This window comes from Parasutterella muris, from assembly GCF_009767915.1.
Taxonomy (GTDB): Bacteria; Pseudomonadota; Gammaproteobacteria; order Burkholderiales; family Burkholderiaceae_F; genus Parasutterella; species Parasutterella muris.
Map to the genome: position 1 here is coordinate 1 of NZ_WSRP01000021.1, position 46870 is coordinate 46870.

Here is a 46870-nt window from a genome sequence, read left to right on the forward strand (position 1 = left end):
ACAAAGCCCCACGTGAACGTGGGTACCATCGGTCACGTTGACCATGGCAAAACAACTCTGACGGCTGCTATCACAACCGTTCTTTCCAACAAGTTCGGCGGCGAAGCCAAAGCCTACGATCAGATTGACGCTGCTCCTGAAGAAAAAGCACGCGGCATCACGATCAACACCGCTCACGTTGAATACGAAACTGAAAAGCGTCACTACGCTCACGTTGACTGCCCGGGACACGCTGACTACGTTAAGAACATGATTACCGGTGCTGCCCAGATGGACGGCGCTATTTTGGTTGTTTCCGCTTCTGACGGCCCGATGCCGCAGACTCGTGAACACATCCTTCTTGCTCGTCAGGTTGGTGTTCCCTACATCATCGTTTACCTCAACAAGTGCGACCTCGTCGAAGACGAAGAACTGCTTGAACTGGTTGAAATGGAAGTTCGCGAACTTCTGAGCAACTACGACTTCCCGGGCGATGACATTCCTATCATCAAGGGTTCTGCCCGTATGGCTCTCGAAGGCGACAAAGGCCCGATGGGTGAAGAATCCATCCTGAAGCTTGCCGACACACTCGACTCTTACATTCCGACACCGGAACGCGCTATTGATCAGCCGTTCCTTATGCCGGTTGAAGACGTGTTCTCGATTTCCGGCCGCGGTACAGTTGTGACCGGCCGTGTCGAACGCGGTGTCATCAAAGTTGGTGATGAAGTTGAAATCGTCGGTATTCGTCCGACACAGAAGACCACCTGCACAGGCGTTGAAATGTTCCGCAAACTGCTGGATCAGGGCGAAGCCGGTGACAACGTTGGTATCCTTCTTCGCGGTACAAAGCGTGAAGACGTTGAACGCGGTCAGGTTCTTGCTAAACCGGGCACCATCACACCGCACACAGAATTCCAGGCAGAAGTTTACGTTCTGACTAAGGAAGAAGGCGGTCGTCACACACCGTTCTTCAAAGGCTATCGTCCGCAGTTCTACTTCCGTACAACTGACGTTACCGGCACAATTCAGCTGCCTGAAGGCGTTGAAATGGTTATGCCCGGCGACAACATCCGTATGGACGTTACACTGATCGCCCCGATCGCTATGGAAGAAGGTCTTCGCTTCGCTATCCGTGAAGGCGGCCACACTGTCGGTGCCGGCGTTGTTTCTAAGATCGAAGCCTAATAAGTTTTAAGCTCTCTCGTTTGAGAGAGTCAATAGGGGTATAGCTCAATTGGCAGAGCGACGGTCTCCAAAACCGTAGGTTGAGGGTTCGATTCCTTCTGCCCCTGCCACAATTCAGAACCGCGGTCCTCGGATCGCGGTTTGATTTCACCGGAAATACAGATGAGTACGCAAAAAACAGCACCAGCACCCGAAAGCAAAGGCGGTATCGTTCTGATGACGATCGCCGTTCTTATCGCTTTGAGCGGAGTGTTTGCTTTTGCTCTGTTAGCCGAACAACCGACAGCTGTTCGTGCCGGCATTTTAGTCGGCTGTCTGGCTGTGGGTGTCGTTATTGGATGGTTCAGTGCTCCCGGAAAAGAGTTTGCTGCGTATTGCCGCGCCTCTTATGAAGAGCTGAGAAGAGTTGTTTGGCCGACCAGAAAAGAGACAGTCAATACGACAGGGCTCGTTTGTGCCTTTGTCGTTGTCGTAGCTTTTTTCCTTTTCGTGGTTGACAAGCTGATTGAATTCCTCCTTTACGATGTACTTCTTTCCTTAATCTAACGAGGCAAGTTATGGCAGACGACATGAAGTGGTACGTTATTCACACTTACTCCGGAATGGAGAAAAGTGCTGAATCCGCACTGAGGGAGCGCATTAAGCGCGCCGGCCTTGAAGATTCTTTCGGAGAAATTCTTCTGCCGACTGAAGATGTCGCTGAAGTCCGCAACGGTAAAAAGCGTGTTTCCACACGTCGCATGTACTCCGGCTATATTTTCGTCAACATGATCATGAATGACGAAACATGGCATCTGGTTAAGAATACACCGCGCATCACCGGCTTTTTAGGCGGTAGCGCGAACAGGCCTTCTCCCTTGCCTACTCGTGAAATCGATGTAATCAAGAAGAAGATGGCAGACGGAAATGAAGCTCCGAGACCGAGAGTTGAATTCGAGGTTGGTGAGTCTGTCCGTATTAAGAACGGTCCGTTTACAGAATTTAAAGGAATTATTGAGGACGTTAACTACGATAAGAACCGACTTCGTGTTAAAGTTCTCATCTTTGGTCGTGAGACCCCCGTTGAATTAGCGTTCAACGAAGTAGAAAAAGGTTAATTCTCCTGATCGTTAAGAGTCCGACGATTAGGTTTTTACAGTGGACTTAATTTTTACCTCGGGGAGCTTTTAAAAGCGATTACCCGTAAGGAAAGCAAATGGCAAAGAAAATCGTAGGCTTTATTAAGCTTCAGGTTCCTGCCGGCAAAGCGAATCCTTCGCCTCCTATCGGACCGGCGTTGGGCCAGCGCGGCTTGAACATTATGGAATTCTGCAAAGCGTTCAATGCTAAGACACAGGGTGTTGAACCTGGTCTGCCGATTCCTGTTGTGATCACAGCGTACGCCGATAAGAGCTTCACATTCATCATGAAGACTCCCCCGGCTACTATTCTGATTAAGAAAGCCGCGAAGATTCAGAAGGGTTCTGCACGTCCTCATACTGACAAAGTCGGTAAGATCACACGTGCTCAGGCTGAAGAGATCGCCAAGACAAAGATGCCTGACCTCACAGCAGCCGATATGGACGCCGCCGTTCGCACGATCGCCGGAAGCGCTCGTTCGATGGGTATTACCGTTGAAGGAGTTAAGTAATGGCTATCAGCAAACGTGAAAAAGAAAACAAGAGCAAAGTCGAGGCTCAGAAGTTCTACAGCCTCAACGAAGCGATTGAACTCGTGAAGGCTCTCGCCAACGCTAAGTTTGACGAATCCGTTGACGTTGCTGTTCAGCTTGGTATTGATCCTCGCAAGAGCGACCAGGCTGTCCGTGGTGCGATCGTTATGCCTGCCGGTACAGGCAAGACTGTTCGCGTTGCCGTGTTCGCTCAGGGCGCTGCTGCTGAAGCCGCCAAAGAAGCCGGTGCTGATGTTGTTGGTCTGGAAGACCTGGTTCACCAGGTTAAGGCCGGTGAAATCAACTTCGACATCGTTATCGCCGAACCGTCCGCAATGCGTTTTGTCGGTCAGGTTGGTCAGATCCTCGGCCCGCGCGGTTTAATGCCGAATCCGAAGCTTGGTACTGTTACTCCGAACGTTGCTCAGGCTGTTAAGAACGCCAAAGCAGGTCAGGTTCAGTTCCGTGCCGATAAAGCTGGTATCATCCACGCTCCTGTCGGCCGTGCTTCTTTCGAAGCCGACAAGCTTCTTCAGAACGTCAAAGCGCTGGTTGAAGCCCTCAATAAGGCCAAACCCGCTTCAGCAAAGGGTGTCTACCTTCGCAAGATGTCCGTCAGCTCTACAATGGGCCCCGGCGTCAAGATCGACGTTCAGACATTAGGATAATTTGATCGTCTGAATCAGATGATCCGAGGCGAAAGCCTCAAGTAAAGTACTTTGGGTTACGGCCTTCGGGCCGTAGCCGTCAAAGACCGCTGGTGAATGTCACTTCATAATTTCCTTGACTGAGGATCCCAGCGTAGATGGCAACCGAAGAGAGAACAAGCGTTGTGTGCCGTACATCGGCATTTTCCTTGAAACTCTCGGAGTGAGCCGGTTATTAGTAAACCGGTGCTGATAATTCAGCACCTCTGAGTGGAGCAGACCATGAGTCTTAACAGACAAGAAAAGGCTGACATGATCAAAGAGATCGGTGAAATTATCGCCGGTACTCAGGGTCTTGTTATTGCCGAATATCGTGGGCTGACCGTTGATGCAGCTACCAAACTTCGTGCTGAAGCACGTAAGAATGGTGTTGAGTTGCGCGTACTGAAGAATACTTTAGTTCGCCGTGCCGTGAAGGAAACTCCGTTCGAAGGATTGTCCGACCAGTTCGCCGGTCCTTTGATGTATGGTTTTTCCGCCGATCCGGTTGCTGCGGCTAAGGTAATCGCCAAGTTTGCCAAAGACAATCCTGCCTTGGTTATTAAGGGCGGCGCAATGCCGAACAGCGTCCTTGACGTTGCCGGTGTTGAGAAGCTCGCTACAATGCCGAGCAGAGAAGAGTTGCTGGCTAAACTCATGGCTACAATGAACGAACCTGTCGCCAAGTTTGTCCGTACGCTCAACGAAGTTCCGGCGCGTTTCGTCAGAACTCTTGCTGCTGTGCGCGATGCCAAAGATCAGCAGGCTGCTGCCTGATTTAGTTAAATTAGTTTAAATTTTACGTACACAACGTATTGGAGTAACAAAATGGCTTTGTCCAAAGAAGAAATCCTTGACGCAATCGCGTCCATGTCCGTCCTTGAAGTTTCCGAACTCATCAAAATGATGGAAGAAAAGTTCGGTGTTTCCGCTGCCGCTGCTGCTGTTGCTGTTGCCGCCCCCGGTGCTGCCGCTGCTGCTCCTGCTGAAGAAAAATCCGAATTCGACGTCGTTCTGACTGAAATCGGCGCTAACAAAGTCCAGGTTATTAAGGCTGTTCGTGAACTGACCGGCCTCGGCCTGAAGGAAGCCAAAGACCTCGTCGACGGCGCTCCGAAGACTGTTAAGGAAGGCCTTGCCAAGACTGACGCTGAAGAAGCTAAGAAGAAACTCGAAGCTGCCGGCGCTAAAGTTGACTTGAAGTAATTTTTTAGGTATACTGCAAGGCTCCAAAATTTTTGGAGCCTTGTTTTTCAATGGAAACTCTGAGTGGATCTACTTAGGTCTAGTCAAAGTCTTCAATGGATGCAGTAAATTTGACAATTTGTGTTATGCCGCGCAAGGGCCTCTCATGAGGCCTAGCGTGGCTATTCGTGTCTAATCTGCAACTATTGGAATTTCTTTTGTTTCTCTTCCGAACGGAGTGTTCATGTCGTACTCGTTCACTGAAAAGAAGCGTATTCGGAAAAGCTTTGCGAAGCGTCCGAGCGTACTTGAGGTGCCTTCCTTACTGGAAACGCAATTGCATTCCTATCACGAATTTCTTCAGACCGGTGTCCCGGCTTCTGAGCGTCGTGACCAGGGTTTACAGGGTGCATTTACTTCCATTTTCCCTATTGTCAGCCACAACGGCTTAGCAAGACTTGAATTTCAAGAGTACATTTTAGACGATCCTGTCTTCGATGTCTCGGAATGTCAGCTCCGCGGTCTGAATTATTGTTCTCGCCTGCGCGCCAAAGTTCGTCTTGTTATTTTAGACAGAGACTCTCCTAAACAGAGCACCGTTAAAGAGATTCGCGAATCCGAAGTATACATGGGCGAGATCCCGCTCATGACCAATAAGGGTTCTTTTATTATCAACGGAACTGAGCGCGTTATTGTATCTCAGCTTCACCGTTCTCCGGGCGTATTTTTTGAGCATGACCGCGGCAAGACCCACAGCTCCGGCAAACTGCTCTTCAGCGCCCGCATTATTCCTTACCGCGGCTCCTGGCTTGACTTTGAGTTTGACGCTAAGGACATTCTGCATTTCCGTATTGACCGCCGTCGCAAGATGCCGGGTACGATCATGCTCAAAGCACTGGGCATGACTCCTGAGAGCATCCTTCAGCAGTTCTACGACTTTGATTCCTACAAGCTCAATGCAGACGGCGCTTCCATGGCGCTTGTCCCGGCGCGCTTCCGCGGTGAGATTGCTGCCTTTGATATTAAAGACAAAGACGGCAAAGTTATTGTCCCGAAAGATAAGCGCATCAACGCTAAGCATGTTCGCGACATGGAAAAGCTTGGTATTACCGAGCTGAATATTCCTGACGAAATTCTTGTCGGTAAAGTCCTCGCTACGAATCTTTATGATGAAGAAAGCGGCGAAATTGTTGCGAACGCCAACGATGAGATCACTGCCGATCTGCTTGTTCAGATGCGTGAGAAGGGCGTTACGGAATTCCAGACGATTTACGTCAATGAACTGAACCGCGGTCCGTATATCTCCGACACGCTGCGTTTGGACGAAACTCCTGATCAGCTTTCCGCTCGTATCGCGATTTACCGCATGATGCGTCCCGGCGAGCCGCCGACAGAAGAAGCGGTTGAAACGCTCTTCCGTCGTCTGTTCTTTGATCCGGAAACTTATGATCTGTCCCGCGTCGGCCGCATGAAGATCAACTCCCGCTTCAAGAGAGGAACCGAGCAGGGTCCGATGACACTTGAACCGGAAGACATCATCGACACGATGAAGGCGATCGTTCAGCTTCGCAACGGTGAAGGCCAGATCGACGATATTGACCATCTGGGCAACCGTCGTGTCCGCTGTGTCGGCGAACTGACAGAAAACCAGTTCCGTTCCGGTCTCGTTCGTGTTGAACGCGCGGTTCGTGAGCGTCTCGGCCAGGCCGAAGCTGACAACCTGATGCCTCATGATCTGATCAACAGCAAGCCGATCAGCGCTGCGATTCGTGAGTTCTTTGGCTCTTCTCAGCTGAGCCAGTTCATGGATCAGACGAACCCGCTGTCTGAAATCACGCACAAGCGTCGTATTTCTGCTCTTGGTCCAGGCGGTCTGACTCGCGAAAGAGCGGGCTTTGAAGTTCGAGACGTTCATCCGACTCATTACGGCCGCGTGTGCCCGATTGAGACTCCTGAAGGTCCGAACATCGGTCTGATCAACTCCCTGGCTCTTTACGCCCGTTTGAACGACTACGGCTTCCTTGAGACTCCGTACCGCAAGGTTATCGACGGTCACGTGACCAATGAGATCGCATATCTTTCCGCGATTGACGAAGGCAATTACATTATTGCTCAGGCGAATGCGGCGATCGATAAGGACGGCAATCTTTCCGACGAACTTGTCAGCTGCCGTGACAAGGGCGAATTTGTGCTGATGACGCCTGATCGAGTTCAGTACATGGACGTCGCGCCTGCGCAGATTGTATCCGTTGCTGCGTCTCTGATTCCGTTCCTTGAACACGACGACGCGAACCGTGCGCTGATGGGCTCCAACATGCAGCGTCAGGGCGTTCCCTGTCTGCGTCCGGAAAAACCGGTTGTCGGTACTGGTATTGAGCGTACTGTTGCGGTTGACTCCGGCACTACGATTCAGGCTGAACGCGGCGGTGTTGTTGACTACGTTGACGCCAACCGTATCGTTGTTCGTGTCAATGATGAGGAAGACATCCCCGGCCGAGTCGGTGTTGATATTTACAACCTGCAGAAGTTCACACGTTCCAACCAGGGCACTAACATCAATCAGCGTCCGATTGTGAACCCCGGCGACCATATCGCCAAGGGTGACGTGATTGCCGACGGCGCTTCTACTGATCTCGGCGAACTTGCCCTTGGTCAGAACATGCTCGTTGCGTTTATGCCTTGGAACGGCTACAACTACGAAGACTCTGTGATGGTGAGCGAGAAGGTCGTTGCTGATGACCGTTATTCTTCCATTCACATTGAAGAGCTCGTTGTTTCAGCTCGTGACACAAAGCTTGGCAGTGAAGAGATCACACGCGATATTTCGAATCTGAGTGAAAACCAGATTAATCGTCTTGACGAGTCCGGCATTGTTTACATCGGTGCTGAAGTCAAGGCCGGTGACGTTCTGGTTGGTAAAGTGACTCCGAAGGGAGAAACTTCTCTTACTCCGGAAGAAAAGCTGCTCCGTGCGATTTTCGGTGAAAAAGCCAGCGACGTTAAGGATACCTCTTTGCGCGTTCCGAGCGGCATGGTTGGTACTGTTATTGACGTTCAGGTCTTCACCCGCGAAGGTATTGAACGCGATAAACGTGCGCAGTCGATTATTGACGAAGCGCTGAAGCGTTACCGTACCAACCTGAATGACCAGCTCCGTATTGTTGAGCGCGACGCATTTGACCGCTTGGCTCGTCAGCTGATCGGTCACGCTGCCAACGGCGGTCCTAACGGCCTTGGCAAGGGTAAGAAGATTACTCAGGAATATCTGGACGGTGTAAACGTTCACCAGTGGTTTGAAATCCGCATGGCTGACGAGAACCTTCAGAAGCAGATCGAAGACGTTCGTATTTCTCTGGAAGACAAGCGCAAAGAATTTGACGCTGCCTTTGAAGAAAAACGCAAGAAGCTGACACAGGGCGATGAACTGCCGACAGGCGTTCAGAAGATGGTTAAGGTTTACCTGGCTGTCAAACGTCGTCTGCAGCCCGGCGATAAGATGGCCGGCCGTCATGGTAACAAGGGTGTCGTATCCCGTATTACTCGTGTGGAAGACATGCCGTTCATGGCTGACGGACGTCCCGTTGACATCGTTCTGAACCCGCTGGGTGTTCCGTCTCGTATGAACATCGGTCAGGTTCTTGAAGTTCATCTCGGCTGGGCCGCTTTCGGTCTGGGCTGGAGAATTGAAGAGATGCTTAAGAAGGAGCGCTCCAAGCAGGTTGCAGAGATTCGCGCCTTCCTGAATCAGATCTACAACAAGAGCCACGGCAAGAAAGAAGACTTTGATTCTCTCACTGATGACGAGATCATTGTTCTTGCCAAGAACCTTAAGAAGGGCGTTCCTTTTGCGACTCCGGTTTTCGACGGAGCCAGCGAGGAAGATATTCATGAGATGCTGAATCTTGCCTTCCCGCCGGAAGCCGCTGAGAAGCTTCATCTCACACCTTCCAAGACACAGGCTCAGCTGTTTGACGGCCGCACCGGCGACGCGTTTGACAGACCTGTGACAGTGGGTGTGATGCATTATCTGAAGCTGCACCACTTAGTTGACGACAAGATGCATGCTCGTTCGACCGGTCCTTACTCTCTGGTCACACAGCAGCCTCTGGGCGGTAAAGCTCAGTTCGGCGGTCAGCGTTTTGGTGAAATGGAAGTCTGGGCTCTGGAAGCTTATGGTGCCAGCTATGTACTGCAGGAAATGCTCACGGTTAAGTCTGACGACGTTACCGGCCGTACAAAGCTTTATGAAAATATTGTCAAGGGCGATCACGTGATCGATGCGGGTATGCCGGAGTCCTTCAACGTTCTGGTTAAGGAAATCCGTTCTCTCGGTATTGACATCGACCTCGACCGCAATAAGGAACCTGCTAAAAAATGATGAATTCTCCTTTTAATCTTTTAAAGAAGAACAGCGAAGATGAGCCTTTTGACGCAATCAAGATCGGTATTGCCTCTCCTGAGAAAATCCGATCTTGGTCATACGGCGAAGTAAAGAAACCGGAAACGATTAACTATCGTACGTTCAAGCCTGAGCGTGACGGTCTTTTCTGCGCCAAGATCTTCGGACCGGTTAAGGATTATGAATGTCTTTGCGGCAAATACAAACGTCTGAAACATCAGGGCGTTGTCTGCGAGAAGTGCGGTGTTGAAGTCACACTTTCCAAAGTTCGCCGTGAAAGAATGGGACACATTGAGCTTGCCAGCCCGGTCGCTCACATTTGGTTCCTCAAGAGCCTTCCCTCCAGAATGGGTATGGTTCTTGACATCCCGCTCCGTGACATTGAGCGTGTTCTGTATTTTGAAGCCTACATCGTTGTCGACCCCGGCATGACAGAGCTTCGCCGCGGTCAGCTGATGACTGAGGACGATTACTTTGCCAAGACAGAGGAATACGGCGACGAATTCAAGGCGATGATGGGCGCAGAAGCGATTCGTGAGCTTCTCGCATCCATCGATATTGATCAGGAAGTTAACGACCTGAGAACCGAGCTCAAGGAAACAACGAGTGACGCCAAAGTTAAGAAGATTGCCAAGCGTCTGAAAGTTCTTGAGGGCTTCCAGCGCTCCGGCATTAAACCGGAATGGATGGTTATGGAAGTTCTTCCTGTCCTTCCGCCGGATCTTCGTCCGTTGGTTCCGCTTGACGGCGGCCGCTTTGCGACCAGTGACCTGAACGATCTGTATCGCCGCGTCATTAACCGCAACAACCGTCTGAAACGTCTTCTTGAGCTGAAAGCTCCGGACATCATTGTCCGCAATGAAAAGCGTATGCTTCAGGAAGCGGTTGACTCGCTGCTTGACAACGGCCGCCGCGGCAAGGCCATGACCGGTCCGTCGAAGCGTCCTCTGAAGTCCCTTGCTGACATGATCAAGGGTAAGGGCGGCCGCTTCCGTCAGAACCTGCTCGGTAAGCGTGTTGACTACTCCGGCCGTTCTGTTATTACAGTTGGCCCGTACCTCAAGCTTCATCAGTGCGGTCTGCCGAAGCTGATGGCTCTTGAGCTGTTCAAGCCGTTTATTTTCAACAAGCTTGAGCTTCGCGGTCTTGCGACAACCATTAAGGCTGCCAAGAAGATGGTCGAGAACCAGGAACCGGTTGTTTGGGACATCCTGGAAGAAGTGATTTACGAGCATCCGGTCATGCTGAACCGCGCTCCGACACTTCACAGACTCGGTATTCAGGCGTTTGAACCGCTTCTGATTGAAGGCAAAGCGATTCAGCTCCATCCGCTCGTCTGCGCGGCGTTCAACGCCGACTTCGACGGTGACCAGATGGCTGTACACGTACCGCTTTCTCTGGAAGCCCAGCTTGAAGCCCGTTCTCTGATGCTTGCCTCGAACAACGTTCTGTTCCCGGCGAACGGCGATCCTTCGATCGTTCCGTCTCAGGACATCGTGCTTGGTCTGTACTACTCCACCCGTGAACGTATCAACGGCAAGGGCGAGGGTATGTTCTTTGCCGACATCGGCGAAGTTGAACGCGCGATTGCCAACAAAGCGATCGAGCTTCAGACTCGCTGCACGGTTCGTGTGAAAGAGTTTGACGTCGACAAAGAGACCGGCGAGAAGACACCGCGCATAGTTCGTTACGAAACAACAGTCGGCCGTGCGCTTCTTTCGGAAATTCTTCCTCCGGGACTTCCATTCAGCGTTCTGAACAAGACACTGAAGAAGAAAGAGATTGCCAAGCTGATCAATATGGCTTTCCGCCGCTGCGGCCTGCGCGAAACGGTTATTTTCGCCGACAAGCTGATGCAGCGCGGTTATCACCTTGCTACCATCGGCGGTCTTTCCATCGCTATTGACGACATGATTGTTCCTGAAGCGAAGGAAAAGATTGTGCATGAAGCCGAGCAGGAAGTTAAAGAGATCGATGCTCAGTACACTTCCGGTTTGGTGACTGCCGGTGAACGCTACAACAAGGTGGTTGATATTTGGGGCCGCACAAGTGATAAGGTCGGTAAGGTAATGATGGAAGAAATTTCCAAGGAGCCTGTTATCGATCGTCATGGCAACAAAGTTGAGCAGGAATCGTTCAACTCCATTTACATGATGGCTGACTCCGGTGCCCGAGGCTCCGCTGCGCAGATTCGTCAGCTTGCCGGTATGCGCGGCCTGATGGCCAAGCCGGACGGCTCCATTATTGAAACGCCTATTACCGCGAACTTCCGTGAAGGTTTGAACGTTCTGCAGTACTTCGTGTCTACCCACGGAGCACGTAAAGGTCTGGCCGATACGGCTTTGAAGACAGCGAACTCCGGTTACCTGACTCGTCGTCTGGTTGACGTGACACAGGATCTGGTGGTCACAGAAGACGACTGCGGCACACACCGCGGTGTTCTGATGAAGGCTCTGGTTGAAGGCGGCGACGTTGCTGAAGCTCTGGGCGATCGTGTTCTTGGCCGTGTTACAGCTGAAGACGTTCTCGATCCGGATACTCATGAAGTTATTTTTGAAGCCGGCCATCTGATCAATGAAGACGATGTCGAACAGATCACGAAGCTCGGTATTGATGAAATGATGGTTCGCACCCCGCTTACCTGTGAAACCCGTTACGGTCTGTGCGCGAAGTGCTACGGACGTGATCTCGGCAGAGGTACACTGGTTAACGCCGGTGAAGCAGTCGGTGTTATCGCTGCTCAGTCCATTGGTGAGCCGGGTACTCAGCTGACAATGCGTACATTCCACATCGGTGGTGCTGCGAGCCGAAACGCTGTTGCGAGCAACGTCGTGACGAAGTCTGCCGGTACAGTCCGCTTCACAAGCGCGATGCGTTATGTGACGGGTGAGAAGGGCAACAAGGTTGTTATTTCCCGCTCCGGCGAAATCGTTATCGAAGGTCAGAACGGCCGTGAACGTGAACGCCATAAGATTCCTTACGGCGCGAACCTGCTCGCCAATGACGGACAGGAAGTTCAGGTCGGTATTGAGCTTGCCAACTGGGATCCGATGACTCGTCCGATCGTTACCGAATACGCCGGCCGTGTCCGCTTTGCCAACGCGATTGACAACGTCACAGTTAAGAGCCAGATCGATGAAGTGACGGGCTTGAGCTCTCTTGTCGTTATCGACGGCAAGCACTCTGCCTCGAGCAAGATCGGTCGTCCGATGATTCAGCTTCTTGATGACGAAGGCGAACTCGTTAAGATTCCGGGAACAGAGCATCCGGTGAGCATTCAGCTTCCGGTTGGTGCCCTGATCACGGTTCATGACGGTGACCACGCGAGCGTTGGTGACGTTCTGGCGAGAATTCCGACAGAAAGTCAGAAGACTCGAGACATTACCGGCGGTCTGCCGCGTGTTGCCGAGCTCTTCGAAGCACGTTCTCCGAAGGATGCCGGCGTACTTGCCGAAGCCAGCGGTACTGTTACATTCGGTAAAGAAACCAAAGGTAAACAGCGTCTGATTATTACGGATACGGAAGGCGCCGAACATGAATTCCTGATTCCGAAGGACAAGACAATTCTGGTCCATGACGGTCAGGTGGTTCATAAAGGCGAGGTCATTGTTGACGGTCCGGCCGATCCGCATGACATTCTGCGTCTGAACGGTATTGAGGCTCTGGCCCGCTACGTTGTTGACGAAGTCCAGGCGGTGTATCGTCTGCAGGGCGTGAAGATCAGCGACAAGCACATTGAAGTGATTGTTCGTCAGATGCTTCGCCGTGTTGTGATTACCGATCCGGGCGACACAAGATTCATCAACGGAGAGCAGGTTGAACGCAGCGAAATGCTGGATGAAAACGAAAAAGTTTTGGCCGAAGGCAAACGTCCGGCGCTCTACGACAACATTCTGCTCGGTATTACCAAGGCGAGTTTGTCGACAGACTCCTTCATTTCTGCGGCGTCCTTCCAGGAAACCACACGTGTTCTTACCGAAGCAGCCATCATGGGCAAACGTGATGAGCTTCGCGGCCTGAAGGAAAACGTGATTGTGGGTCGTCTGATTCCTGCCGGTACAGGTCTGGCCTATCACAGAGCCCGTCGCGATCCGGACGTGTTTAAGTACGACAATGAGATCATGACTGACACTGCTTATGTCGGAAATGAGAATCTTGTCGGAGACGCGGTCAAATCCGCAGCGGACGACGTGATTATTCCCAGCAAGTAAACTGAGAAGCACTCGTTAAAAGCCAAGAAGGGCGGCCGAAGGGCCGCCCGTTTTCCTTTGTAGGAAGTTGCAGGAAACACAATTGCTAACTACTTAATCGAACAAGAAAAATTTGACAAAAGATTAGATTTGAGCAATAATGCGGAACTTTTCGGAAATCCGCTCGGATTTCTGCGCTCTTTGAAAGCTCCCTAGAGAGCTCCTCCGCTGCGCAGAGTCCGCGCCAATCTCCCTAAAGTATTTTTGTTAAACCCCACTCGTCAAGAGTGGTTTTCTAATCGTTTCGGATACGGACTTTATGCCGACCATTAACCAATTAGTGCGTAAGCCTCGCGAGAGAGCTATTGAAAAGAGCAAGAGCCCCGCGCTCAAGAACTGCCCCCAGAAACGCGGTGTTTGCACCCGTGTTTACACTACAACTCCGAAGAAACCGAACTCGGCTCTTCGTAAAGTTGCCAAAGTACGTCTTACCAACGGATTTGAAGTCATTTCCTACATTGGAGGTGAAGGTCACAATCTGCAGGAACACAGCGTCGTGTTGATTCGCGGCGGTCGTGTTAAAGACTTGCCGGGCGTTCGCTACCACGTTGTTCGTGGTTCTCTTGATACCCAGGGTGTCAAGGATCGTAAGCAGTCTCGCTCTAAGTATGGCGCAAAGCGCCCCAAACAGGCTTAATACCGGCCCGCACCCGGTGACGGTCTCTTTTTATGACCGAGTAAGTCGCGGTTCACTTATTGACCCGCATTTTTAATTTATTTGACTGAAGACAGAATTGAGGTAAAAAATGCCCCGTCGTCGCGAAGTACCTAAACGTGAAGTACTCCCGGATCCTAAGTTTGGTTCCGTGGAAATCACAAAGTTTGTCAACATGATCATGCTTGACGGCAAGAAAGCCGTCGCAGAACGCATCGTGTATGGCGCTTTGGAAGAAATCCAGACTAAGTCTGGTAAAGATCCTATCGAAGTGTTTACCAACGCTTTGAACAATGTTCGTCCGCTGGTTGAAGTTAAGTCCCGTCGTGTTGGCGGTGCCAATTACCAGGTTCCGGTCGAAGTTCGCCCTGTTCGCCGTATGGCTCTGGCCATGCGCTGGCTGCGTGAAGCCGCCAAGGGCAGAAGTGAAAAATCCATGCCGCTCCGTCTCGCCGGAGAATTACTTGACGCCTCCGAAGGCCGCGGCGGTGCTATGAAGAAACGTGAAGAAGTCCATCGTATGGCTGAAGCCAACAAGGCCTTCTCTCATTTCCGCTTTAACTAATTTCTTAAACAATTGGGAGAGGTGTCAGCCTCTCTCGTTAATATAGGATAGAAAACATGGCTCGCAAAACTCCGATTGAGCGTTATCGCAACATCGGCATTTCCGCGCACATTGACGCGGGTAAAACAACCACCACGGAACGCATTCTGTTCTACACCGGTGTCAATCACAAGATTGGCGAGGTGCATGATGGCGCTGCGACCATGGACTGGATGGAACAGGAGCAGGAGCGCGGTATTACTATTACCTCCGCTGCTACGACTGCCTTCTGGCGCGGCATGGACATGAATCATCCCGAACATCGTATCAACATTATTGATACCCCGGGACACGTTGACTTTACAGTTGAAGTTGAACGCTCTATGCGTGTTCTTGACGGCGCCTGCATGGTTTACTGTGCGGTCGGCGGTGTTCAACCGCAGTCTGAAACTGTTTGGCGTCAGGCCAACAAGTACGGTGTTCCCCGTCTTGCTTTCGTAAACAAGATGGACCGTACCGGCGCTAACTTCTACAAGGTCTATGACCAGATGAAGTCCCGCCTGAAGGCCAACCCTGTGCCTATCGTTATTCCTATCGGCGCTGAAGATACATTTAAAGGCGTTATTGACCTGGCCAAGATGAAAGCGATCATCTGGGACGAAGCTTCCCAGGGTATGAAGTTCGCATTTGAAGACATTCCTGCTGAACTTCAGGCTGATGCTGAAAAATGGCGCAGCAACATGGTTGAAGCTGCTGCTGAAGCCAATGAAGAGCTGATGGACAAGTACCTTGAAGAAGGCGACCTGTCTGAAGCCGACATTACTAAAGGTCTGCGTCTGCGTACCATCGCCGGTGAAATCCAGCCGATGCTCTGTGGTACCGCGTTTAAGAATAAAGGCGTTCAGCGCATGCTTGACGCCGTGATCGAACTCCTTCCGAGCCCGGTTGACATTCCTCCAGTCGAAGGCGTTGATCCGGATGACGACTCTGTTGTTTCCCGTAAGGCTGATGACAAAGAGCCGTTCTCTGCTCTCGCATTCAAGATCATGACTGACCCGTTCGTTGGTCAGCTGACCTTCCTTCGCGTTTACTCCGGCGTTGTTAACTCTGGCGACACCGTTCTGAACTCTGTTAAGGGCAAGAAAGAACGTATTGGTCGTCTGCTGCAGATGCACGCCAACGAACGTAAAGAAATTAAAGAAGTTCTCGCCGGCGACATCGCTGCTGCAGTTGGTCTGAAAGAAGTTACAACAGGCGACACACTGTGCGATATCGCTAACCCGATCATCCTTGAAAAGATGGAGTTCCCGGAACCTGTTATTTCTCAGGCTGTTGAACCCAAGACCAAGGCTGACCAGGAGAAGATGGGCATTGCGCTTAACCGCCTTGCTCAGGAAGACCCGTCCTTCCGCGTTCGCACTGATGAAGAAAGCGGTCAGACGATTATTTCCGGTATGGGCGAACTTCACCTCGACATTCTCGTTGACCGTATGCGCCGCGAGTTCAATGTTGAAGCCACAGTCGGCAAACCTCAGGTTGCCTACCGTGAAACCATTCGTTCTACAGTTGAAAACGCAGAAGCCAAGTTTGTTAAGCAGTCCGGCGGCCGCGGCCAGTATGGTCACGTTGTTCTGAAGCTTGAGCCGAATCCCGGCAAAGGCTATGAATTCGTCGACGCGATTAAGGGCGGTGTGGTTCCTCGCGAATACATCCCTGCAGTTCAGAAGGGTATTGAAGACACCATGAAGTCCGGTGTTCTTGCCGGATACCCGGTTGTTGACGTTAAAGCCACACTTCATTTCGGTTCTTACCACGAAGTGGACTCTAACGAAAACGCCTTCAAGATGGCCGGTTCTATGGCTTTCAAAGAAGGCATGCGCAATGCCAACCCGGTCCTTCTTGAGCCGATCATGGCTGTTGAAGTTGAAACTCCGGAAGAGAAGATGGGCGACGTTATGGGCGACCTTTCTTCCCGCCGCGGTGTTATTCAGGGTATGGACGATCTGCCCGGCGGAGGCAAAGCTGTTAAGGCTGAAGTTCCGCTGTCCGAGATGTTCGGCTATGCTACACAGCTGCGTTCTCTGACACAGGGCCGCGCCTCCTACACAATGGAATTCAAACATTATGCTGAAGCTCCGAAGAACGTTGCGGAAGCAGTGATTGAAGCTAAGGCAAAGTAATTTTTTAACGCTATTTAAACTTTCTAAGGAATCTTAAAAAATGGCAAAAGGTAAGTACGAGCGTACAAAGCCCCACGTGAACGTGGGTACCATCGGTCACGTTGACCATGGCAAAACAACTCTGACGGCTGCTATCACAACCGTTCTTTCCAACAAGTTCGGCGGCGAAGCCAAAGCCTACGATCAGATTGACGCTGCTCCTGAAGAAAAAGCACGCGGCATCACGATCAACACCGCTCACGTTGAATACGAAACTGAAAAGCGTCACTACGCTCACGTTGACTGCCCGGGACACGCTGACTACGTTAAGAACATGATTACCGGTGCTGCCCAGATGGACGGCGCTATTTTGGTTGTTTCCGCTTCTGACGGCCCGATGCCGCAGACTCGTGAACACATCCTTCTTGCTCGTCAGGTTGGTGTTCCCTACATCATCGTTTACCTCAACAAGTGCGACCTCGTCGAAGACGAAGAACTGCTTGAACTGGTTGAAATGGAAGTTCGCGAACTTCTGAGCAACTACGACTTCCCGGGCGATGACATTCCTATCATCAAGGGTTCTGCCCGTATGGCTCTCGAAGGCGACAAAGGCCCGATGGGTGAAGAATCCATCCTGAAGCTTGCCGACACACTCGACTCTTACATTCCGACACCGGAACGCGCTATTGATCAGCCGTTCCTTATGCCGGTTGAAGACGTGTTCTCGATTTCCGGCCGCGGTACAGTTGTGACCGGCCGTGTCGAACGCGGTGTCATCAAAGTTGGTGATGAAGTTGAAATCGTCGGTATTCGTCCGACACAGAAGACCACCTGCACAGGCGTTGAAATGTTCCGCAAACTGCTGGATCAGGGCGAAGCCGGTGACAACGTTGGTATCCTTCTTCGCGGTACAAAGCGTGAAGACGTTGAACGCGGTCAGGTTCTTGCTAAACCGGGCACCATCACACCGCACACAGAATTCCAGGCAGAAGTTTACGTTCTGACTAAGGAAGAAGGCGGTCGTCACACACCGTTCTTCAAAGGCTATCGTCCGCAGTTCTACTTCCGTACAACTGACGTTACCGGCACAATTCAGCTGCCTGAAGGCGTTGAAATGGTTATGCCCGGCGACAACATCCGTATGGACGTTACACTGATCGCCCCGATCGCTATGGAAGAAGGTCTTCGCTTCGCTATCCGTGAAGGCGGCCACACTGTCGGTGCCGGCGTTGTTTCTAAGATCGAAGCCTAATTAACACAAACTTGAATCGCGGGCCGAAGACGGCTTCGGCCCCTTGTTCTTTAAAGGATTAAAATGCAAAGCCAACGTATTCGTATTCGCCTCAAGGCATTTGATTACAAACTGATCGATCAGTCTGCTCTTGAGATCGTCGACACTGCCAAGAGAACCGGTGCTATCGTAAGAGGCCCGATTCCCCTGCCGACACGCATTCAGCGTTTCGACATTCTGCGCAGCCCGCACGTCAACAAGACCAGCCGTGACCAGCTTGAAATCAGAACTCATCAGAGACTGATGGACATCATCGACCCGACTGACAAGACAGTCGACGCTCTGATGAAGCTTGACCTGCCGGCAGGCGTGGACGTTGAAATCAAGGTCCAGTAATCGGTTGACTTATTAAGCGAAACCTCCGTAGATTTAGTTCTGCGGAGGTTTTTCTCTCGTCTATTGTTTCGTGTCTTTAAAGACGACCGGGCCGCTTTGAGGGATGATTGCCGTTTTAAGCGCTGGGTCAGTGACGCGGACTAGAGATTCAGCACTCTTGGTGATGGCTGCCTTCTTCACCGATTCATCGACGAGCACCGCCGGAAGATCGGGATGCTCCTGAAGGAACTTGACTGCTCCGTCCCACCCCATTACGAACAAGGCGGTGCAAAGCGCATCGGCCTGAGCGGAGTTTTTATCAATGATTGTGACCGAAGAGAGTGTCGCCGGGACCGGTTTTCCTGTTTTCGGGTCGAGGATATGGCTGTACTTCACGCCGTTTTCAACAAAGAATTTCTCGTAGTCGCCGGAGGTCACAATTGAGGTGTCATCAAGCGGCGCGACAGCAAAGAAATTTCCTCTTTCTTTATCCGGGCTCTGCAGGCCTACGTTCCAGGGTTTATTTTCGGCATTGGTTCCGCATCCGATGACATTTCCTCCGAAACTGAGCAGGGCGTCTCTGCATCCGTGGTCCTTGAGAGTTTTCATAACCTTATCGGCAATAAAACCTTTTCCGATGGCTCCGACGGAAATTTGCTGCTGCTTTCCTATTTTTGCGTAGAACTTGCCATTTTCCTGTTTTAATCCGATTTTTTCGTAGCCGACAGCTTTAAGCGCTTTTTCAAGGCTTTGGTTTTTCGGGATATGATGATCGGGCTGATCAACGCTCCAAAGTTTAATAACTGTTCCGATAGTCGGATCGAAAGTGCCGTGGGTTTCTTTAGAGATGATTTTAGAAGCTGAGAGGACTTCGAAGGTATCACGGGAGATTTCAACCCAATGGCCGGCGTTGCTGCCGAGTCGGGAAATATCGCTGTCCTCGTCGTAGGCAGAAAGCAGATGTTCGAGGCGGCGTGTTTCGTCGTTCATCAGGCGATAGCAAGCAGAAGCTTCTTCTTTTGTTTTTGTTTTGAACTGTCCGGTGACGATGGTGCCGACCGCAAAGGTTTCGGTAAAGAAGACTTCAGCAGATGCAGCGGCAGTGCAAGTAAGTGCAAAAGCCGATGCCGCACAGAAAATCAATTTTCTAAACATATTCGTCAAAAAACTCTGAAAGCAGAGTTAAATAAAAAGTCAAACCTAAAGCAACGAATTCTTACATATTAATTGCGGACATAGATTTTAGTCGAATATTGCGCAGGGGAAGGCGGTTAGAGATTGTTTTGAGTAGCGAAAACGGTCTAATGCGCATGCAGGAGGGACAAATTGCGGTGGGGAAAGGCAGCAGAAGCGGGAAGAAAATTTGCAAACAACAGAAATGAAATATTTTGAGGCAAATTAACAATTGATAACTCACGGTTTTTAGAAGGAATATTTGCAAAAAGGATTTTTTCGTTGTAGAATCGCCTTCTTTTCGTGATCACCTAATGTCTTTTAAGGTGATTTTTTCTAAACTAGTCCCGGCCAATCGCAGCTGGGGTGGAGATAATAATGAGTGAGAAGCTCGGCCTCGTCGGTCGTAAGATCGGCATGACGCGCATCTTTACCGAGGATGGTGTGTCTATTCCGGTAACAGTGCTCGATGTGTCGAACAACCGCATTACACAGGTAAAAACGGTTGAGACTGACGGCTACAATGCAGTGCAAGTCGCCTACGGCTCCAAGAAGCCGTCGCGTGTGAGCAACCCTCTGAAAGGCCAGTTTGAAAAAGCTGGTGTTGAAGCAGGTTCCGTGCTCAAAGAATTCCATGTTGAAGAAGATAAGATTGGCGAAATGAAAGTTGGCCAGACTCTTCCGATTTCCATGTTTACTGAAGGTCAGAAAGTTGACGTTACAGGAACAACAATCGGTAAGGGATTTGCCGGCGCTATCAAACGTCATCACTTCTCATCCAATCGTGCCAGCCACGGTAACTCTGTGTCTACAAACGCTCCCGGTTCTATCGGTAACCGTCAGGACCCGGGCCGCGTATTCCCAGGCAAGCGCATGGCAGGTCATTTAGGTGACGTGCAGCGCACAACTCAGAATTTAGTTATCGCCCGTGTTGATGCTGATCGTCAGCTCATCATGGTTCGCGGTGCCGTTCCCGGTGCCAGCGAAGGCGAAATTGTTATCCGTCCGGCCGTGAAGGCCAAAGCCTAAGGAGCGATTAATGGAACTGAAAGTCTTAAACGATCAGGGCCAGCAGACCGCTACTCTTGCGGCTGCCGATTCCCTTTTCGGTCGTGAATACAATGAAGCTCTGGTTCATCAGATCGTTGTTGCCTATCAGGCCAACGCTCGTCTCGGAACCCGTGCGCAGCTTACTCGTGAAGCTGTTCATCACTCCACACGCAAACCCTGGCGTCAGAAAGGTACAGGCCGTGCCCGCGCCGGTATGTCTTCCTCGCCGGTTTGGCGCGGAGGCGGCAGAGCTTTCCCGAACACACCTGATGAAAACTTCACACAGAAAGTTAACAAGAAGATGCTTAACGGCGCCATGGCCTGCATTTTCTCCAAGTTAGCTCAGGACGGACGTCTTGTTGTTGTGGACTCCATCGATGTTGACACTCCCAAGACAAAGAACTTTGCCAACAAGCTTAAGGCAATGGGTCTCGGCAGCGCTCTGATCATTACAACAGAGCTGAGCGAGAATCTTGATCTTGCCAGCCGCAACCTGAAGAACGTTTGGGTTGTTGAGCCGCGTTATGCTGATCCTGTTTCTCTGGTTCACTTTGATTCTGTTGTCGTTACAAAACAAGCTATTGCTAAGCTTGAGGAGATGTGGGGATGAGCCAAGATTTCCTTTACAAAGTAATTCTCGGTTCTGTTGTCTCTGAAAAGGCGACAAGAATCGGTGATAAGCACAATCAGTACATCTTCAGCATTGTTCCTGAAGCAACTAAAGAGGATGTCAAGGCCGCCGTTGAATTTCTTTTCAAGGTAAAAGTATCCGGCGTTCAGATCGTGAACATCAAAGGCAAGCAGAAACGCAACGGTCGTTTCCCCGGTAAGCGCAGCGACGTTCGCAAAGCTTATGTCTGCCTGGCCGACGATCAAGAAATTAACTTCGCAGAGGTGAAGTAATGGCTCTGGTTACACTTAAACCTACATCTCCCGGCCGCCGTCACGCAGTTAAGGTTGTCAACAACGAACTGCACAAAGGCAAGCCGTATGCTCCGCTGGTTGAAAAGAAGAACCGCGGATCTGGCCGCAACAACTTCGGCCGTATTACCGTTCGTCATCAGGGCGGCGGTCACAAGAAAGCGTATCGTATTATTGACTTCAAGCGCGACAAAGACGGAATTCCCGCTATTGTTGAACGCATCGAGTACGATCCGAACCGTTCTGCGAACATCGCTCTTGTTCTGTACAAGGACGGTGAACGCCGCTACATTCTCGCACCGAAAGGCCTGAAAGCCGGTGACGAAATCATGAGCGGTCAGGAAGCCCCGATCAAAGTCGGCAATACACTTCCGCTTCGCAACATTCCGGTTGGTTCCACGATTCACAACATCGAAATGAAGCCGAAGAAAGGCGGTCAGATGATCCGTGCTGCCGGTGCTTTTGCACAGCTTCTGGCTCGTGAAGGCGCCTATGCTCAGGTTCGTCTTCGTTCTGGTGAAGTTCGCCGCGTTCTTATTGAATGCCGTGCGACAATCGGTACCGTCGGCAATGAAGAAAACAGTCTTCGTGAACTCGGCAAAGCCGGTGCCAAGCGTTGGCGCGGTATTCGTCCGACCGTTCGCGGTGTTGTAATGAACCCGGTTGATCACCCGCACGGTGGTGGTGAAGGCCGTACCGGTACCGGTCGCGCGCCTGTCACACCTTGGGGTCAGCTCACCAAGGGTTATCGTACTCGTAACAACAAGCGCACAGACAACATGATTGTGTCTCGTCGCTATCGTAAGTAAGGGGGCCTGAATGTCTCGTTCGCTTAAGAAGGGACCGTTCGTCGACGGATCCTTACTGAAGAAGGTCGAAGCCGCCCAAGCCGGTCGTGACAAACGTCCGATCAAGACTTGGTCTCGTCGTTCGACAATTCTTCCTGAATTTATCGGTCTTACCATTGCTGTCCACAACGGACGTCAGCATGTGCCGGTATTTATTAATGAAAACATGGTTGGCCACAAGTTGGGTGAGTTTGCTCTTACCCGTACTTTCAAGGGCCACGCAGCTGATAAGAAGGCTGCTCCAGCTAAGAGGTAAGAATAATGGAAACCACAGCAATCGTACGTGGAGTTCGCCTCTCGGCTCAGAAAGGCCGTTTGGTTGCGGATCTTGTTCGCGGTAAACCCGTTGACAAGGCCCTGAACATTCTTTCTTTCACGCAGAAGAAGGCTGCTGGCATCATCGGCAAAGCGCTTCAATCTGCCATTGCCAATGCCGAGCATAATGACGGCGCTGATATTGACGATCTTCGCGTTACTTCCATCTATGTTGAGAAGGCCGCCACACTTCGTCGTTTCTCCGCCAGAGCCAAGGGCCGCGGCGCTCGTATCGGTAAGCAGACTTGTCACATCTATGTGACAGTCGGCGATACACCGGCTAAGAAATAATAGGTGAACCATGGGACAGAAAATTAATCCGACAGGCTTTCGCCTTCCTGTAACACACGACTGGACATCACGTTGGTATGCTACAGGCCGCGATTTTGCCCGCACACTGGCAGAAGACCTCAAGGTTCGTGAATTCCTGGGCAAGAAGCTCAAGAACGCATCCGTTGGTCGTATTCTCATCGAGCGTCCCGCTAAGAACGCTCGCATCACCATCTTCTCCGCTCGTCCGGGCATGGTGATTGGCAAGAAGGGTGAAGATCTTCAGGTTCTGAAGAACGAACTCTCCAAGATGATGGGCGTACCTGTACACGTCAACATTGAAGAAGTTCGTCGTCCTGACTTGGACGCTCAGCTGATTGCCGACGGCATTACTCAGCAGCTCGAAAAGCGCATTATGTTCCGCCGCGCGATGAAGCGCGCTATGCAGAACGCCATGCGCCAGGGCGCTCTTGGTATCAAGATCATGTCTTCCGGTCGTTTGAACGGTGCTGAAATCGCCCGTACCGAATGGTATCGTGAAGGTCGTGTTCCTCTGCACACTCTTCGTGCCGACATTGACTACGGTTTCTCCGAAGCCAATACCACATACGGCATTATCGGTGTGAAGGTTTGGGTTTACAAAGGCGACAATACTGCCAAGGATCTTGCAGCTGAAGCTGCTGCTCCGGCTGATCGTGAAGATCGCCGCAATCGTCGTCCGGGCAAGCCGAACAACCGCCGCGGCCGCAAACCCGCTGACGGAGAAGGCAAGCAGGCTCGTGCTCCCCGCAAGGCCGCCGAAACTGCTGCTAAGGAAGGAGAAGAATAATGCTGCAACCAAACAGAACCAAGTACCGTAAGGACCAGAAGGGCCGTAACTATGGTTTGGCTCAGAGAGGCGCAAAGGTCTCCTTTGGTCAGTTCGGTCTGAAAGTTACCGAGCGCGGTCGTCTGACAGCTCGTCAGATTGAAGCTGCTCGTCGTGCCATCACCCGCCACATTAAACGCGGCGGCCGTGTATGGATCCGTGTGTTCCCGGACAAACCTATTTCCTCTAAACCCGCTGAAGTTCGTATGGGTAACGGTAAAGGTAATCCGGAATACTGGGTTGCATTAGTGCAGCCGGGTCGCGTGATTTATGAACTGGACGGCGTTGATGAAGCGCTGGCTCGTGAGGCTTTCCGTCTTGCCGCAGCCAAGCTTCCTCTGAAGTCTATGTTCGTTACACGCCAGATTGGCCAGTAAGGAGAGTGCAGAATGAAAGCCAAAGATTTACGCGCTATGGACGAAGCTGCGCTTAACAAAGAACTGCAGGACCTTCTGAAAGCACAGTTCACACTGCGTCTGCAGAAGTCTCATCAGCAACTTGAAAATACGAGCATGATTCGTAAGACACGCCGCGACATCGCACGCGTCCGTACAATTCTTGCTCAGAAGGCAGCGACGAAATGAGCGAAAACAAACTTACACGTACCCTGATCGGTAAAGCTGTTAGCACCAAGATGGACAAGACAGTTACTGTTCTTGTTGAACGCAAGGTTAAGCATCCGATCGGCAAGATCGTCGTCAAGAGCAAGAAGTATCATGTTCATGACGAAAACAACGACGTTAGAGAAGGCGACATCGTCGAGATCTCTGAAACCCGTCCGATTTCCCGCACGAAGTCCTGGACAGTTTCCAAGATCATCGAACGCGCAGTCATCTAATTGTAAAAAAATAATTTAATTTTCTTAGAGAGCTTGCAAAGATATCCTTAATTGGATATACTTGCGGCTCTCTAAGTTTATTTATTTGGAAAGTTCTTTCCGTTTAATAACTTAGAGGTTCACTGGGGTTCCGGTTCTTTTGAACAACCTGCCCCGTAAAAGCAGGTATCTGTGAGACTGGATTGGAAACTCTTCTCCCGGACGGGACCAAAACTGGCCGAGCATAGCGAATCGCTATGACCTCGGAATAAGTTGGAATATTAAAAACCATGATTCAGATGCAATCTAATCTGGACGTCGCCGACAACACCGGTGCTCGTTCAGTGCAATGTATTAAAGTGTTGGGCGGCTCCAAGCGCCGCTACGCCAATATTGGCGACATTATCAAAGTGACCGTCAAAGAAGCGGCCCCCCGCGGTCGTGTCAAAAAAGGCGAAGTCTACAGTGCTGTTGTAGTTAGAACTGCTAAGGGTGTTCGTCGTCCTGACGGTTCCTCCATCAGCTTTGACGGCAACGCTGCTGTCCTGCTTAACAACAAACTGGAACCGATTGGAACACGTATCTTCGGACCGGTTACGCGCGAACTGCGTACCGAACGTTTCATGAAGATCGTTTCTCTGGCTCCTGAAGTTCTTTAAGGAGAACACAGAATGCAACGTATCCGCAAAGGTGACGAGGTTATCGTCATTACCGGCCGTGATAAAGGCAAAAAAGGCACGGTGACTGCTGTTCACAGCGACGGTAAAGTCGTTGTTGAAGGCATCAACATCGTTAAGAAGCACGTCAAGCCGAACCCCATGCTGGGTCAGGCCGGCGGCATTATGGACAAGACGCTTCCCATTGACGGTTCCAACGTCATGCTCGTCAATCCGAAGACCGGTAAGGGCGACCGCATCGGTTTCCAGGTTGTTGACGGCAAGAAAGTACGCGTCTTCAAGAGTGACGGTGCCGTTGTCGGCGCCAAAGCATAAGAGGTCGCAGTAAATGTCTCGTTTTTTCAATAAATATCGTGACGAAGTGGTTCCGGCCCTGACAAAACAGTTCGGTTACAAAACCGAAATGCAGGTTCCCCGCATCACAAAAATCACACTGAATATGGGTGTCGGTGAAGCTGTCAATGATAAGAAGCTTATTGACCACGCTGTTTCCGACCTGACCAAGATTGCTGGTCAGAAGCCTGTTGTTACCAAGACTCGTAAGGCTATCGCCAACTTCAAGATTCGTGAAAACATGCCGATCGGCTGTATGGTCACGCTTCGCGGCGAGCGCATGTATGAATTCCTTGACCGTTTAGTCACAATCGCTTTCCCGCGTGTTCGTGACTTCCGTGGTGTTAACGCTCGTGCCTTTGACGGCCGCGGCAACTACAACATCGGTCTGAAGGAACAGATTATTTTCCCGGAAATTGAATACGACAAGATCGACAAGCTCCGCGGACTTAACATCAGCATTACGACAACCGCTAAGACGGACGAAGAAGCCAAGGCACTTCTGGCTGCCTTCAAATTCCCGTTCCGTAACTAAGCGAGGTGATTTAATTGGCTAAACTCGCACTTATCAATCGTGAACTCAAGCGCAAAATGTGCGCTCAGAAGTTTGCTGCTAAACGTGCCGCTCTGAAAGCGGTTATTAACGATGCTACCCGCTCGATGGAAGAGCGCATGGAAGCCCGCATCGCACTTCAGTCTCTGCCCCGTGACGCAAGTCCCTGCCGTCAGCGCAACCGCTGCGGCATCACCGGTCGTCCCCGCGGTACATTCCGCAAATTCGGCCTAGCCAGAGGCAAGATCCGCGAAGCGGCTATGCATGGTGACATTCCCGGCCTGACTAAGGCCAGCTGGTAAGCGAGGAGATTACAAATGAGTATGAGTGATCCGATCGCCGACATGCTGACCCGTATCCGTAACGGTCAGATGGTCGACAAAACGGAAGTTACAATGCCTTCTTCCAAGCTGAAGGTGGCGATTGCAAAGGTTCTTGAAGACGAAGGCTACATCTCCGGTTATTCCGTTGACGCCAACGAAGGCAAGCCCGTTCTTCATATTGGTCTTAAATATTATGCCGGCCGTCCTGTTATCGAAACAATCGAACGTGTTTCGAGACCCGGACTGCGTGTATACAAGAATCACGAAACGATTCCTCAGGTCATGAACGGCCTTGGAATTGCGATCATTTCCACACCGAAAGGCGTGATGACTGATCGCAAAGCTCGTGAAGCTGGCATTGGCGGCGAAGTCATCTGCTACGTTGCCTAAGCTAGGAGAATACTATGTCACGAGTTGCTAAGATTCCCGTCACCCTCGGTAAGGGTGTTGAAGCCTCGATCGCTGACGGCGTTATCACCGTCAAAGGACCGAAAGGCACGCTTACTCAGAAGCTTGACGCTTCTGTTGAAGTGAAGGTTGAGAACGGCCACGTTTACTTCAAAGCTCTTGAAGAAACGAAGCAGTCCAACGCAATGAGCGGTACGCTCAGAGCTCTTGTTAACGCGATGAACATCGGCGTTACAGAAGGCTTCACAAAGAAACTGACTCTGGTCGGTGTTGGTTACCGTGCTCAGGCTCAGGGCGACACCCTGAATCTGAACCTCGGTTTCTCTCATCCGGTTGCTCACAAGATGCCTGCCGGCATTAAGTGTGAAACCCCGACTCAGACAGAGATTCTGATTCACGGCGCCGACAAACAGAAAGTCGGCCAGGTTGCTGCAGAAATTCGCAGCTATCGTGCTCCTGAACCCTATAAGGGCAAGGGTGTTCGCTATGCTGATGAAGTTGTAGTGATCAAGGAAACTAAGAAGAAATAAGCGGGCGGAGGCTTAAAGTGATCGACAAGAAACAAAATCGTCTGCGTCGTGCGCGTGCCACGCGTGCCCGCATTAAGAGCATGAAGGCTAATCGCCTGACTGTTCATCGTACAAATCTGCACATTTACGCTCAGATCATTTCTGCCGACGGCAAGAATGTTCTGTGCTCTGCCTCTACGGTTGAGCCGGAAGTCCGTGCTCAGCTGGCAGGTGTGTCCGGCAAGGGCGGCAACGTCAACGCTGCGAAGATTATCGGTACACGCATTGCTGAGAAAGCAAAGGCTGCCGGAATTGAAAGCTGCGCTTTTGACCGCGCCGGTTATCGTTTTCATGGCCGTATCGCCGCGCTTGCAACAGCAGCGCGCGAAGCCGGTCTCAAGTTCTAAGGAATAGCTAAATGGCAAAACAAGCTAAAGGCCCCATGGCTGAAGAACAGGATGACGGCATTCGCGAAAAAATGATTGCTGTCAATCGCGTCACCAAAGTTGTTAAAGGCGGTCGTATTCTCGGCTTTGCTGCTTTAACAGTAGTTGGCGACGGCGACGGCCGTATCGGTATGGGCAAGGGCAAGTCCCGTGAAGTTCCTGTTTCCGTCCAGAAAGCGATGGATCAGGCTCGCCGCAGCATGGAAAAGATTCCTCTTCGTGACGGAACCATTTACCACGCTGTTGAAGGCCATCACGGCGCTTCCCGCGTGATGCTTCTTCCGGCTCCCGAAGGTACCGGCGTTATTGCCGGCGGTCCGATGCGTGCTATTTTCGACGTAATGGGTATTCGCAACATTGTTGCCAAGTCTCATGGTTCCTCGAACCCCTACAACATGGTTCGTGCCACCATTGACGCTCTCAACAATCTGCGCACCCCGAGCGAAATTGCTGCTAAGCGCGGCAAGACCGTTGAAGAAATCATCGGTTAATCAGGAGTGTTAAATGGAAAAGAAAACAGTTAAAGTGACTCTGGTCAAGAGCCCGATCGGCTGCAAGAAAGCCCATCGCCAGACTGTTCTTGGTCTCGGTCTGAAGAAGATTCGTCAGACACGCGAACTTGAGGACACTCCTGCCGTACGCGGCATGATCAGCACTGTCTCTTACCTTGTTCGTGCTGAATAATTGAGGATTAGAAATGAAACTTAATACCATTCAGCCGGCTGCAGGTTCCAAGAGCGCAGCCCATCGCGTTGGTCGCGGTGTTGGAAGCGGTTGGGGCAAGACTGCCGGCCGCGGTCACAAAGGTCAGAAGTCTCGTGCCGGCGGATTCCACAAAGTTGGTTTCGAAGGCGGCCAGATGCCTCTGCATCGTCGTCTGCCGAAGCGCGGCTTCACTTCCTGGACTCATGAATTCGTTGCTGAAGTTCGCTTGAGCGAACTTGAAAAGCTGGGTCTGGAAGAGATCAACCTCGGCGATCTGATCAATGCAAATGTGATCAAATCCAATTCGAAGGATGCTCGCGTTATTCTCTCCGGAGAAATCAAGCGCAAAGTTATTCTTCGCGGCATTACCGCTACTAAGGGTGCGAAGGCTGCTATTGAAGCTGCCGGCGGATCCGTTGTTGTGGAAGCTGATAAATAATTTGAGATAAGGAATTAAACGTGGCCAAGAACATTCCGGCGAAAGCCAGCAGCAAGTACGGCGATTTATATCGACGAGTAATTTTTCTTGTATTGGCTCTCGTTGTTTATCGTATCGGCACGCATATTCCGGTTCCCGGTATCGATCCAGATACCTTAAAAGAGCTGTTTAATCAGCAGCAGGGCGGCATCTTAGGGCTGTTCAACATGTTCTCGGGCGGCGCCCTGTCCCGTTTCTCCGTTTTCGCGCTTGGTATCATGCCGTACATTTCGGCATCGATTATCATGCAGATGCTTTCTTACGTACTTCCCTCTCTGGAGAGTCTGCGTAAGGAAGGCGAATCCGGAAGAAGAAAGATCACGCAGTACACTCGTTACGGCACACTTCTTTTGGGCACATTCCAGGCGTTAGGTATTGCCGTCGCTTTGGAAACGCAGCCCGGCCTGGTCATTGATCCGGGCTTCTTCTTCCGCTTTGTCTGTGTTGTTTCTCTCGTTACCGGCACCATGTTCCTCATGTGGCTTGGCGAGCAAATTACAGAGCGCGGAATCGGCAACGGCATTTCGATCATCATTTTCGCAGGTATCGTTGCGGGTCTGCCCGCTGCGGTAAGCGGTCTTTTCCAGTTGGTTTCCACCGGCGCGATCGGACCTCTGTCTGCGATTTTCATCATTGCGATCGTGATGCTCGTTACGGCATTTGTGGTCTTTATGGAAAGAGGCCAGCGCCGTATTACAGTTAACTATGCCAAGCGTCAGGTCGGCAACAAGATTTACGGCGGTCAGAGTTCGTATCTTCCTTTGAAGATCAACATGGCCAACGTGATTCCTCCGATCTTTGCTTCTTCGCTGATTCTCTTCCCGGCTACCTTAGCCAGTTGGTTTACCAGCGGAGAGAGCACACGCTGGATTCGTGACCTTGCGGCTTCTCTTTCCCCGGGTCAACCGATTTATACACTGCTCTATGCAGCTCTGATTGTATTCTTTGCTTACTTCTACACGGCTTTGGTTTTCAATCCGCGTGAGACAGCTGAGAATCTTAAGAAGAGCGGTGCCTTTGTACCGGGTATTCGTCCGGGTGAACAGACATCCCGCTATATTGACAAAGTTCTGCTTCGTCTGACACTTGCGGGTTCCATCTATCTGGTCTTTGTCTGTTTGGTTCCTGAGTTCCTCAATCTGCGCTTTAACGTTCCGTTCTATTTCGGCGGCACATCACTTCTGATCGTTGTCGTCGTGACGATGGACTTTATGAGTCAGGTTCAGGCTTATCTCATGAGTCATCAATACGAATCGCTGCTGAAGAAGACAAACTTCCGAGGCTTCGGTCCCGGTTCACTTCCCCGTTAACGGGTTGTAACCAGTCGATAATTTGCAGAAAAGAGCGGGATTAGATATAATCCCGCTCCTTATGCATTACTCTGCGATTTGCACTACATTTTGCAGGGACAGTTCTGTATGAGGTTCTTCGCGAGAGGCCTCGTGCACTTTTGGAGATAACTATGAAAGTAAACGCTTCGGTCAAAAAAATGTGCCGCAAGTGCAAGATCATCAAGCGCAAAGGCGTGGTCCGCGTGATCTGCTCGGATCCTCGTCATAAACAGCGCCAAGGCTAAAGAGGTAAATAATGGCTCGTATCGCCGGTATTAACATTCCGCCGAATCAGCACGCTGAAATCGGCTTAACCGCCATCTATGGCATCGGTCGTCCCCGTGCCCGTGAAATTTTGAATGCGGTTGGTGTTGACACAACTAAGAAGGTCAAAGACCTGACAGACGCAGAACTTGAAAAAATTCGTGATGCGATCAGCAAGCTGACTGTCGAAGGCGACCTTCGTCGTGAAGTTCAATTGTCAATTAAGCGCCTTATTGACTTAGGTACCTACAGAGGTATGCGTCATCGTCGCGGTCTGCCCGTTCGCGGTCAGCGCACCCGTACGAATGCTCGTACCCGCAAGGGACCGAAGAAAGCTGGCGTCGCACTTAAGAAATAAGGTAAAGGACGACTATGGCAGGAAAGATTCCTAACGCGCAGCAGATTGCTGCTCAGCGCGCTCGCAGAAAAGTTAAGAAAGTCGTGACAGAAGGCATTGCCCACGTTCACGCTTCCTTCAACAATACAATCATCACAATTACTGACCGTCAGGGCAACGCGATTGCCGCGTCCAGCTCCGGCGCTCAGGGTTTCAAAGGCTCTCGTAAGTCCACTCCGTTTGCAGCTCAGGTTGCAGCAGAGCAGGCCGGCCGTCATGCCCTTGAATATGGCTTAAAGAACGTTGAAGTCCGTATTACCGGACCCGGACCCGGCCGCGAATCCAGTGTTCGTGCGCTCAACGCTCTTGGTATTCGCGTCACTTCCATTCAGGACGTTACTCCCGTTCCTCACAACGGTGTTCGTCCTTCGAAGCGTCGCCGTGTTTAATAACTAATTCCCGCGTTAATCAGCAAACTGATTAACTGAATGTGGAAGACACAGGATAAGAGAAAAAAATGGCTCGTTATACCGGACCTAAAGAAAAGCTCGCACGCCGTGAAGGCTGCGACTTGAATCTCAAGAGCGCTGTTCGCTCTTTTGATTCCAAATGCAAACACGAATATGCCCCGGGTCAGCATGGCCGCACCTCCGGTGCTCGTCTCTCTGACTACGGTGCTCAGCTTCGTGAAAAGCAGAAAGTTAAACGTATGTACGGCGTTCTCGAACGTCAGTTCAGACTTTATTTCGCTAAAGCCGCCAGAAAACGCGGCAACACCGGCGAGCAGCTCCTCAGCCTGCTTGAAAGACGTCTGGACAATGTTGTCTATCGTATGGGCTTCGGCTGCACACGTGCTGAAGCACGTCAGCTGGTTTCCCACTGCGCTATCAGCGTCAACGGCAACAAAGTCAATATTCCTTCTTACTTAGTTAAAGAAGGCGACGTCATCGCCGTCCGTGAAAAAGCCAAGAATCAGGAACGTATTGTTAACAGCCTGAAACTGGCAGAAACCGGTGGTTTCCCGGACTGGGTTTCCGTTGATGTAAACAAGAAGGAAGGAACATTCAAGCATGTTCCGGCCCGTGACGAAATCGCTCACGACGTCAACGAATCTCTGATTGTTGAATTGTATTCTCGCTAAACTTGCAGTACCGCGGCAGTGTAGTGCGCTGCCGCATAGTTTCACCACGCGATCTCATCCTTTGGGGCTGAGATCGTCGTGTCGTTTAAGGCCCCAACATTCCTACAGCCTTATCGGTGTAACGAGCCGAGGGTATTGTTAAAAGGAAAACTAATGTCTGTTAATGCTCTGCTTAAGCCGCGCAGCATCGAAGTCGAAGCTGTTGACGGCAATCCTTATTCCGCCACCGTAACGATGGAACCGTTTGAAACCGGTTACGCCCATACGCTTGGCAACGCGCTTCGCCGTGTTCTTCTCAGCTCCATGGTCGGCTTTGCTCCGACTGAAGCTCAGATTGCCGGTGTTGTTCACGAATACAGCCAGATTGACGGTGTTAAGGAAGACGTTGTTGACATTCTTCTTAACGTCAAGGGCGTGATTTTCAAACTCGAGAACCGTGATGAAGTCACCGTAACGCTGCGTCGTGAAGGCCAGGGTGTTGTGACAGCGGCCGACTTTGATCTGCCTCATGACTGCACGATTCTCAACCCTGACCATGTGATTGCAAATCTTTCCGGCGGAAAGATCGACATGCAGCTCAAGGTTGAAAAAGGCCGCGGCTATCAGCCGGGCGATATGAGAGCTCTGAAAGACGACTACAGCAAGGGAACGATTGGCCGCATCATTATGGATGCTTCCTTCTCCCCGATTCTTCGCGTCGCCTATAAGGTTGAAAACGCTCGTGTTGAACAGCGTACTGACCTTGACAAGCTCGTTATGTCCATTGAAACGAACGGCGCTATTCTTCCGGAAGAAGCCCTTCGTCAGGCCGCTCACATTCTTCAGGATCAGCTTTCCGTCTTTGGCGGACTGCCGACCATTGGCGCTGAGCCTCCCGCTCCCGCGCCCATCTTCAGCAACACCAGCGGTGTCACTGTTGAAGAGCCTGTTGTCAAACCTCAGCCTCCGGTTGATCCGATCCTTCGCCGTCCGGTTGACGATCTTGAACTCACCGTTCGTTCTGCGAACTGCCTGAAAGCCGAAAACATTTACTACATCGGCGATCTGATCCAAAGAACAGAAAACGAACTTCTCAAGACTCCGAACCTCGGACGCAAGTCGCTCAATGAGATTAAGGAAGTCCTGGCTGCGCACGGTCTGACACTCGGCATGAAGCTTGAGAACTGGCCTCCTGTTGGTCTCGACCACTAAGAACATTTTGTAGTATTTGTTTTACTTCGATATTTTTAAATTTTATTCAGCTCGGCTATAATGCCGAGCTCACCCGCCCGCTCCGAAAGGAGATAGAAGAGACGGGAGATGCCCAAGCGGCACCCTAACTAGACTTTTTATTAAGGAATTTGAAAATGCGTCATAAACTCGGTCTTCGCAAACTGAATCGTACATCTGCCCATCGTCTGGCCATGCTCCGCAACATGACCAATTCTCTGCTGCGTCATGAAGCCATCAAGACAACTCTGCCGAAAGCCAAAGAGCTTCGTCGTGTTGTTGAGCCGATGATCACTCTTGCCAAAGAGCCGACAATTGCGAACAAGCGTCTCGCATTTAACCGTCTTCGTGATCGCGAAATCGTTGTCAAGCTGTTCAACGAAATCGGACCGATGTTCAAGGATCGTAAGGGCGGCTACACTCGTATCCTGAAGATGGGCTATCGCGTTGGCGACAATGCTCCTCTCGCTTACGTTGAACTCGTTCAGAAGACAACCGACGCTGCTCCTGCCAAGGAAGAAGCCAAGGCTGAATAATCTCTGACATAGAGACGGAACAAGGTAAAGGCTCGCAAATGCGGGCCTTTGCTGTACCTGCAGGATAGAAAATGAAGAAAAACGAGATTGAAGACAGTGACGTTCGCCTGGACAAATGGCTTTGGGCCGCGCGTTTTTACAAGACACGCACGCTGTCTCAGGACAATATTGAGCTTGGCCGCGTACGGATGAACGGCGTACGGCTGAAAGCGAGCAAGACGGTCAAGGTCGGCGAGAAGCTGGAGATTATTCGGGGCGAGGAGCGTTTTGAAGTGATCGTTAAGGCTCTGTCCGGAAAGCGCGGAAACGCAGCCGCAGCGCAGGCACTTTATGAAGAAACGCCGGGAAGCCTCCAAAAACGACTTCTGATACGCGAAAACAGCAAGATGATGCCGATGCCAGGCAGTGACTATCACGGCCGTCCTACGAAGCGTGACGGGCGGAAAATCAGGAAATTCATTGAAGGCTTTAATCCTTCAAAGGACATTTAAAAGAAAAGGAGCGAATCCGTTTTGGACCGCTCCTTAATTTTTTACTGCGCTTGTCGGCTTACCTTCTGCCTTCTTCGGCGAGCCAGCGGGCTGCCTGCGGAGCAAAGTACGTCAGGATGCCGTCTGCGCCTGCACGCTTGAAGCAGACGAGAGACTCCATGATGGCTTTCTTTTCGTCGAGCCAGCCGTTCTGGATGGCAGCCATCAGCATGGCGTATTCTCCGCTCACCTGATAGACGTAAGTCGGGGCGAGGAACTCCTGTTTGACGCGCCAAAGAACATCAAGGTACGGCATACCGGGTTTCACCATGACCATATCGGCGCCTTCAGCCAGATCAAGACCAACTTCCCAAAGCGCTTCGTTGGTGTTTGCCGGATCCTGCTGATAAACCGCTTTATTGCTTCTTCCAAGGTTGGAAGAGGAGCCGACGGCGTCGCGGAAAGGACCGTAGAAGCAGGAAGCGTATTTGGCGGAGTAAGCCATAATCTTGGTGTAGATCAAACCTCTCTTTTCCAGCTCCTGACGGATGATGCCGATACGGCCGTCCATCATGTCGGACGGAGCAACGATATCGGCTCCGGCTTCTGCCTGAGCGAGGGACTGACGAACCAGCATTTCGATGGTTTCGTCATTGAGGATGAATCCGGTTTCGTCAATCAGGCCGTCCTGCCCGTGTGTTGTGTAAGGATCAAGTGCCACATCGCACATAACGCCGAGTTCCGGGAAATGTTCTTTGAGCGCCCGCACTGTGCGCGGAATTAAACCGTCAGGGTTGGCAGCTTCGGAACCGTCCGGTGTCTTGAGACTGTCTTCTATTGAAGGGAAAAGCGCCATGACGGGAATGCCGAGCTTGACGCATTCTTCAGCCTGTTTCAGCAGAAGATCGATAGAAAGACGTTCCACTCCGGGAAGAGAGGGAACTTTTACGCGGGTGTTTGTCCCCTCTGTGACGAAAACGGGATAGATAAGGTCGTCAACACTCAGCCGGCTTTCACGCATCAGTCGTCTGGAGAAATCGTCGTGGCGCATTCTGCGCATTCTTACGGAAGGAAACTGTCCTAATGTCTGCATAATTTCGAATGAGTTGAAGTTAGAAATAATCTACTCGGTGATCATAGAACCGCTGAGTGAAATGAAAATTAAGGGTAGGGCTGATTAAGCCAGCCGCTCAGGACTTTTTGCAGCTGCTCGACGCCTTCTTTCTTGAGACCGGAGAAAAGCTGTACGGAGACTTGAGGGCCGATTTCCGCGGCTCGTTTCTGAGCGATATTTAAAGCGGCGCGTCTTTCCATGTTCTTGAGCTGATCCGCTTTATTCAGAAGGAAGTGGAGTTTAAGCTCCGGACGGAACGAGATGAAGTCGAGCAGGAATTCGTCGGCCGGCATAAAGGGTCTTCTGGCATCCATCACGACAACCATGCCGGTGAGCTGAGGACGCTGCTGTACGTAGCCGCCGACGAGTCCTTCCCAATTTTTACGTGTTTCCGGAGACGCTTTTGCAAAGCCGTAGCCGGGGAGGTCCACAAAGAAGCCGACCGGTTTTCTTTCTCGCGGCTTAAGTCCTTTGACGGACAGCTCAAAAAAATTCAGCAGCTGAGTGCGTCCCGGAGTTTTAGAAGAGAACGCAAGGCGCACCTGACGTGTTAAGACATTAATCGCTGTCGATTTACCGGCGTTGGAACGACCTGCGAATGCGATTTCCGGAAGATCCGTGTCCGGAAGTCCGTCGAGCTCGGAGACGGACATGACGAACTTTGCGGAATCAAACAAAGCGCTCATAAAAACAAAATTCCTTCTGAAGAGTTGAAGCTCTGCGGCGGTCATGCAGGCAGAGCTTCGATTGATAAATTAGGGAGAGTGTAATTCCAAATTCGGCTTAAAGTCCCATTTACTGCGTAAGCTACTTTTCAATAGAGCCTGTGATGGAATTTGTGCGGTAGACGATTCTCGGATCCACTTCTCCGATGACGCTCAGATCGCGTCCGGTGTAGTCGATATTGCTCAGTACTAATCGGATGGCATTGATACGCGCGCGCATTTTGTCGTCACTTTCAATAACGGTCCAGGGAGCGTCCTGAGTGTCGGTCTCGAAGAACATCTTATGAATGGCTTTGGTGTAGTCATCCCATTTGGAAAGAGAAGCAAGATCGACCGGAGAAAGCTTCCACTGTTTGAGCGGGTCTTTTCTGCGCTGTTTGAAGCGGCGTTTTTGTTCCTTGCGGGAAACGTCGAGCCAGAACTTGAAAAGAATAATTCCGCTCGAAAGGATATTTTTCTCAAAGCTTGGCACTTCCTTGATGAACGTCTCGTACTGATCCTGAGTGCAGAAACCCATTACCGGTTCAACGACGGCTCGGTTGTACCAGGAGCGGTCGAAGAAAACCATTTCTCCGTTGGTTGGGAGATGCGCGACATAGCGCTGGAAGTACCATTGGCCGGATTCCGTTTCTGTCGGTTTAGGCAGAGCCGCGACGCGCGCAAAGCGCGGGTTGAGATGCTCAATGAAACGCTGAATGGTGCCGCCTTTGCCCGCGGCGTCACGTCCTTCGAAGATGAGGACAATTTTTTTGCCTTTTTTCTGTACCCAATTCTGCAGCTTGATCAGTTCAATCTGCAGCTGACGAATCTGTTTGTTGTACAGATCTCTGTTGTAGCCGTTCAGATAAGGATATTCACCGGGTTTGAGATCCGGCTTGAGCGCGTCCATTTCTTTGACGCTGCTGATTTTCTTGTCAAAGCGTTTGGCCTCATGCTGAATCAGGGCGGTTAGAAGCCGCTCTTTTCCTTCCTGAGTTAATTGCTCAAGCAGGTCGTTGGAAAGTTTGTATGCGTCGTTTGTCTGAGTGGTGCGCAGGTACTGCTTGAGGTACTGATAGGGATCCTCGTAGCCTCCGAAGTCGAACCTAGAATCTTCCAGAGAGACGTCGGCCTTTTCCAGCACCTGCGGCGACTCTCCGCCGACGGATTCCTGTGTCGGAGCGTCTTTTGTTTTCGGTGCGGAACGAAAGATTTTGCGTTTAGAAATTTTTACCACGATAGTCCTCTCTCACTATGCTGAGGCGTAATGTACTGAGCTTAACCTGTGAGAGAGGATCAGCGGGGGCATCTCCCATCAAATCAGGCAGTTAAAAAAAGCGGCCGCATGAATCGGCCGCTCGGGATTCGGAAAGGATTATGACTTACCGAAGACTTCGTTGAGTTGCTGCGTGACGCGTACGAACGTAGTACGTTTGGTCAGCTCCTTGAGTCGGCGCGCCCCGACGTAAGTGCAGGCGGAGCGGACGCCGCCGAGGATATCCTGCACGGCGTGTTCGACCGGGCCGCGGTCTTCGAGCAGAACGGTTTTGCCTTCGGCAGCTCTGTACTTTGCGACGCCGCCGGAGTATTTATCCATTGCGGATTTGCTGCTCATGCCGTAGAAGGCGCGGTAGATTTTGCCGTCTTTTTCGATCGTTTCGCCGCCGCTTTCCGTGTGTCCGGCGAGCATACCGCCGAGCATGACGAAGTCAGCGCCGCCTCCGAACGCCTTAGCGATGTCACCCGGGGTGGTGCATCCGCCGTCGGCGCAGATCAGGCCGCCAAGGCCGTGCGCGGCATCCGCGCATTCGATGATGGCTGACAGCTGAGGATAGCCGACGCCGGTCATTTTGCGTGTGGTGCAGACGGAGCCGGGACCGATGCCGACTTTAACGATGTCGGCTCCGGCGAGAATCAGCTCTTCGGTCATATCACCCGTAACGACGTTGCCGGCCATGATGGCGATGTGCGGGAACTTCTCACGGATTTTGGAGACGAAGTCGACGAAGATTTCCGTATAGCCGTTTGCCACGTCGATACAGAGGTACTGGATCGCGTCCGGCGCTTTTTCCATAACAAAGCTGAATTTTTCCATATCGGCAGCGGTAATGCCCATGGAGTAAAAGGCAGCCGACTTTCTTTTCAGACCATTAAAGAAGGAGACGTACTCTTCCGGTTGGTAATGCTTATGCAGCGCGACGGAAAGGCCGTGTTTTTCAAGGGCTTCGGCCATTTTGAAGGTTCCGGTGGTGTCCATGTTGGCCGCGATGATCGGAATGCCGCTGTATTCCACACGGCTGTTGCGCAGTGTGAAGGGACGGGTCAGATCGACATTGGAGCGGCTGGAAAGCGTGGAACGTTTGGGGCGGATAAGAACATCTTTGAAGTCAAGCTTAACTTCGTTTTCGATATGCATTGGTTAGATCCTTTTAAACCGTTTTTTACGATTCATTTTGTCATTTTTAGGGCAGCCGATACGCTTGAGCGAATCCGAAAAAGATAACAAACGTAACCAAAAAAAGGCAGGTAACTGCGCCTGCCTTTTGCTTTTTTATCGGGTAAGAAGGATTTCGTCCCGGTAAAGATCTTCATAGTTTTGCCGTCTTCGGATGAGATGTGCTTCTTCTCCGTTTACAAGCACTTCAGCGGGCAGGCAGCGGGAGTTGTAGTTAGAAGCCATGGTCATACCGTAGGCACCCGCGCTCAGCATGGCGAGGATATCTCCCTGTCTGACGGACAGCAGGCGGTCTTTGCCGAGCCAGTCTCCTGTTTCGCAAACGGGGCCGACCACGTCATAGAAAGCCGCGGATTTATCGTTGGAGGGCGTTACCGGAACGATCTGCATCCATGCCTGGTAAAGGGTGGGACGGATCATATCGTTCATGGCCGCGTCGACCATGATGAAATTTTTAAGCTGACCGCTTTTGAGGAATTCGACTTCCGTGAGGAGGGCGCCGGAGTTGCCGACAAGTGAGCGGCCCGCCTCGAAAATCATTTCCAGATCTCCGTAGCCGCGTCTGACGAGCACTCTTCTGAGCGCGGCCATGAGTTCTTTAGCGGTAGGGGGCGTTTCCGTCCCGTATTTGATTCCCAAGCCGCCTCCGAAATCGATATGTTTGAGATTGATTCCGTGCTCGGCGAGCTGATCAAGCAGAGTGCAGAGTTTTTCGCAGGCATCGGCAAACGGCGTTGTTTCCGTGATCTGAGAACCGATATGGCAGTCGATGCCGACGACTTCAAGTTCAGGGGCCTGCGAGGCTTTAATGTAAAGGCTGACCGCGTCCTCGTAGGCGATACCGAATTTATTCTTTTTTAAGCCGGTAGAAATATAAGGATGAGTTTTAGCATCCACATCCGGGTTGACGCGGAAGGAGACTCTTGCGCGCAGTTTAAGTTCGGATGCGACCGCGATGATACGGTCGAGTTCCGCGGGCGATTCGATGTTGAAGCATTTGATATCGGCAAGCAGCGCTTCACGAATTTCGCGAACGGTTTTACCGACGCCCGAGAAGATGACTTTACGGGTGTCGCAGCCCGCGGCCTTGACGCGCTGCAGTTCTCCGCCCGAGACGATATCGAATCCGGAGCCGAGTTCTCCGAAAAGTTTAATGATAGAGAGATTGGAGTTCGCTTTAAGGGCGAAGCAGACCAGATGAGGGTGGTCTGCAAGCGCGGACTGATAGGCATTGAACGCGCTCACGAGCGCGTGTTTGGAGTAAACGTAGAGCGGTGTTCCGAATTTACGGGCCAGTGTCTCAAGCGAGACGTCCTCGCACCAGAGCGAGCCGTCTTTCCAATAGAAATCCTGATCGTTAGGCAAAGTTAAGTTCATGGCGAATTCTCCGAAAGCGATTTGCAGTGATGATGTTTCGCTTTAGATTGGTTTTGTTGTTTCGCTACTTTCAGTTTCGCCGCTTTCCTCGGAAGGTTTTGTTTTAGTTTCCGAGTCGGTGTTTTTCGGGGCGTCTTCCTGAATTTGTTCATCCGCGCTTAAAGAGACGGGTGAGGCAGAAGCGGAGGCACCGATTTCGCTGTCCTCGGAGGGCTGCAGCTCTTTTTCAGAGGTGCTGCCTTCAGTGCGAAGGGGCTGCTGACGTTCTTCAACCGGAGCGGGCGCCGGGCCGACCATATCCTGTCCCGTCCACTCGTTAATTTGTTTACCGATACGGGAGAGGTACGAGTCATCCGGGTCCGGAGGGAGATATAACGGACCTTTAATACCGCAGCCTGTCAGGAAAAGGCACGGAAAGAATAGAATTAAGAATCTTTTATGCATAATGGATAAATCTAGCATGATAGAAAGTGATTTTCTGCAGTTGACGGAAAAAACCTTCGAAGAAGCGGAGGCGTTTGCCGACGCGAATTATCCGAACAGTGACTCCTACAGAGAGGGCAATGTTTTGACGATTGAGCTTGAAGACGGTCCTTCTGTGGTCATTAATCGGCAGGAGGCGATGCAGGAGATGTGGCTTGCGGCTCCAAGCGGCGGTTTCCATTTCAAACATGACGCGGACGGCTCGCTTCGCTGCACGCGTGACGGCGTGCTGTTTGAGACGTATCTGCAGCGCGCACTGGAGGGCAGATGAAGCGTGTTTGGTTATGCAGAGGCCGAGAGATTGACCTCAGCAGTCCGGTGATCATGGGCATAGTGAATGTGACGCCGGATTCATTTAGTGACGGCGGGAAGTATTACGATCCGCAGCGTGCGATTGAGCATGGCTTTCGTCTGTTAGAGGACGGCGCGTCGATTTTGGATGTAGGCGGCGAGTCCACTCGTCCCGGGGCGCCGGAAGTTTCGACGGAAGAAGAGCTTGAGCGCGTGATTCCCGTGATTGAGGCGCTTGCGGATGCCGGAGCTGCGGTTTCCGTTGACACGAGCAAAGCGGAAGTCATGCGGCAGGCGGCTGAGGCCGGCGCGATCATTATCAATGACGTTTACGCGCTGAGGCAGAAAGGATCTCTGCAGACGGCGGCCGAGAGCGGCTGCGGCGTTTGTCTGATGCATATGCAGGGTGTTCCGAGAACGATGCAGGCTGCGCCCTCCTATCAGAATCTGATTGAAGAGGTTCGTTTATTTCTCAAGGAACGCGCGGATGCGGCGCTTGCGGCGGGCATTGCGGCTAAATCGATTGTTTTGGATCCGGGCTTTGGGTTTGGAAAGACGGTCGGGCAGAACTTTGAGCTGCTTGCGCGCACGCAAGACTTTTTATCGCTTGGCTACTCTCTGCTGTACGGGATGAGCCGCAAATCGAGTCTGGGGGCCGTGACCGGAAAGGCGTCTGCCTCTGAACGCGTTGTTTCGTCGGTCGCCGCGCATCTGTTGGCGGCCGAGCGCGGCGCCTCGATACTGCGGGTGCATGACGCAGCGGAAATGAGAGAAGCGCTGCTGGTTTACGAAGCAATGAAAAACTACAAGGAATTGAAATGAGCAGAAAATATTTCGGGACGGACGGCGTAAGAGGCCGAGTCGGCAATACACCTATTACACCGGAGTTCGCGATGCTTTTAGCGCAGGCCGCAGGAAGAGTGCTGAAGCGCTGGACGCATGACGGAGAAGTCGGTGTATTTATCGGTAAAGACACACGAGTTTCCGGTTATATGCTGGAAGCGGCCATGCAGGCCGGATTTTTAAGTGCGGGTGTCGATGTGATGCTGGGCGGCCCGCTGCCGACGCCAGCAGTTGCCTATTTAACTCGGGCTCAGAGGCTGAACGCCGGTGTTGTGATTTCTGCCTCCCACAATCCTTTTTACGATAACGGCATTAAGTTCTTCTCTTCTAAGGGTACGAAGCTGCCTGATGAGCTGGAGCTGCAGATTGAAAAAGAGATGGACCGCGGCTATCAGTGCGTAGACAGTGCTCAGCTTGGCAAAGCGCGTCGTCTGGATGACGCCTCGGGGCGCTATGTGGAATTCTGCAAGAGTACGTTCCCGAGTGACCGTGATTTGAAAGGACTCAAGATTTATGTTGACTGCGCCAACGGCGCCGCCTATCACATTGCGCCCGATGTTTATCACGAACTTGGCGCGACGGTTGTCTGTGACGGCGATCATCCGGACGGCTTCAACATTAATGAAGGGGTCGGGGCGACGCATACCGATACGCTTCCGCAGCGCGTCGCGAAGGCGGGCTGCGATATCGGCATCGCGCTGGACGGCGACGCCGACCGTCTGATCATGGCGGACTCCGAGAAAGTCTACAACGGTGATCTGCTGCTGTATCTCATCGCCAAGGACCGTTTAGTGAGAAGAGGTCTTGCGGGCGTTGTCGGCACGCTGATGACCAATTTCGCGGTTGAGAAGAAGCTGAAGAGCTTAGGCGTTGCGTTCCACCGCGCCAAGGTCGGTGACCGTTATGTGCTGGAGACGCTGCAGAAAGAAGGTCTGCAGCTGGGCGGCGAGGGTTCCGGACACCTGATTATTTTAGACAAGCAGACGACGGGCGACGGTATTGTGTCGAGTCTGCAGGTGCTTGCCGTACTGGTTCGCAACCGCACGACGCTTCGGGACGCGCTGGCGGAGGTTTCTCTGACGCCTCAGGTTCTGATTAACCGCAGATATCCGAAAGGTTATGTCTGGACTGATGACGAAAATCTTCAGAGAGCAATTGCCGAGGTGTCTGCCAGGCTTGAAGGCAAGGGCCGTGTTCTGGTGCGCGCCTCCGGAACCGAGCCGCTGGTGCGCGTGATGGTTGAATGCGAAGACGCATCTGAGGCTAAACAGGTTTGCGAGGCGCTTGCCGGACTGATTCCGGCGGGGCAATAAATTTTTATTGAGTCACAGACATGTCGATATCGGTACTGATTGTTGAAGACGAGCCGGCGATTCTCGAGTTGATCTCCTATACGTGTCGTACCTCAGGGTTTCAGGTTCAGAAAGCCTCCAACGTCGGAGAGGCGAGAAGGGCCATTGCGGAGAAGCGTCCGGATTTGATTCTTCTTGACTGGATGCTTCCGGACTGTTCGGGGCTTGACTGGCTGAAGGAGCTGAAGGCGAATCCGACGACGGATAATTTTCCCGTGATCATGCTGACCGCCCGAGGTCAGGAGGATGATCGTGTTAACGGTTTAGAGGCCGGGGCGGACGACTATATTGTCAAACCTTTTTCTCCGCGCGAGCTGATTGCTCGCATTAAAGCGGTGATTCGGCGTAAAGGCGGCAAAGAGGAAGGAGAGGTCATCCGGATTGGGCCGCTTGTCATTGATATTGACCGCTTTGAAGCCCGGGTGAGCGGCGAGCCGCTGCGTTTATCCGCGGTGGAATTTCGGTTTTTAGCGTTATTTGCCAAGCACCCGGGACGTGTTTATTCACGGGCACAGCTTATTGAGCGTATTTGGGGCTTTAGCGCCGACATTGATGAGCGTACCGTTGACGTTCACATGCTGCGGCTTCGCAAGCAGCTTTCGGGAACGGAAGCTGCTGACTTCATTGAAACTGTCCGAGGTTTAGGCTACCGAGCCGCAGCACTTAAATCGTCTCAGGCGAACTCATGATCAACGACTTTTTAAAGTTCGGCTATGCTGCCATTCTGACCGTCATTGTGATTGCTCTGGCGGTGGACTTGGTTTGGGGGTTGGCTGCTGGTCTGGCGGTTGCGCTGTTAGGTCTTTTAGGGCTCTTTCTGCTGCATTTGCGGCGCTTCAAGCGTTTCGTGCAGTGGCTTGAGGGTACGGAGTTGGAAGATTGGCCGAAGTCTGAAGGCGTTTGGGAGAGCATTTACCGCAAGGTATATACCGCACGCAAGAAGACGGAGAAGAATCAAGCGAAGCTGGAAGAAAAAGAGCTCCGCTTTCGCTCCACGCTGAATGATCTTCCGGACGGCGTGGTTCTGATGCGCAAGGACTTTGAGATTCAGTGGATCAATCGCATCGCGGTGCGGGATTTATCTTTAAACAAGCGCCAAGACATCGGGCGCAAGCTTGCTGACGTGATTCATTCGGAAGAGCTGATGACGCATATTCGTTCGAAGAAATGGGGTGAGAGTCTGATGCTTTCTCTTCCGGACGGGCGTACTTTGGAAGTTCGTGTGATTTCCGCCGGGAGCAAGTATACGGTCGTGGTGACGCGCGACATTACAGAGAGCAAGCGCATTGATGATTTCCGGCGGGACTTTGTCGCGAACGTTTCGCATGAACTTCGCACGCCGCTGACGGTCATCAAAGGTTTTCTGGAATTAACGGAGGAGAACTCGACGCTTTCTCAGGAAGATCGTCTGCATTTGAAGATGATGAGCGAGCAGGCTGAGCGCATGAGTTCGCTGGTGGATGATCTTTTGACGCTGTCACGCCTGGAGCGGGACAGTGCGCCCGCGGGGCGAGATCCGATTGACATGCTGGAAGTGATGACGGATGCCGTTGCGGAGGGCCGTATGGTTTCGGGCGGCCGTCATGAGATTCGGATTGACAAAGTTGCCTGTGAGTGGGTTTTAGGCGATCGCAAAGAGCTTCGCAGCGCGGTTACGAATTTAGTGACGAACGCGGTGCGCTATACACCGGAGCATGGCAAAGTTTCCCTCAGCTGGGAGGTGACGGATCAAGGCGGCGTGTTATCGGTTTCTGACAATGGGATTGGCATTGCGCCGGAGGATATTCCGCGCGTGACGGAGCGTTTTTACCGTGTTGACAAGTCGCGTTCGCGCGAGACCGGGGGCACCGGGCTTGGTTTAGCGATTGTGAAGCATGTACTTTTCCGGCATCAGGCTCAGCTGCAGATTGAATCTGAGATTGGCAAAGGCTCCACCTTTAAGATTGTGATTCCGAAGGTTCGTCTTCTTGACGAGGAGGAGGAGCTTTTAGGAGCTCCCGCTGGAGCGGCGGAGCGTTCAGTGATCTCCAAGAGTGATCTGATTCATTAAGAAGGGGACTGAGACATGCCGGATGCAGGCGACATGATTCCATTATCCGACGTTGCGGGTGCGGTTAAGCTTGGTCAGGTGTTTCGGCGTACCACCTCGTCGTACAAATTTCTCTGGTTCTTATCCATTTTAGATTTAGTCGCATCCCGCGATCTGCAGATCGGAAAGGCGCTTCGGCTCAGTATGCCGGAGATTGTTGCGCTAATGATTGCAAAGGCGTGGGTGCCGACGCAGCGTTTTCGATTGAATTTCGGGCACTGGGACAAAATGACTCAGCGCATTGAAGAGCTGAAATCGCTGAAGATTGTGCGTTTGGACGCGGCAGACGACGAACACAGCGTTATCAGAGCGTTGAATTCTTTGAAGTCTGATCAAAAAGCAAAGTATCTGGAAGAGATTTACAAACCACTTACTCGTTATGTTCCGCAGCATTTTCTTTCGCCGTGGTCAGGCAGCGCGGAGAAGGACGATGCGAATTGGTCGCCTTACAGACGTGTTGGCCACTCGGACGAAATAGAGATTTCTTATCCGTGGGCGCAGTATCTTCAGGAAAACTATCAGGTCCTAAAAGGTTTTGCGCTGTGGAAATTTGCCGGTTATTTAGAGGACCGCAATACGAATGTGCCGGGTCTTAACCAGCGGCTTGAGTTTACGGGCGCCAGAGGGTCGCTGTCCGTGCCGACTGAGTTTTGGCGTTCTTATCTGATCAACGGGAAAGTCAAAACCGACATTTACGGGGAACCGATAGTCGAGAGCGATGGGTCGTTCAGTTTTCATCTGGACCATTTCCTTCCGTGGCACTTTGTGATGCACGATCAGATTTGGAATTTGAGCCCGGTGAATTCGAATCTGAACTCTTCGAAAAGCGATCGAATTCCTCAGGTTGATCAATTCATCAGGCAATTTGCGCTTCAGCAGCAGAAACTGCTGCACTTTCATTTGCAGCGCGAGCAGCAGGAGAAAACCGAGGAGTATTTCTACGCGCAGTACGAGAATTTTTTCGGATGTGAGGTTTCGGTCTTAACGGAAATGCCTGAGACAAGTCTGATTACACTTTTCTCCGATCGATTTCAGCCGATGGAGCGCACTGCGCTGAACATGGGTTTTGAGCGATGGGATAGGGTAATGGCTACTGCATCTATAGGAAATTAAAGGATTTTTTATTGTCAATTCCGCAATGCTGGCATAAATTTATTATATCCTGTAGAATACCGCTTCTGCGCTGAAGTTTGTTTAGAAGCAGATCTTGAAGCAGGGCAAGAAGTTTTATGTTATAGTCTCGGTTCACTTAACGGGGTGTAGCGTAGCCTGGTAGCGCGCCTGCTTTGGGAGCAGGATGTCGGGAGTTCAAATCTCTCCACCCCGACCAAAAGATTTTAGTCCGCAGGAAAATCTGCCCGTAGCTCAGTTGGATAGAGCATCGGCCTTCTAAGCCGAGGGTCACAGGTTCGAATCCTGTCGGGCAGGCCAAGTTTTAGTGGTACGAGTAGCTCAGTTGGTAGAGTCCAGGATTGTGATTCCTGTTGTCGTGGGTTCGAGCCCCATCTCGTACCCCACCGAATTCGGTGGGAAGAGCCGCCTCAGGTTTGAGGCGGCTTTTCTAATTTTAGCGTCAGATACAATGAGAATTTTGGCGCCGGGATAAATTTCAAATTAATTCCCTATCGTTTCCTCTGCATTTTTCTTAGTTTGCAAAAGGCCGCAAGCAAACTCTATCGCTTTTCTGTCTGAAATATTGCAGAATCTAGAGCCTCTAGCAGAGGCTCAGCTTTTAATCTGAAGGCATCTTCTTTAGAAGTCTGTCTCTTCTTCGTCGTCTTCGTAGACCTGCGCCTTTTCGGGCTCTGCATCAGGAACCGGAACCCCGAGGGCTTCAAATAACATCCGTCTTTTCCCTGCGATTTCACCGAAGTAGTA

The 46870-nt window shown here is 51.6% G+C and carries 55 protein-coding genes and 4 tRNA genes; 52 read left to right on the plus strand and 7 right to left on the minus strand.

Features of this window, described 5'->3' with window-relative positions; all coding sequences use genetic code 11:
* The 15 genes from tuf (E5987_RS07500) to rpsJ form a co-directional block, all read left to right on the plus strand.
* Positions 1–1167: elongation factor Tu (tuf, locus tag E5987_RS07500; RefSeq protein WP_160335486.1), on the plus strand; the 1167-nt coding region annotated here is incomplete at its 5' end.
* A 34-nt stretch (positions 1168–1201) separates the two neighbouring features.
* A tRNA-Trp gene (locus E5987_RS07505) sits at positions 1202–1277 on the plus strand.
* Positions 1278–1329: 52 nt separating this feature from the next.
* Positions 1330–1713 (plus strand): preprotein translocase subunit SecE, encoded by a 384-nt coding sequence (gene secE / locus E5987_RS07510; RefSeq protein WP_160335487.1) that lies wholly within the window; start codon positions 1330–1332, stop codon positions 1711–1713.
* Positions 1714–1736: 23 nt separating this feature from the next.
* The gene (gene nusG / locus E5987_RS07515; protein ID WP_370455743.1) at positions 1737–2264 is read left to right on the plus strand and encodes a transcription termination/antitermination protein NusG; all 528 of its coding nucleotides are present in this window, start codon (positions 1737–1739) and stop codon (positions 2262–2264) included.
* A gap of 98 nt (positions 2265–2362) precedes the next feature.
* On the plus strand, positions 2363–2797 hold the full coding sequence (gene rplK, locus E5987_RS07520) for a 50S ribosomal protein L11 (protein ID WP_066594862.1): 435 nt from the start codon (positions 2363–2365) through the stop codon (positions 2795–2797).
* Positions 2797–3486, plus strand: a complete 690-nt coding sequence (rplA, locus tag E5987_RS07525; RefSeq protein ID WP_160335489.1) for a 50S ribosomal protein L1 — start codon at positions 2797–2799, stop codon at positions 3484–3486. The genes rplK and rplA overlap by 1 nt, the downstream gene beginning before the upstream one ends.
* A gap of 261 nt (positions 3487–3747) precedes the next feature.
* The gene (gene rplJ, locus E5987_RS07530) at positions 3748–4281 is read left to right on the plus strand and encodes a 50S ribosomal protein L10 (protein ID WP_160335490.1); all 534 of its coding nucleotides are present in this window, start codon (positions 3748–3750) and stop codon (positions 4279–4281) included.
* A 51-nt stretch (positions 4282–4332) separates the two neighbouring features.
* Positions 4333–4710 (plus strand): 50S ribosomal protein L7/L12, encoded by a 378-nt coding sequence (gene rplL, locus E5987_RS07535; protein WP_160335491.1) that lies wholly within the window; start codon positions 4333–4335, stop codon positions 4708–4710.
* A gap of 223 nt (positions 4711–4933) precedes the next feature.
* Positions 4934–9067 (plus strand): DNA-directed RNA polymerase subunit beta, encoded by a 4134-nt coding sequence (gene rpoB, locus E5987_RS07540; protein ID WP_160335492.1) that lies wholly within the window; start codon positions 4934–4936, stop codon positions 9065–9067.
* A complete protein-coding gene (rpoC, locus tag E5987_RS07545) occupies positions 9067–13299 on the plus strand; it encodes a DNA-directed RNA polymerase subunit beta' (protein ID WP_160335534.1) in 4233 nt (1410 codons plus the stop codon). The genes rpoB and rpoC overlap by 1 nt, the downstream gene beginning before the upstream one ends.
* Before the next feature lie 298 nt (positions 13300–13597).
* On the plus strand, positions 13598–13975 hold the full coding sequence (gene rpsL / locus E5987_RS07550; protein ID WP_160335493.1) for a 30S ribosomal protein S12: 378 nt from the start codon (positions 13598–13600) through the stop codon (positions 13973–13975).
* A gap of 109 nt (positions 13976–14084) precedes the next feature.
* Positions 14085–14558 carry a 30S ribosomal protein S7 gene (rpsG, locus tag E5987_RS07555; protein ID WP_160335494.1) on the plus strand — a complete coding sequence of 158 codons (474 nt, stop codon included), beginning with the start codon at positions 14085–14087 and terminating at the stop codon, positions 14556–14558.
* A gap of 56 nt (positions 14559–14614) precedes the next feature.
* On the plus strand, positions 14615–16717 hold the full coding sequence (gene fusA, locus E5987_RS07560; RefSeq protein WP_160335495.1) for an elongation factor G: 2103 nt from the start codon (positions 14615–14617) through the stop codon (positions 16715–16717).
* A 40-nt stretch (positions 16718–16757) separates the two neighbouring features.
* The gene (tuf, locus tag E5987_RS07565; protein WP_160335496.1) at positions 16758–17948 is read left to right on the plus strand and encodes an elongation factor Tu; all 1191 of its coding nucleotides are present in this window, start codon (positions 16758–16760) and stop codon (positions 17946–17948) included.
* 63 nt (positions 17949–18011) lie between these two features.
* Positions 18012–18323 (plus strand): 30S ribosomal protein S10, encoded by a 312-nt coding sequence (gene rpsJ / locus E5987_RS07570; RefSeq protein ID WP_160335497.1) that lies wholly within the window; start codon positions 18012–18014, stop codon positions 18321–18323.
* 60 nt (positions 18324–18383) lie between these two features.
* Here rpsJ and E5987_RS07575 read toward each other — a convergent pair whose 3' ends face one another.
* Positions 18384–19457: an FAD:protein FMN transferase gene (locus tag E5987_RS07575; RefSeq protein WP_160335498.1), complete on the minus strand. Its 1074-nt coding sequence runs from the start codon at positions 19455–19457 to the stop codon at positions 18384–18386.
* Between the two features lie 396 nt (positions 19458–19853).
* Here E5987_RS07575 and rplC point away from each other — a divergent pair, with 396 nt between their 5' ends.
* The 28 genes from rplC to E5987_RS07715 all read left to right on the plus strand — a co-directional run bounded on the left by rplC (position 19854) and on the right by E5987_RS07715 (position 34305).
* Positions 19854–20504: a 50S ribosomal protein L3 gene (gene rplC / locus E5987_RS07580; protein WP_160335499.1), complete on the plus strand. Its 651-nt coding sequence runs from the start codon at positions 19854–19856 to the stop codon at positions 20502–20504.
* Positions 20505–20514: 10 nt separating this feature from the next.
* Positions 20515–21135, plus strand: coding sequence for a 50S ribosomal protein L4 (gene rplD / locus E5987_RS07585; protein ID WP_160335500.1), 621 nt, complete (start codon positions 20515–20517; stop codon positions 21133–21135).
* Positions 21132–21428: a 50S ribosomal protein L23 gene (gene rplW, locus E5987_RS07590; protein ID WP_160335501.1), complete on the plus strand. Its 297-nt coding sequence runs from the start codon at positions 21132–21134 to the stop codon at positions 21426–21428. The genes rplD and rplW overlap by 4 nt, the downstream gene beginning before the upstream one ends.
* A complete protein-coding gene (gene rplB / locus E5987_RS07595; RefSeq protein ID WP_160335502.1) occupies positions 21428–22255 on the plus strand; it encodes a 50S ribosomal protein L2 in 828 nt (275 codons plus the stop codon). The genes rplW and rplB overlap by 1 nt, the downstream gene beginning before the upstream one ends.
* A gap of 10 nt (positions 22256–22265) precedes the next feature.
* Positions 22266–22550 (plus strand): 30S ribosomal protein S19, encoded by a 285-nt coding sequence (gene rpsS / locus E5987_RS07600; protein ID WP_160335503.1) that lies wholly within the window; start codon positions 22266–22268, stop codon positions 22548–22550.
* A gap of 5 nt (positions 22551–22555) precedes the next feature.
* Positions 22556–22900 (plus strand): 50S ribosomal protein L22, encoded by a 345-nt coding sequence (rplV, locus tag E5987_RS07605; RefSeq protein WP_160335504.1) that lies wholly within the window; start codon positions 22556–22558, stop codon positions 22898–22900.
* A gap of 10 nt (positions 22901–22910) precedes the next feature.
* Positions 22911–23708 (plus strand): 30S ribosomal protein S3, encoded by a 798-nt coding sequence (gene rpsC / locus E5987_RS07610; protein WP_160335505.1) that lies wholly within the window; start codon positions 22911–22913, stop codon positions 23706–23708.
* Positions 23708–24124 (plus strand): 50S ribosomal protein L16, encoded by a 417-nt coding sequence (gene rplP, locus E5987_RS07615; RefSeq protein WP_160335506.1) that lies wholly within the window; start codon positions 23708–23710, stop codon positions 24122–24124. Before rpsC ends, rplP begins: the two co-directional genes overlap by 1 nt.
* 12 nt (positions 24125–24136) lie before the next feature.
* Positions 24137–24331 (plus strand): 50S ribosomal protein L29, encoded by a 195-nt coding sequence (gene rpmC / locus E5987_RS07620; protein WP_160335507.1) that lies wholly within the window; start codon positions 24137–24139, stop codon positions 24329–24331.
* A complete protein-coding gene (rpsQ, locus tag E5987_RS07625) occupies positions 24328–24585 on the plus strand; it encodes a 30S ribosomal protein S17 (protein ID WP_160335508.1) in 258 nt (85 codons plus the stop codon). The genes rpmC and rpsQ overlap by 4 nt, the downstream gene beginning before the upstream one ends.
* Positions 24586–24854: 269 nt before the next feature.
* Positions 24855–25223, plus strand: coding sequence for a 50S ribosomal protein L14 (gene rplN / locus E5987_RS07630; RefSeq protein WP_160335509.1), 369 nt, complete (start codon positions 24855–24857; stop codon positions 25221–25223).
* A 12-nt stretch (positions 25224–25235) separates the two neighbouring features.
* Complete coding sequence (gene rplX, locus E5987_RS07635; protein ID WP_160335510.1) at positions 25236–25556, plus strand: 50S ribosomal protein L24; 321 nt, start codon at positions 25236–25238, stop codon at positions 25554–25556.
* 13 nt (positions 25557–25569) lie between these two features.
* A complete protein-coding gene (gene rplE, locus E5987_RS07640) occupies positions 25570–26109 on the plus strand; it encodes a 50S ribosomal protein L5 (protein ID WP_160335511.1) in 540 nt (179 codons plus the stop codon).
* A 14-nt stretch (positions 26110–26123) separates the two neighbouring features.
* Positions 26124–26429, plus strand: a complete 306-nt coding sequence (gene rpsN, locus E5987_RS07645; RefSeq protein WP_160335512.1) for a 30S ribosomal protein S14 — start codon at positions 26124–26126, stop codon at positions 26427–26429.
* 15 nt (positions 26430–26444) lie between these two features.
* The gene (gene rpsH / locus E5987_RS07650) at positions 26445–26840 is read left to right on the plus strand and encodes a 30S ribosomal protein S8 (RefSeq protein ID WP_160335513.1); all 396 of its coding nucleotides are present in this window, start codon (positions 26445–26447) and stop codon (positions 26838–26840) included.
* A 14-nt stretch (positions 26841–26854) separates the two neighbouring features.
* Positions 26855–27388, plus strand: a complete 534-nt coding sequence (gene rplF / locus E5987_RS07655; RefSeq protein ID WP_160335514.1) for a 50S ribosomal protein L6 — start codon at positions 26855–26857, stop codon at positions 27386–27388.
* 20 nt (positions 27389–27408) lie between these two features.
* The gene (gene rplR / locus E5987_RS07660) at positions 27409–27774 is read left to right on the plus strand and encodes a 50S ribosomal protein L18 (protein WP_160335535.1); all 366 of its coding nucleotides are present in this window, start codon (positions 27409–27411) and stop codon (positions 27772–27774) included.
* A gap of 11 nt (positions 27775–27785) precedes the next feature.
* Entirely contained in the window at positions 27786–28304 is a 519-nt protein-coding gene (rpsE, locus tag E5987_RS07665; RefSeq protein ID WP_160335515.1) for a 30S ribosomal protein S5, read from the plus strand.
* A 13-nt stretch (positions 28305–28317) separates the two neighbouring features.
* The gene (rpmD, locus tag E5987_RS07670; RefSeq protein WP_160335516.1) at positions 28318–28497 is read left to right on the plus strand and encodes a 50S ribosomal protein L30; all 180 of its coding nucleotides are present in this window, start codon (positions 28318–28320) and stop codon (positions 28495–28497) included.
* Positions 28498–28510: 13 nt separating this feature from the next.
* Complete coding sequence (rplO, locus tag E5987_RS07675) at positions 28511–28957, plus strand: 50S ribosomal protein L15 (protein ID WP_160335517.1); 447 nt, start codon at positions 28511–28513, stop codon at positions 28955–28957.
* A gap of 20 nt (positions 28958–28977) precedes the next feature.
* A complete protein-coding gene (gene secY / locus E5987_RS07680) occupies positions 28978–30306 on the plus strand; it encodes a preprotein translocase subunit SecY (protein WP_160335518.1) in 1329 nt (442 codons plus the stop codon).
* Positions 30307–30458: 152 nt separating this feature from the next.
* A complete protein-coding gene (rpmJ, locus tag E5987_RS07685; RefSeq protein WP_008810441.1) occupies positions 30459–30572 on the plus strand; it encodes a 50S ribosomal protein L36 in 114 nt (37 codons plus the stop codon).
* An 11-nt stretch (positions 30573–30583) separates the two neighbouring features.
* The gene (gene rpsM, locus E5987_RS07690; protein WP_160335519.1) at positions 30584–30949 is read left to right on the plus strand and encodes a 30S ribosomal protein S13; all 366 of its coding nucleotides are present in this window, start codon (positions 30584–30586) and stop codon (positions 30947–30949) included.
* A 14-nt stretch (positions 30950–30963) separates the two neighbouring features.
* Positions 30964–31377, plus strand: coding sequence for a 30S ribosomal protein S11 (rpsK, locus tag E5987_RS07695; RefSeq protein WP_008810443.1), 414 nt, complete (start codon positions 30964–30966; stop codon positions 31375–31377).
* A gap of 68 nt (positions 31378–31445) precedes the next feature.
* Positions 31446–32069 carry a 30S ribosomal protein S4 gene (rpsD, locus tag E5987_RS07700; RefSeq protein ID WP_160335520.1) on the plus strand — a complete coding sequence of 208 codons (624 nt, stop codon included), beginning with the start codon at positions 31446–31448 and terminating at the stop codon, positions 32067–32069.
* 153 nt (positions 32070–32222) lie between these two features.
* Entirely contained in the window at positions 32223–33260 is a 1038-nt protein-coding gene (locus E5987_RS07705; RefSeq protein ID WP_160335521.1) for a DNA-directed RNA polymerase subunit alpha, read from the plus strand.
* A gap of 155 nt (positions 33261–33415) precedes the next feature.
* Positions 33416–33814 (plus strand): 50S ribosomal protein L17, encoded by a 399-nt coding sequence (rplQ, locus tag E5987_RS07710; protein ID WP_160335522.1) that lies wholly within the window; start codon positions 33416–33418, stop codon positions 33812–33814.
* 71 nt (positions 33815–33885) lie between these two features.
* Entirely contained in the window at positions 33886–34305 is a 420-nt protein-coding gene (locus E5987_RS07715; RefSeq protein WP_160335523.1) for an RNA-binding S4 domain-containing protein, read from the plus strand.
* Between the two features lie 58 nt (positions 34306–34363).
* On the opposite strand, the gene hemB is transcribed toward E5987_RS07715, so the two are convergent.
* The 6 genes from hemB to lptM all read right to left on the minus strand — a co-directional run bounded on the left by hemB (position 34364) and on the right by lptM (position 40396).
* Positions 34364–35377, minus strand: a complete 1014-nt coding sequence (hemB, locus tag E5987_RS07720; RefSeq protein WP_160335524.1) for a porphobilinogen synthase — start codon at positions 35375–35377, stop codon at positions 34364–34366.
* A 68-nt stretch (positions 35378–35445) separates the two neighbouring features.
* A complete protein-coding gene (gene yihA / locus E5987_RS07725) occupies positions 35446–36084 on the minus strand; it encodes a ribosome biogenesis GTP-binding protein YihA/YsxC (RefSeq protein ID WP_160335525.1) in 639 nt (212 codons plus the stop codon).
* Positions 36085–36205: 121 nt separating this feature from the next.
* Positions 36206–37339 carry a polyphosphate kinase 2 gene (gene ppk2 / locus E5987_RS07730; protein ID WP_251569755.1) on the minus strand — a complete coding sequence of 378 codons (1134 nt, stop codon included), beginning with the start codon at positions 37337–37339 and terminating at the stop codon, positions 36206–36208.
* A gap of 138 nt (positions 37340–37477) precedes the next feature.
* Positions 37478–38518 (minus strand): GMP reductase, encoded by a 1041-nt coding sequence (locus E5987_RS07735; RefSeq protein ID WP_160335526.1) that lies wholly within the window; start codon positions 38516–38518, stop codon positions 37478–37480.
* A gap of 135 nt (positions 38519–38653) precedes the next feature.
* Positions 38654–39934, minus strand: a complete 1281-nt coding sequence (lysA, locus tag E5987_RS07740; RefSeq protein WP_160335527.1) for a diaminopimelate decarboxylase — start codon at positions 39932–39934, stop codon at positions 38654–38656.
* A 42-nt stretch (positions 39935–39976) separates the two neighbouring features.
* Positions 39977–40396, minus strand: coding sequence for an LPS translocon maturation chaperone LptM (lptM, locus tag E5987_RS13065; protein ID WP_237178766.1), 420 nt, complete (start codon positions 40394–40396; stop codon positions 39977–39979).
* Between lptM and cyaY the strand changes: the two genes are divergently transcribed.
* The 9 genes from cyaY to E5987_RS07790 all read left to right on the plus strand — a co-directional run bounded on the left by cyaY (position 40395) and on the right by E5987_RS07790 (position 46509).
* Positions 40395–40688: an iron donor protein CyaY gene (gene cyaY, locus E5987_RS07750; RefSeq protein ID WP_160335528.1), complete on the plus strand. Its 294-nt coding sequence runs from the start codon at positions 40395–40397 to the stop codon at positions 40686–40688. The two genes, lptM and cyaY, sit on opposite strands and share 2 nt — an antisense overlap.
* On the plus strand, positions 40685–41530 hold the full coding sequence (folP, locus tag E5987_RS07755) for a dihydropteroate synthase (RefSeq protein ID WP_160335529.1): 846 nt from the start codon (positions 40685–40687) through the stop codon (positions 41528–41530). The genes cyaY and folP overlap by 4 nt, the downstream gene beginning before the upstream one ends.
* The gene (gene glmM / locus E5987_RS07760; protein ID WP_160335530.1) at positions 41527–42864 is read left to right on the plus strand and encodes a phosphoglucosamine mutase; all 1338 of its coding nucleotides are present in this window, start codon (positions 41527–41529) and stop codon (positions 42862–42864) included. The genes folP and glmM overlap by 4 nt, the downstream gene beginning before the upstream one ends.
* Before the next feature lie 20 nt (positions 42865–42884).
* On the plus strand, positions 42885–43592 hold the full coding sequence (locus E5987_RS07765; protein WP_160335531.1) for a response regulator: 708 nt from the start codon (positions 42885–42887) through the stop codon (positions 43590–43592).
* Complete coding sequence (gene phoR / locus E5987_RS07770; protein WP_160335532.1) at positions 43589–44953, plus strand: phosphate regulon sensor histidine kinase PhoR; 1365 nt, start codon at positions 43589–43591, stop codon at positions 44951–44953. Before E5987_RS07765 ends, phoR begins: the two co-directional genes overlap by 4 nt.
* A 15-nt stretch (positions 44954–44968) precedes the next feature.
* Positions 44969–46105, plus strand: a complete 1137-nt coding sequence (locus E5987_RS07775) for an HNH endonuclease domain-containing protein (protein WP_160335533.1) — start codon at positions 44969–44971, stop codon at positions 46103–46105.
* A 140-nt stretch (positions 46106–46245) separates the two neighbouring features.
* Positions 46246–46322: transfer RNA gene (locus E5987_RS07780), tRNA-Pro, on the plus strand.
* 24 nt (positions 46323–46346) lie between these two features.
* Positions 46347–46423 (plus strand) — tRNA-Arg (locus tag E5987_RS07785).
* A 10-nt stretch (positions 46424–46433) separates the two neighbouring features.
* A tRNA-His gene (locus E5987_RS07790) sits at positions 46434–46509 on the plus strand.
* The last annotated feature ends 361 nt before the right edge of the window (positions 46510–46870 follow it).

Bases quoted from the DNA above. Each gene is read 5' to 3' on its own strand.
- secE (WP_160335487.1), top strand. From the start codon at position 1,330: ATGAGTACGCAAAAAACAGCACCAGCACCCGAAAGCAAAGGCGGTATC.
- nusG (WP_370455743.1), top strand. From the start codon at position 1,737: ATGAAGTGGTACGTTATTCACACTTACTCCGGAATGGAGAAAAGTGCT.
- rplK (WP_066594862.1), top strand. From the start codon at position 2,363: ATGGCAAAGAAAATCGTAGGCTTTATTAAGCTTCAGGTTCCTGCCGGC.
- rplA (WP_160335489.1), top strand. From the start codon at position 2,797: ATGGCTATCAGCAAACGTGAAAAAGAAAACAAGAGCAAAGTCGAGGCT.
- rplJ (WP_160335490.1), top strand. From the start codon at position 3,748: ATGAGTCTTAACAGACAAGAAAAGGCTGACATGATCAAAGAGATCGGT.
- rplL (WP_160335491.1), top strand. From the start codon at position 4,333: ATGGCTTTGTCCAAAGAAGAAATCCTTGACGCAATCGCGTCCATGTCC.
- rpoB (WP_160335492.1), top strand. From the start codon at position 4,934: ATGTCGTACTCGTTCACTGAAAAGAAGCGTATTCGGAAAAGCTTTGCG.
- rpoC (WP_160335534.1), top strand. From the start codon at position 9,067: ATGAATTCTCCTTTTAATCTTTTAAAGAAGAACAGCGAAGATGAGCCT.
- rpsL (WP_160335493.1), top strand. From the start codon at position 13,598: ATGCCGACCATTAACCAATTAGTGCGTAAGCCTCGCGAGAGAGCTATT.
- rpsG (WP_160335494.1), top strand. From the start codon at position 14,085: ATGCCCCGTCGTCGCGAAGTACCTAAACGTGAAGTACTCCCGGATCCT.
- fusA (WP_160335495.1), top strand. From the start codon at position 14,615: ATGGCTCGCAAAACTCCGATTGAGCGTTATCGCAACATCGGCATTTCC.
- tuf (WP_160335496.1), top strand. From the start codon at position 16,758: ATGGCAAAAGGTAAGTACGAGCGTACAAAGCCCCACGTGAACGTGGGT.
- rpsJ (WP_160335497.1), top strand. From the start codon at position 18,012: ATGCAAAGCCAACGTATTCGTATTCGCCTCAAGGCATTTGATTACAAA.
- E5987_RS07575 (WP_160335498.1), bottom strand. From the start codon at position 19,457: ATGTTTAGAAAATTGATTTTCTGTGCGGCATCGGCTTTTGCACTTACT.
- rplC (WP_160335499.1), top strand. From the start codon at position 19,854: ATGAGTGAGAAGCTCGGCCTCGTCGGTCGTAAGATCGGCATGACGCGC.
- rplD (WP_160335500.1), top strand. From the start codon at position 20,515: ATGGAACTGAAAGTCTTAAACGATCAGGGCCAGCAGACCGCTACTCTT.
- rplW (WP_160335501.1), top strand. From the start codon at position 21,132: ATGAGCCAAGATTTCCTTTACAAAGTAATTCTCGGTTCTGTTGTCTCT.
- rplB (WP_160335502.1), top strand. From the start codon at position 21,428: ATGGCTCTGGTTACACTTAAACCTACATCTCCCGGCCGCCGTCACGCA.
- rpsS (WP_160335503.1), top strand. From the start codon at position 22,266: ATGTCTCGTTCGCTTAAGAAGGGACCGTTCGTCGACGGATCCTTACTG.
- rplV (WP_160335504.1), top strand. From the start codon at position 22,556: ATGGAAACCACAGCAATCGTACGTGGAGTTCGCCTCTCGGCTCAGAAA.
- rpsC (WP_160335505.1), top strand. From the start codon at position 22,911: ATGGGACAGAAAATTAATCCGACAGGCTTTCGCCTTCCTGTAACACAC.
- rplP (WP_160335506.1), top strand. From the start codon at position 23,708: ATGCTGCAACCAAACAGAACCAAGTACCGTAAGGACCAGAAGGGCCGT.
- rpmC (WP_160335507.1), top strand. From the start codon at position 24,137: ATGAAAGCCAAAGATTTACGCGCTATGGACGAAGCTGCGCTTAACAAA.
- rpsQ (WP_160335508.1), top strand. From the start codon at position 24,328: ATGAGCGAAAACAAACTTACACGTACCCTGATCGGTAAAGCTGTTAGC.
- rplN (WP_160335509.1), top strand. From the start codon at position 24,855: ATGATTCAGATGCAATCTAATCTGGACGTCGCCGACAACACCGGTGCT.
- rplX (WP_160335510.1), top strand. From the start codon at position 25,236: ATGCAACGTATCCGCAAAGGTGACGAGGTTATCGTCATTACCGGCCGT.
- rplE (WP_160335511.1), top strand. From the start codon at position 25,570: ATGTCTCGTTTTTTCAATAAATATCGTGACGAAGTGGTTCCGGCCCTG.
- rpsH (WP_160335513.1), top strand. From the start codon at position 26,445: ATGAGTATGAGTGATCCGATCGCCGACATGCTGACCCGTATCCGTAAC.
- rplF (WP_160335514.1), top strand. From the start codon at position 26,855: ATGTCACGAGTTGCTAAGATTCCCGTCACCCTCGGTAAGGGTGTTGAA.
- rpsE (WP_160335515.1), top strand. From the start codon at position 27,786: ATGGCAAAACAAGCTAAAGGCCCCATGGCTGAAGAACAGGATGACGGC.
- rpmD (WP_160335516.1), top strand. From the start codon at position 28,318: ATGGAAAAGAAAACAGTTAAAGTGACTCTGGTCAAGAGCCCGATCGGC.
- rplO (WP_160335517.1), top strand. From the start codon at position 28,511: ATGAAACTTAATACCATTCAGCCGGCTGCAGGTTCCAAGAGCGCAGCC.
- rpmJ (WP_008810441.1), top strand. From the start codon at position 30,459: ATGAAAGTAAACGCTTCGGTCAAAAAAATGTGCCGCAAGTGCAAGATC.
- rpsM (WP_160335519.1), top strand. From the start codon at position 30,584: ATGGCTCGTATCGCCGGTATTAACATTCCGCCGAATCAGCACGCTGAA.
- rpsK (WP_008810443.1), top strand. From the start codon at position 30,964: ATGGCAGGAAAGATTCCTAACGCGCAGCAGATTGCTGCTCAGCGCGCT.
- rpsD (WP_160335520.1), top strand. From the start codon at position 31,446: ATGGCTCGTTATACCGGACCTAAAGAAAAGCTCGCACGCCGTGAAGGC.
- E5987_RS07705 (WP_160335521.1), top strand. From the start codon at position 32,223: ATGTCTGTTAATGCTCTGCTTAAGCCGCGCAGCATCGAAGTCGAAGCT.
- rplQ (WP_160335522.1), top strand. From the start codon at position 33,416: ATGCGTCATAAACTCGGTCTTCGCAAACTGAATCGTACATCTGCCCAT.
- E5987_RS07715 (WP_160335523.1), top strand. From the start codon at position 33,886: ATGAAGAAAAACGAGATTGAAGACAGTGACGTTCGCCTGGACAAATGG.
- hemB (WP_160335524.1), bottom strand. From the start codon at position 35,377: ATGCAGACATTAGGACAGTTTCCTTCCGTAAGAATGCGCAGAATGCGC.
- yihA (WP_160335525.1), bottom strand. From the start codon at position 36,084: ATGAGCGCTTTGTTTGATTCCGCAAAGTTCGTCATGTCCGTCTCCGAG.
- E5987_RS07735 (WP_160335526.1), bottom strand. From the start codon at position 38,518: ATGCATATCGAAAACGAAGTTAAGCTTGACTTCAAAGATGTTCTTATC.
- lysA (WP_160335527.1), bottom strand. From the start codon at position 39,934: ATGAACTTAACTTTGCCTAACGATCAGGATTTCTATTGGAAAGACGGC.
- cyaY (WP_160335528.1), top strand. From the start codon at position 40,395: ATGATAGAAAGTGATTTTCTGCAGTTGACGGAAAAAACCTTCGAAGAA.
- lptM (WP_237178766.1), bottom strand. From the start codon at position 40,396: ATGCTAGATTTATCCATTATGCATAAAAGATTCTTAATTCTATTCTTT.
- folP (WP_160335529.1), top strand. From the start codon at position 40,685: ATGAAGCGTGTTTGGTTATGCAGAGGCCGAGAGATTGACCTCAGCAGT.
- glmM (WP_160335530.1), top strand. From the start codon at position 41,527: ATGAGCAGAAAATATTTCGGGACGGACGGCGTAAGAGGCCGAGTCGGC.
- E5987_RS07765 (WP_160335531.1), top strand. From the start codon at position 42,885: ATGTCGATATCGGTACTGATTGTTGAAGACGAGCCGGCGATTCTCGAG.
- phoR (WP_160335532.1), top strand. From the start codon at position 43,589: ATGATCAACGACTTTTTAAAGTTCGGCTATGCTGCCATTCTGACCGTC.
- E5987_RS07775 (WP_160335533.1), top strand. From the start codon at position 44,969: ATGCCGGATGCAGGCGACATGATTCCATTATCCGACGTTGCGGGTGCG.